This window comes from Hydrogenimonas cancrithermarum (assembly GCF_030296055.1).
Lineage (GTDB): Bacteria > Campylobacterota > Campylobacteria > Campylobacterales > Hydrogenimonadaceae > Hydrogenimonas > Hydrogenimonas cancrithermarum.
In genome coordinates, this window is sequence record NZ_AP027370.1 from 1410172 (window position 1) to 1465781 (window position 55610).

Consider the following 55610-nt stretch of genomic DNA (forward strand, 5'->3'; position numbering starts at 1 on the left):
CCCTCTACCTTCTGGGGCCGCACGATATGTTCGACGTGTTGACAGTGCTCGACGGCAAGCGCCATGACGTGATGACCGAGGCGCTCGACGATGTCAAGGCGCTCGAACTGCCGATCGAAAAAGTGCGGGAGTGGCTTGAAACCAACCCCGCTTTCAATCGTGCCTTTTTCCCCTATATGGCCAAGCAGATGCGCCAGGTCGAGGAGCTGGCGTCCGACCTGTCGCTCTACGACACCTCGACACGCCTGATGAAGCTGATATTGAAAAACCTCGATCTCAAAAATCCCGTCAAACCCCTGGGGCTTTTGCAAAACCTGCCACATGAAGAGATCGCCTCGATGATCGGGACCGTTCGCCATGTCGTCAACCGGCATCTTCAGCAACTCAAGCGAGAGGGCATTCTGAACATCGAACGGAAAAAACTGGCGGTCAACGATGTGAAAAAGCTCCTGGAGAAGGTTGAAAATGAGTATTGAGCTGAACAGGGAAGAGATCGACAAACTTCTGCTCGAAGATATAGAAAATGCCACCCACCCTTCGGAGTTCGAGCTTGGCGACGACTATGCCGTACTGATTTTGAGGCTCCCCGAGACAGGCCCCGAGGGCTTGCAGGTCACCTCTTACGCTTTCGTCATCAGGGAGGGGCGCTGTTTTCGCTTCGACCGCAGTGCCGAAAAGCTCGAATCGGCCGGATCGTTGCAGGAGCTGCATCGGTTTCTGGATCGAAAGACGGACCGTATGCTCAAAGATATCCAGCACTACCACTACGAGATCGAAATGCTTGAAGAGAGCCTCTACGACGGAGCGTTCTCTTCCAACTTCATGCAGAAATGGCTGGCATACAAAAAGGATGTTTCGCTCATCCACCGCTTGATGTTCCACGCATCGCTGGCCTTTGAACGCTTCGTCCGTCACCATAGAAAACGGGAAGATTTCGAAGATCTCGCCTACGCCGACCTTTCCGAGCATATGGGGCGTATCCGTGATCTCGCCAAATCGGCGATCGAAAAGCTCGACAATCTCTACGACTTCTACCGTGCCAAGGTCGACGAGCGGATGAATCGTAATATGTACTGGCTTACGATGATCTCCGCCATTTTTCTTCCGTTGACACTCGTGACCGGTGTTTTCGGGATGAATACCGGAGGGCTCCCCTATACGGATGACCCCCACGGTACGATGAAGGTCATGGCTATCTCCCTTGTGCTCGAAATCCTCTTTCTAGCGCCTTTCTTGCTCCTCAATATGAAAAAAACGGAAAAATTTCGCATCAAATTGAAAAAATGATACTTGAGTCGCAGAACAGTATGATGGTTTTGGACTAAAATTCCTTCAGTGAAACACTATAAAAGTATCGTGTTCAAACGGATCTATTTGAACATGGTATCCGAAACCGAAGGAGTCCAAAATGAAGAGAGTATTGTCGGTTCTGGCTCTCACAGCGCTGCTGTGCGGAACACCGGTAATGGCGAAGAGCTCTGCGGAAGTGCGTGCGGGTGCAGTCGAGAGTGCCAAAGCCGCAGTGCACGATAAGCAGCTGGAAGTGGTGAAAGAGGCGGTGGAAGCCGTGTTGTTGACGCAGAAAGTTCTGGAAGATCTCGATAAAAAAGATACCGAAGCGGCCAAGAAGGGTCTTGAAAAAGCGATCGGAAAACTGGAAGTGGTGCTGGCGCACGAGAACGCTCCGGTTTTGCTTCCGATCGACTCCACCATGACGGCGACCGAGTACCTCGGCGATCTGGGGAGTGTCGAAGAGACACTCGATTCGGTCAAGAAGCTGCTGGCTGTCGGAAAGGTGCAGGAGGCGCGGCGCCTGCTCGATACGTTGCAAAGCGAAATCGACATCGTCACCCTCAATCTTCCACTCGTTTCGTATCCTCAGGCGCTGAAGCTGGCAGCGAAATATCTTGCCGACGGAAAAATGGAAGAGGCCGGCGATATACTCGAGATGGCGTTGAGGACACTGGTTCGAGACGAGATCGTCATTCCGCTGCCGCCGCTCAAGGCCGAAGCGCTGATCGAAGCGGCGAGAAAGAGCGCAAAGTTTGACAAAAAGCAGGCGCTGAAGCATCTCGAAGCGGCACGTGAAGAGCTGAAGATCGCAAAAGCGTTGGGGTATACGAGCGCGAGCGATACGACCTATAAAGCGCTCGACGAAGAGATCGAAAGAGTCGAAAAAGAGATCAAAGGCAAGAACGAGGCCGGAAAACTGTTCGAAAAGCTGATCGGAAAACTCAAAGATTTCAAAGAGAAATCGGTCAAAAAGATCCATACCGAAAAGAGCGAGAAATGACATTTCCCGCTTTGCGGTTCGACGAAAAAAGAAAAAAAGAAGTCTAGAAGGAGCGAAAAAGATGAAAACGGAAGGTGCGTATAAAATCGAGCTGCTGTTCAAAAAAGCGGCCGGACTGAGACTGGCGAAGAACAAAGTCCAAGAGATCGAGGAGAAGATCGACCGGAAACTCTACGATATGCTTACCGTCGCGGAAGCCAATGCAGGTTATAATAACCGTGATGTCATCTGGCTAAGCGACATGCCGCTGACCAAGGCGATGAGAGAATCGATGCAGAAGTTCGCCGAGTTGGAAGAGGCGCTGGAATTGCAGCCGATTCTCGATCGTCTGGCGATCCATCCGCCGATCAAGTACGAGATGGAGGCGGAGCTCGAAAAGAGGCTTCCGGAGATCGTCGGAACGCTGATCTATGTGCTGGCGAAGATCACCAAAGCGTTTTCGCCCGACGACAATGCCGTCGCCGAAGACGAATTGAAAAAAGCGATGCGCATTCTCGATCTGATGATCTAACGAATCCCAACTATGAAGGAGGTACGACATGTCTATGCCATTGCTCGGAGAAAGATTTCCAACCATCGAGGTTCAGACAACGCACGGGCCGATGACCTTTCCGGATGACCTGAACGGGAAGTGGACGGTCCTTTTCAGCCATCCTGCCGACTTTACACCGGTCTGTACGACCGAGTTCGTATCGTTCCAGAAACATAAAGAGCGGTTCGACGCGCTGAATTGCCAGCTCGTCGGCCTTTCCGTCGACCAGGTTTTCAGCCATATCAAGTGGGTGGACTGGATCAAAGAGAGACTGGATGTCGAGATCACGTTCCCGATTATCGCGGCCAACGACCGCATCGCGGAAGCACTCGGGATGCTGCATCCCGCCAAGGGGAGCAACACGGTTCGTGCGGTCTTCATCATCGATCCGGATGGTGTGACGCGAACGATCCTCTACTATCCGCAGGAGATCGGGCGCAACGTCGACGAGATCGTCCGTGCCGTCAAAGCGCTGCAAAAGAGCGATGCCGATGGCGTCGCCACGCCGGCCAACTGGCCCGAAAACGAGCTGATCGGCGATCACGTCATTATCCCGCCCGCCACCGATATCGAGACGGCCGAAGCGCGCCGTAAAACCTACGAATGTTACGATTGGTGGTTCTGCCACAAAACGCCGTAACCGTCCGAGAAAAAACTCCGGTATAATAGAATCAAAAATACCGGAGGCGTACCATGCACCACGTCGTAATCGTCGGAGGCAGCTACGGCGGCCTTCGCGCCCTCAAAGAGCTTTCGAAACATCCACATATCCGCATTACCGTCATCGACAGGCATCCGTACCACTTTCTGCAGACTGAAGGGTACGACCTCATCGCCGGCAAAACACCTTTCGACGAGACGATCATCGGGCTTCGTTCGCTCTGTGCCGGTTTTGGAGACAATGTCACGTTTATGCATGCCGTCGCCGAAAAACTGGAGCCCGAAAACCACCGCCTCATCTGTGAAGATGGCCAGGTCGTGGAGTATGACTATATCGTCATTGCAGCAGGTGCCATCACACGTTTTTTCGAGAGCGTGGAGGGATTGAGAAGCTGTTCATACGGTGTCAAGAGCCTCCGTGCCGCCTTCAAGCTCAAACAGTTTTTCGAAGCCGAGCTCTACAAACGCCTGGAAAGCGCCAAAGAGGCAAAAGAGAAGTACAGTATTCTGGTAGGAGGGGCAGGTCTTTCGGGTGTCGAAATCGCAGCGGAGATGCAGGCTTTTTTCAACCGCTACTATCGCTCCAACGCATTGGCGTGCGGCCAGCTTCAAATCCATCTGGCGGGCGGGGCCCTTTTGCACGGTATGCATCCGAGCATCGTCAAACGGACACGGAGGCGTCTGCGGGAGCTTGGGGTTGTCGCACATATCGGCGCGCATATTGCCCGTGTCGAAGAGCGGCGGGCCTATCTGGAAAACGGCGAAACGATCGATTTCGATTTCATGATCTTCACGGGCGGTATCATGGCGGCACCCTTCGTCCAGTCACTCCCTTTCAAGAAAAACCGGATCGGGCAGGTCGAAGTCGATGCCTATCTGCGTCCCGAGGGTGTCGAGAATGTCTTTGTCGTGGGCGATGCGGCGGACCTGAAGGACCGGAAAGGAAAACCTGTCCCTCCCACCGCGCAGAGTGCGGAGCAAAGCGGTACGACAGCAGGCCGTAACATCGTCGCTCTGTTGAGTGGCGAAGAGCTGGAGAGAGTCGACATTCGGCTGAGAGGGCTCGCCATCGCCCTCGGCGGCCGCTTCGCGATTATCGATACAGGATGGTTGCGCATCTACGGTGTGCCGGCATACCTGGGCAAGAAAGCGATCGAAAAGTTCTACAAATGGCCTTTGCGCCTCAGGGCGAAAAAAGGGTTCAAAAAGCTCGGTATCTGCAAAGGTTAACCGAACATCTTCTTCATCAGCTTGAAAAAGGCTTTGAAGAGCCCTTTGTTGCCGATGAGATCGTTGACGAATTCGTCGTATGTGACACCGCGTTCTTCGAGATAGCCGCGAAGATATTTTTCGGAGGCTTCCATGCCTCCCACCGCTTCGATCTCGATCAGCTTTTCATAGATCGGCTCGATCGCTTTGACGGCCTCTTTGGGCGCGGCTTTTCGGAATGCCGTATATCCGGTGATCTCATTGGTAAGCGGGTCGACTTTCGTTTCGAACTCCGTGACGACCCAGTAATAGCGGCCGTCTTTGGCGAGATTCTTGACGATGGCGAAAATATTCTCTCTGTTCCTGATGCGGTCCCACATCATTTTGAAGACGATTCTGGGCATATCCGGATGACGGATGATGTTGTGCGGCTGGCCGATGAGTTCGGACTCCTTGTATCCGCTGATCTGAACGAAGTAGTCGTTACCGTACTCGATAACGCCTTTTGTATCCGTTTTGCTGACGATATAGCGCTTGGGATCGAGCGTGATCTCTTCATCGATCGGAGTGGGTCGTGCCATGATAAATACCTTGTGGTTAAAAATGTTCAATTTTGTAAAAACGCCCTATTTTTCGGGCTTTTATTATACCTAATTTAATCAAAAACAGATTACAATTTGTTTAAGAAAACGGGAGATCGAAAGATGAAAAAAGAGGATGCGGTAAAACATATCGAGGCGGCGATCACGGCACACGAGAGACAGTTGAAAACGAGCCGCTTCATGGCCTACGGAATGAAAGTCGACGAGAAGGATGCGGCCTTGCATGAAAAGGTGTGCAGTTTCGGTGCATGGCTTTATGAAAATATCGAATGGCTGAAACGTTTTTTCGGGGCTTCCACGATCGAGGAGATTGAAAAACTTCACTCGCTGTGGCATAATGAAAACCGAAAGATTTACGATCTTTATCTGAAAAAGAACACGAAGGGGTTGCTTGGAAAACTCTTCGGGCCCTCTGGAATCGAGAAGGGGGATATCGACCGGGCCAAAGCCTATTATGCCGATCTGAAGAGTGTTTCCGACGCGCTGCTCAAGCGGATGAAAGTACTGCTGGTGCGTGCGAAATCGAGGCCCGAAAGCGATTATGAAAAGATAGAGGAGAAGTAGAGATGGCAAAAGAGCACAGTTTCGACATTTCGGCCAAAGCCGATATGCAAGAGATCAAAAACGCGACTCAGCAGGCACAGAAGGAGGCGGAGAACCGCTATGACTTCAAAGGGATCGCCAAGGAGATCGACCTGAACGAAAAGGCGAAGACGATTACGGTTACGAGTTCCAGCGACAACAAACTCGATGCGTTGATCGACATCCTGATCGGAAAGATCATCAAGCGGGGGCTCTCGCCGAAGACACTCAAAGAGACGGCCCGCGAAGATGCCAGTGGCGGAACGCGCCGGGCGGTTTTCACCATCGTCGACGCGATCGGCAAAGATGACGCCAAACGAATCGTCAAAGAGATCAAGGGGATGAAGCTGAAAGTACAGGCTTCGATCCAGGGTGACGAGATCCGTGTCAGCGGCAAGTCGCTGGACGATCTGCAGGCGGTGATGGCGCACCTCAAATCGCTCGATTTCGACTTCCCGATCAACTTCGGAAACTACCGCTAAGTGGCCGAATTCAAGGATGAGTGGACGCAGGAGGAGTTCCTGCGGGCCAAAAAGGAGCTGGAAGCACAGGGACGGCAGGTATTGCTGGTCGATACGATCGCCAAGCCGATCGAGGGCGTGGAAACCCTGCTCTACAATCCCTACGAGCTGAAAGAGTACCCTGAAGGGACGGTGCTTCTCTTTTACTGTGACACAGGCAAAGAGACTAAAGAGCGTTTGCCAGAGTTTCGCAAGAGATTTCCCGATAAAATCTGCATATCGTTGCGCGGCGGCCGCGGCTACTGGCGCAAGACACTACGCATATAGGGGAAACGATGGGGGAGGCATGTCAAACGTTCGTGCAACTGATCGAAGCGGGCGACTACTACGAAGCACACGAAGCGCTCGAAGAGATTTGGTATCCGAAGCGGTTTGAAAAAGATAACGAAATTTCGTTGATCAAAGGGTTCATCAATGCATCCGTAGCGTTCGAACTGGTCAAAAAGGGACGGATGGAACCTGCCAGAAAGACATGGAAGGTCTACCTGAAGTATCGTACGCTGATCGAATGTGTCGAGTCTGAGCATCTGCCGCTCTATCGGAAGGTCGACGCGCTTTTGGAGCAGAAATATGAACAACTGTTCGGGGCGTGAATATCACGAGGCGACGAAGCACTCCTGGATTTCTGTCCGCCAAAACCCCAACAGGCTCGATTGGGAGCGTCAGCCCGCATTGATGAAGCTCTACCCTTCGGAGCTTCCGCGGATCGAACTTTCAAAAAACTTTCCTTCCCACACACTGATTTACCATATTGGCGGCATAACCGCAAAAAAGAGCTATCCGGGCGTCGAGTACTATCTGCGTACCAACCCGAGTGCCGGGGCGCTCTACCCGAACGAAATCTATTTTCAGGCGCGGGATGTCGAAGGGTTCGACGATGGCATCTACCATTTCGAGGTGGGAAGTTCATCGGCGGTTCTGCTTCAGCCGTTGGAAGAGAAGACGGGGCTCGAGCCGCTTTTGAAGCTCTCCTCCCGGATGAAAGGGTTGCTCTTTTTTGTGAGTTCGCCGTGGTACCGCTCGGCCTGGAAATACAAAAACCGCGCCTACCGCTACACGCTTCTCGATGCCGGCCATCTTCTCGGTACGATCGAAGCGGGAAGCTACCTCTACGAACACGCCTACCGCATCGCCTACGATATCGATTTGGAAGGATTGAACCGCTTTTTCGGTTTCGGTCCCGAAGAGTTCTTTCTCTCCGCCGCGATCGTCGCCGTACCGGATAGGGGCAAAGAGGTGTCGTTGCCCGCATCGACGCTCGTTCAGAGCGATCCGACAGGTGTCTTCGAACCCAATTCGGTGATCGAACGGGCCTATCGGGATACGCTGCGTCTGAAGGCGTGCCGAAAAGCGGCGCGTTTTCCACATTTTACCTTTCACAAAGAGGCGTGGGAAGAGACGATTCTGCGCCGCCGATCGATTCGGGAGTTCGCGAAGCGGCCGATCACGAAAGCGCAGTTTGAAGCGATCATGGAGATCGTCGATCAGCCGATACCGAGCGACTGCGACGAACCGCTTCAAATCTACGCGGTGATCAATCGTGTCGAGGGGATGCCTTTGGGCGTTTGGCATCGCGGCGAAATGGTCAAAATCGGCGACTTCTCCAAAAAAGCGGGCTACCTCTGTCTCGAGCAGCGGCTCGGCAGCGAAAGTGCCGTCACCTTTTTCATACTGTCGGATGGATGCAACTATCGTGCACTCTATCAAAAGGCGGGAGTCGTGGGCCATCGCCTCTATCTCGCCTCGGGCTACCTCGGGATCGGATGCAGTGGGATCGGTGCCTACTACGACGACGATGTCGCAGCGTTCTTGCAGAGCGATGCGATGGTTCTCTATGCCCTGGCCATCGGTAGATAAGAAATTTTGTTCTTTTTTCGGCAACGTGCTACAATTGTGCCATGACATTGGATAACAAAAACCTATGGCCGCTGACGCTTTTGAAGTTGATGATGGTCGTATTGACGGGAATTGTCGTATATACCGGTATCGAGTATTATAAGCAAAGAGAGCTCGAAGGCGTCGCCAGGCGGGCACAGGAGAATCAGCAGCGGCTGATTTCACTGGAGCTGGAAACGTTCAAGACGACATCCGACATCGTCGCGACATTGATGTTCGACGATACGACACGGCAGCTGCTTTACGATGCGACGCACGGGGGTGACGAAGAGAAGATTCGCAGGACGCTCTATCGACGCTATGCGCCGATCTACAAGAAACTTGCAGATTACAAACTGCGCCATTTCCAGTTCCATCTGCCGGACGGCCGCTCTTTTTTGCGTATTCACAAAGCGGATGTTTATGGAGATTCGCTTCTGGAAATCAGGCCGTCGATCGCGAAGATCGTCAAAACCCATAAACCTCTGTACGGTTTCGAGACCGGACGCTACCTGGAAGCTTACCGGGCGATCTATCCGCTCTTCTATCGTGGAAACTACGTTGGAAGTGTCGAACTCTCCTTTACGTTCGATGTCATGAAACGTATGCTCGAACGGATCCATCGAGGTTCGACGCAATACTATCTGATCCTCGATTTCAAAGAGCTCAAAAAAGTGGTCGACTGGAAACGCCTGCACGCTTACCGCCGATGCTTCATCGACCCGGACTTCGTCATAAACGAGAAGTGTGCACAGACGTGCCGAAAATTGAAATCGATCGGTTTCAAGACCGACCTCTCTTCCTATCGCGAATTTTCCAAAATCGTGCAGGGGCCGGACCGATATTTCTACATACTCAGTTTTCTGCCGCTCAGGATGATCGACGGACATCCGGGCGGCTACTATATCGTGATCCAGAAAGATACGGGTGCGGTCGCGGGGGTCGTTTCGGGTGCGCGGATCGCCCTGATCGCCCTGGCTCTGGCCGTACTTGTTGCGATACTGCTTATCGTGATGCTCCATATTTACAGGATCAAAGCCCGTGCGGCCGAATTGGACGCACTCACGGGGGCTTACAACCGGCGTGGTTGTCTGCGCAGACTCGGCAACAACGGAAAACGCTACGCTCTTCTGTTCGTCGATATCGACCATTTCAAACAGATCAACGATACATACGGGCATGATGTAGGCGACGAAGTGCTCAAGACGGTGGCACGGATCATGGCCACACATATCCGGCGTGAGGATGTCCTGTGCCGTTACGGAGGGGAAGAGTTTCTGGTTTTCGTGAGCAACGCATCGCAGGATCAGGCACGGATGATCGCCGAAAAGCTTCGTAAGCATATCCAGATCCATCGATTCGACGGGGTGGAAAATGTCACCGTAAGCATCGGCATCGCGATTCGGCGCCGAAACGAGTCGATCGGTTCGCTGATCGCAAGAGCGGACAAAAATCTATACAAAGCGAAAAACGAAGGCCGCAACAGGGTGAGTTCGGATGAAGATGAAGGTCTGAAAAAAGATTGAACGGAAGTTTATAATGGTCGGAGTGGCGGGATTTGAACCCGCGGCCTCTACCACCCCAAGGTAGCACGCTAACCAGGCTGCGCCACACCCCGACATCGATGGAGTGCAATTATACCAAAATTGGGATTTCTTTCAAGGGATCACTCCAAAATATCTTCGTAAAAGTCGTAACAGGAGATATAGTAGATGCCATTTTGCTTTTTGATGCGTTTGTCTCCCTTCTTATAGGCTTTCTTGAACCGTTTGACAACCTGTTTGGCTTTGTTGTAGTTGTACTGTTGTCGTTGAATCAGGTCGCCTAGGGGAATCCAGCACTCATCTTCACTCTTTTGCTCGTTTCTCTTCTCTTTGGTATTTTTTTCGCTTTTTTTCGCTTTTTCCGGTTTGGCCTCTTCTTCCGGTTCGACGTCGATGTGCGGCCTTTTTTCTTCATCTTCGTTTGGCTTTACATGTGTCAACTGGTAATTGTTTTGATAAATCGTTTTCATCTCATGAAACGCCTGCTTGAGAAGTGTGATCTCCTGCTGCAGTGTTTGCGTGATCTGTGCGTTCGCCTCTTTGAGATCTTCGATGGATGCTTTCAAAACCTCTATGGTTTCGTCTTTGGCCTTGAGAATCTCCCGGTATTCGTCGATGAGTGAAACATGTTCTATCTTCTCTTCCTGACCAGGTTTGTCAACATCTTGTTCTATATCCGATGCGACGATGACATAGTATCGCCCGTCGATCTTTCTTGACGGCAGTGTGCCGCGTTTGATCTTCGCATAGACACTCTGCCTCGAAAGACCGTGCATCTTGGCGTATTCCGAGGGCTTGACAAGTTGTTGCATATTGACACCCTATTGTTGACATTTTCTTTTCATTATACCAAAAAGAGAAGATCCATCACCCGAAGTATGTCATTTCGTATAGAAGGGTTCTGTACAGAATGTGACAGGTGAAGAAAAATGGCGACGCGATGCGGGAAGGGAAAAACGCTTCGTTTACTCGACACCCTTTTTGACAGGGACAAAAAGGCAGCTCTCTTTTGGAAATTCTTTGATAACGCCGTTCTCTTTTTTAAACTGTGTAATGATCTGTTCTCCATCTTTTTCGATCGGCGCGACAAGAACTCCTTTGTCCGCAAGCTGGTCGAAAAGTGTCTGTGGAACTTGTGGGGTGGAAGCCGAAAAGAGAATTCTGTCGAAGGGTGCGTACTGCCGCCATCCGCGCTGTCCATCGTCCAGACGCGTGTGAATGTTGTGGATGTCGAGTTTTTTGAAGCGTGTTTTCGCCTCTTTCAGCAATGCGTCAATCCGTTCGATGGTAAAGACACGCCGAAAAAGACGGCTCAGGATAGCAGCTTGGTAACCGCTGCCACAGCCGATTTCCAGAACGTTGTCAGCCCCATCGGGCTCGAGATAGACTGTCATTTTGGCGACGGTAATGGGTGAACTGATCCATTGGTTGGCTTTGATCGGAAGCGCGTCGAGACGATATGCCCAGTGCCGGAACCCCTGAGGGACGAAAAGCTCCCGTTCGATCTCGGTAAACGCTTTGTAGACGGAGGGTGTGAGTTCGACCTCGTCGGCCAGAGCGTCTGCGAATTTTTGAAGGATAATGCGCCCGGCATTATCCATGAAAGAGATCCATCTCGATGTAGCGGCGGATGCGTTTGACTTCTCTCGGGTCGAAGATACCTTCGATCACTTCTGCATAGTCGTCGCTGATCGCTTTGCCGTTCGGGTCGATGATGGCACTGCTGCGTGCCATATCGGGGTTGGCGCTGTCGGCTGCGACGACATAGCACTGGTTGGTGATGGCGAGCGCACGCGTGAGGATTTCGTAGTGTTGTTTACGCGGTTTCCCCCAGAGCGAAGGGTTCAATATGATATCCGCACCGCGCAGTTTGAGCCAAAATTCGGTAAACCGAAGTTCGAAGCAGACGATGATCCCGAATTTGATACCGTCGATCTCAAAAATTTTGATCTCCTCTTCGCTTCCCGCTTTGAAATGGTGATGCTCGTTGCCCAACGGAAAGAGTTTGACTTTGTGCTGGGTATGGACGATATCGCCATTGTGGATGACATCCGTGCGGTTGACGAAATCTTCCCCTTCCTTGGCGATGGTTGTTAATGTGATGATTTTGTCACGGCTTATCTTTTTGATCTGCTCGAGCGCGTAAAGGCCGGCTTCCGCCGCTTCGTTCATGCGGTCGTACGCGAAGCCTGTAAGGCACACTTCGGGTGTGACGATGATCGAATGTTCCGGTAGATTCGCGATAAGCTCCAGCAGATGGGCGATGTTCTCGTCGAAATTTTCGCTTGTCGCCATCTGAATGGCGAAGGTTTTCCATTTTAGATTAGAAGTCGTCAAAACTAATGCTCCCTTTCGAGTAATTGGTGACATTTCCTTCGAAGAAATTCGTTTTTTGGTCGTTGAAGGTTGAAAAACTGTCAACCCATTTGATCGGATTGTCGGCGCCGAACATCGGCTCGAGCCCGATCGCCCTCAAGCGTTTGTCGGTCAGATACTGTACATACTGGTCGATGATCTGCTGATTGAGGCCCAGAATCTGATCTTCCGTGACATACCAGCCCCAGTTGCGTTCGAGTTCGTAAGCCTGTCGGTACATCTCGCGCATATTTTTGACCACACGCTCGTTGAACAGGTGAGGGTACTCTTTTTTGATCTCTTTGATGATATTGCTGTAGAGTGCCAGGTGCGTCACTTCGTCGCGCTGGATAAAGCGGATCATCTGTGCGCTTCCGAGCATCTTCCCGCTGCGTGCCAGGGCATACATTGCGGAGAAGCCGCTGTAGAAGTAGATTCCTTCCAGGCACTGGTTCGCCACGAGCATGTAAAGTTTCGCTTCATCGTCGTCCTGCGCCTTTTCGCCGAACTTTTCGTAAACGTCTCCGATGAAAGAGTTTTTTCGAAGCAGTTCACTGTCACTTTTCCACATGTCGTAAATCTCGTCGGTATTGATCGAGATACTGTCGACCATGACGGCGTAGCTCTGCGAATGAAGCGCCTCTTCGAAGGCTTGCCGGACTAGGCACATATTAACTTCCGGTGCCGTGATCCAGGGGTTGACGTTGTCGACGGTGTTGTTGGTCTGGATCGAGTCCATAAAGATGAGCTGCGCGAGTACTTTGTCGTACATGCGGCGTTCCGCCGGCAGAAGATGCTTGTAGTCCCTCGCATCCTCAGTCAAATCGACTTCGGTCGGGAACCAAGTATTCGCCATCATCACTTCCCAGAGGTTGTAAGCCCAGGGATAAGAACATCGGTTCAGATTGATGATTCCGGCCGTACAGCCGTTGATGATAGAGGTGGTTGAACGTGTCGTATCACATTCGGTGTTGTATAGCTTTTTTTTCATAGCTCTTCAGTACCTCTTGATTCAGAATATTTTTAGGTTAGAAGAGATTTTAACCTAATGTTGTTTTAATGTTGTTTAATGGAGAACAAGAAGGAAGTTAAATAAAAAAAACAAATAAGTAAAGAAGGAGAGCGGGAATGCTCCCTCTTCTTATTGACAGCCCATGCACTCCATGCTACGGTCGGCAACCTCTTCGACCATCTCCGGAGACTGGCTTCTGAGATAGTAGGTCGATTTGATGCCCAGATTCCACGCTTCGGTGTAGATCTCGTGCAGGTAGCGGCCACTCGCTTTGTCGAGCGACATGAAAATATTGAGACTCTGCCCCTGATCGATCCACTTCTGGCGAACCGCTGCGGCACGCACCAGTACCTTCTGGTCGAGTTCGAATGCCGGGGTGTAGTACTCCCATGTATCGGGACTCAGGTTCGGCACGACGACGGGAATGAGCCCGCTCAGGTTCTCTTCGAACCATTTGCGCTTGTAGACAGGCTCGATCGTCTGTGTCGTCCCGACGAGGATGGAGATGGAACTCGTCGGTGCGATCGCCATCAGGTAGCCGTTTCTCATGCCATCCTCTTTGACCTTTTTGCGCAGAGCTTCCCAGTCGTAAATGTAACCAAAGAGTCCGCCGCGGTCGGTCAGTGCACGGGCACGTTCGTTGGCGTTGTCGATGGGAAGAACGCCACGGCTCCATTTGGAACCTTCGAAATCCGGATAGCACCCTTTTTCGATGGCGAGATTCGACGAGGCTTTGATGGCGTTGTAGCTGATCATCTCCATCACTTCGTCGATCAGGTTGAGATGTTCGCTGCTTCCCCACTTCACCTGCTTTTCTGCAACCATCTGTGCTTCACCCATGACGCCAAGTCCGATGGAGCGCGAGCGTTCATTGGTCTTTTTGACTTTCTCGAGCGGATAGAAGTTCAGGTCGATGACATTGTCAAGCATTCTGACGGCGATCGGTATGACACGTTCGATGTCTTCTTGTGTATTGATCTTCGAAAGATTGACACTGGCGAGATTGCAGACCGCCGTCTTCCCGTCCTCTCCCACCTTTTCGACGATATAGATCTCTTTTCCGCCGATGCTGTCGAGTGCCGTAATCTTTTTCGCTTTTTTTGTAATGCCGCTGTCAACGGTGATATCCTCTTCCTCTTCGTAGTAGGCGACACTTCCGTCGATGAACTTCACCTGTACCTTGTAGCGGTTGGGTTCGGTATTTTGGAAGATTTCCGTACAGAGGTTGGAACTTCGGATAATGCCGCAATGGTCGTTCGGGTTCACTTTGTTCGCTGTATCTTTGAAGCAGAGGAACGGGTTGCCGACTTCGAAGTAGCTCATCAATATCTTCTTCCACAACTCTTTCGCTTTGACCCGCTCTTTGAGGATATTCGGATCTTTTTCATACTCGAGATAGCGCTTTTCGAACGCTTCGCCGTGAAGATCGGTCAGGTCTCCGGTTTCGTACGGGTCGAAGAGTGTCCAGACACCATCCTCTTCGACACGCTTCATGAAGAGATCGTTGATCCAGAGCGCAGGGAACAGATCGTGCGCCCGCCGTCTCTCTTCACCCGAGTTTTTCTTGAGATCGATGAAATCCCAGATATCGATGTGCCACGGTTCGATATAGACGGCGATGGCACCTTTGCGCGTGCCGAGCTGGTCGACGGCGATCGCGATGTCGTTCGTGATCTTCAGAAACGGTACGATGCCGCCTGCGGCATTCTTGTGGCTGTCGATGTAGCTTCCCATCCCTCGCACCTTGCTCCAGTCCCAGCCGATCCCGCCGCCGAATTTGCTCAGCAGCGCCATCTCTTTGTAGGCATCGAAAATCCCTTCGATCTTGTCGGGTGTGCTTCCGATGTAGCACGAGGATAACTGGTGCCTCGGGGTTCTTGCATTGGAGAGTGTCGGTGTCGCGACCATCACCTCGAATCTGCTGATGACATCGTAGAACTTCTTGGCCCACTCCTGGCAGTTGAGTTCGTTCTGTGCGAGGAACATCGCGACGGCCATGAAGAGATGCTGCGGCAGTTCGATCGGGTTGTTCTCTCTGTCTTTAAGCAGATAACGGTCGTAGAGTGTACGGATGCCGAGATATGTGAACTGCAGATCGCGTTCCGGCTCGATGTGGGCATTCAGATCGTCGAGGTCGTATTTCTCTTTGAGCCCCAAGACGATGCGCCCCTCCGCCTCTCCTTTTTCGAAGTATTCGCGAAGATGTGCATACCCTGTAAAGCCGTTGACTTTGTGGTAAAGGTCGTAAAGAAAGAGCCGTGCCGCGACGAAGGTCCAGTTTGGCCTGTCGATGTCGATCTTGTCAACGGCAGTCTTGATCAGTGTCTGCTGAATCTCTTCGGTCGTTATCCGGTCGCGGAACTGGATCTTCGCATCGACTTCGAGTTCGCTCTGGCTGACCCCTTCGAGTCCTTCGACGGCAGCCGATGTATATTTCTGAATCTTTGTAATGTCAAGCGGCTCGGCTCGTCCGTTTCGCTTGATGACTGTCAACACTCCCAATGACATGGCACACTCCCCTCTCTTTTATTTTCCAAAAACGCGTGCGAAAATCCGGTCAACGTTTTTTGTATAGTATCCGTAGTCGAAGCACTCACGGATCTCCTCTTCGCTGAGCTTGCTGCGAAGTTCATCATCGGCAAGCAGATACTGCAGATAGAGGCTCTCCCCCTTTTCATTCAGTGCAGGCTTTCCTTTTTGCAGGTCTTCCCACACTTTCATCGCATTGCGTTGGACGATTTTGTAGGCGTCTTCTCTGGTGACGCCACGTTTTGGAAGCTCCAGCAAAACACGCTGCGAGAAGACGAGGCCGCCGGTGAGGTTCAGGTTCTTCATCATGTTTTCCGGATAGACAACCAGTTTGTCAAGCAACCCATCGAGGCGCATAAGCATGAAGTCCGCAGTAATGAACCCGTCCGGCAGGATAAACCGTTCGACGGAACTGTGGCTGATGTCACGTTCGTGCCAGAGTGCGACATTCTCCATCGCCGGCATACAGTAGCTTCTGACCATGCGTGCCAGACCTGTCAGGTTCTCGCTCAGAACCGGATTGCGTTTGTGCGGCATAGCCGAACTTCCCTTCTGGCCTTTGTGGAAAAACTCTTCGCATTCATAGACTTCCGTACGTTGGAAATGGCGGATGTTGACGGCGATTTTTTCGACAGTCGAAGCGATCAGTGCGAGGGCTGTCATCAGACGTGCGTAGCGGTCACGTTGAACGACCTGGTTGGAAACGGGTGCCGGTTTGAGTCCGAGCTCTTCACAGACGTACTCTTCGAGTTCGATCGGCGCATGTGCGAAGTTGCCCATCGCACCGCTCACTTTTCCGACGTTGATTACCTCGTATGTCTCTTCGAGGTTTTTGAGATGGCGCTTCATTTCGTCGTACCAGATGGCCAATACCAGTCCGAACGTGATCGGTTCCCCGTGAATTCCATGGCTTCGTCCGACCATCAGTGTCAGCTTGTGCTCCATCGCACGGCGTTCAATTGTCTCCATTACCTGCTTGACATCTTCGATGATCAGCTTGAGACTGTCACGCATCTGTAATGCGACGGCTGTATCGATGGTGTCAGAGCTTGTCATGCCGTAGTGGACCCATCGGCTCTCTTCGCCGAGACTTTCCGAAACGGATGTCAAAAACGCTATGACGTCATGTCGTGTTTCACGCTCTATCTCGTCGATCCTGTCGATATCGAAAGAGGCATTTTCTTCGATTTTTTTCGCATCTTCGTCGGGAATGAGCCCCAGGCGGTTCCACGCTTTGACAGCTGCGATTTCAACATCGAGCCATGCCTGGTATTTCGCTTGCATCGTCCATTTCGACTTCATCTCTTCTCTTGCATATCTTTCGACCATCTCTATCCTTTGGCGGGTAAATTGTTGCTGACGTTACGCACGATGCGCCACCATGCGCGGCGGTGAGGTGTAGCCGAGGCTTTTTGCTTCCAGGCTATCCGTTTCTCGTTTGACGGCGTATCGTGCGTAACGTCAGTTATTAGACTTCTTCTATGGAGGCATGTTGGATTATGTAAGAAGTCTATACTTTTAAGTAGATATTTTATAGAAATATGTGTTAAAAAGAGGTAAAAAATTTCGAGGAAGATTACGTGGGTTTTATTAACAGAGATTATTTCGCAAAAGAACCGATTCCAGCATTTCTTTTTCTGATGCGTCAATTGGGCGTCAAGCAGGGCGAAGCACAAAAAATCGTGGCGACGGGTAGGCTTGTCGTCGATGGAGAGGTCGTCCGCCACAGCGGCCAACGCATAGAAGGCCAAATTCAGATAAAAGTGTTCGTCCCGGAAACGCGTGGGGAGAGGCCGATTTTCACGACACCAGACTTTGGTATCTTCGACAAGCCAAGCGGCACACTCGTCCACCCCACCACCCATCGCACCCCCTACTCTCTTCTGGATGACATCCGCCACATCTATGGGGAAGAGGCCAATGCGATCCATCGAATCGACATGGAGACGAGCGGATTGCTTCTAGTGAGCCGTAACAAACGTTCGGAACGTTCTCTCAAAATGATGTTCGAAGGGCGAGGTGTCAAAAAGAGTTATCTTGCATGGGTACGCGGAAAAATCGACAAGCCATTCGATGTCGATGTTCCGCTTAGGCAAAACAACGATTTTTCCACGATAAAGCTTAAAATGATCGTTCATCCCGAGGGCAAGCATGCACTGACCCATTTCGAGCCTATCGAATACGATTCGATACATGACGCCACACTTATTCATGCCTTTCCGCACACCGGTCGACAACATCAGATACGCGTTCATCTGTTTCACGTGAAACATCCGATAATCGGTGATCCGATCTACGGTGTACCGACCGAGATTGCAATCAAATATCTGGACAAAGTGCTTACGGATGAGGAGAGGCTTTATTATATGGGGGCGAAACGTCTCCTTCTGCATGCGCAGACGCTATGTTTTGAATACGGCGGTACGACTTATCATCTCTCATCGCGTTTCGATTTCGAGTCGTTGAAAGAGATGATCGTCAAATCTTCTGAACGGTTCAATGCGATCGATATCTGATTTGCCCGTCCCTAATGGTATGAGGCAGCTCCGCAACGCAGTTTCTAATCTTTGAGTGCGATGAAAAAGCCACCTACTCCGACAATGACAACGATAATTAGAAAGATGATCAACGCATAATCGATAAAACTCATTTTTGTTCCTTTGGGCTTTCACCGGAGAGCTCCTGTTCCCGCAGTTGACCGCATGCGGCACTGATATCGAGTCCTTTTGATTCGCGGACGGTGCACAATACCCCCCGATCGAGAAGATACTTCTGGAATTTCTGCATCGTTTCGGGTTCGGGGCGCTCGAAATCCGTGCCGGGGTAGGGATTGAAATAGATGAGATTGACCTTTGCCTTGATTCCCTCGAGGAGTTTGATCAATGTTTTGGCGCTTTCGACATCATCGTTGACATCTTTTATGACAAGATATTCAAACATGACGCGCTTTCTCGTGTTGACGGGGAAAGCCTTTACAGCTTCGATAATCGATGCAATATTGTACGCTTTGTTCATGGGAATAAGCTCTTCCCTTAACGCATCGTCAACAGCATGAAGACTGATTGCCAACTGCACGCCAAGATCCATTTCACCGAGCTTTTTTATCTTGGAGCTGATGCCACTTGTTGACACTGTCTGACGTTTTGGAGAGATACTGAGTCCATTTTCGTTTCCGAATATCTTTATGGCTTTGGCAAGGTTGTCGAGATTGTCGAGGGGTTCGCCCATACCCATGTAGACAATGTTGACGCGTCTGTTGCTTGCGATCTCATTGTCCTTCTTGATCTCGAGTACCTGCCCGACTATCTCTCCCGGGGTCAGATTACGGATAAATCCCCCTTTGGCTGTCAAACAGAAAGCGCATCCGACCTTGCATCCCACCTGGCTCGAGACACAGACGGTATATTTCGCATGATGCACCAGGTCGCCATTTTCGTCATACTCCGCATCTTTCATCTTCAGGAGTACCGATTCGACTGTATGGCCGTCTTGAAGTTCGAAAAGGTATTTGATGCTCCCGTCGCTGCTTTTCTGTTTTTGTACGACTTTCAGTGGCGAGATCAGGTAGTTCTCTTCAAGCTCTTCCCGAAGTTTTTTGGGGATATTCGCCATCTCCAGAAAGGAGCCGACATGTTGCTGGTAGATCCAGTTGTAGATCTGCTTTGCCCTGAACTTCGGCGGGAACATCTCCTCGAGTTCTGTCTGGGTGTAATCAAGAATGGATGGTTTCAAGTTTTGGTATCCTCGTTTTGATATGTTCGACGAGACGACGCATCGCTTCGTCATGATTGGAAAGAAAGTCCCGATGAGCATTCTCGTCGCATCTGTTCGTAATTACGAAAATTCCGCCGCACGGAATGTTGAACGTCTGTGCGACCTGCATCACCGAGTAGAACTCCATATTCTCAAGGCCGATTCCGAATTTGTTGAACCGCCGTGCCAATTCGAAGTCGGTCGTGATGTAGTTGCTCGAGTTGACGATGATCGGCCTCTTCGCATTGGCGAGTTTCGACAGCGGTGTTTCACGTGAAACATTTTCATCCGAAACGATCACATTGTTCTCCAGCGGCGTGTAGCTTTTGTTCATCAGATACGAGAGTTCGACCTGGCTGGCTGCTTTGGATTCGACGATGTCGAAAATTTCAAAATTGCCGTAACTCCCGGCACTTCCTATGAAGAGAAGGAATTCCGGCGGGTTCATCAGTACCAGGCGTGTCAGGTTGACGGAACTTTCACAAAGACCGATACCGATCGGTGTTGCGAAAGAGAACGTTTCATTGTTGCCGGCACAGAGAATCATAGACGGACCGGTATGTTGTTGTCGTGCAGGTAGCGTTTGAGATCCATGATATCGATCTCCCGAAAGTGGAAAATGGAGGCAGCCAGTGCGGCGTCTGCTCCCGCTTCGAAAGCGTCTTTGATATGCTCCATCGTTCCCGCCCCTCCACTTGCAATGACCGGAACGTTGACGGCACGACTTACCATGTTGTTGAGCCTGTTGTCATACCCCGCCTTGGTGCCGTCTGCATCCATGGAGGTAAGAAGAATCTCTCCCGCTCCCCGGTCGACGACCTCTTTCGCCCATGCCAGGACATCGATACCCGTATCGATGCGGCCGCCGTTGATGAAAACATTCCATTTTCCCGGTGCGACACGTTTGGCGTCGATCGCGACGACAATGCATTGCGAGCCGAAGCGTTTGGCCCCTTCGTCGATGAACTCCGGCCGTTTGATCGCAGCGGAGTTGACACTCACTTTGTCGCATCCGACATTGAGGAGTGCATAGATGTCTTCGAGTTTACGAATGCCACCGCCTACGGTTAGCGGAATGAAGACCTCTTTCGCCACCTCTTCGACAATGTGGACGATCGTGTCGCGGTTTTCATGACTGGCCGTGATATCGAGAAAAGTTACCTCGTCGGCACCTTCTTCGTTGTAACGTTTGGCCACCTCGACCGGGTCGCCTGCATCTTTGAGCCCGACGAAGTTGACGCCTTTGACGACGCGGCCATCTTTGACATCGAGGCATGGAATGATACGTTTTGCAAATGTTTCCAATTTTTGACTCTTCGTAAATGGTGTATAATAATGCCCGCATTATATCGCATCCCTTTTCAAAAGAGGAATGTTTTTAAGCATTTTTTAAAAAATGTAATCTAAATTTAAGAAAAGTTTCAGTATGATTAACACCAATTCTCGTGTCGACGGTGAGAAAATCGCCAAAAAGAAGTTTGGACAGAATTTTCTAAAAGATGAAACCGTTTTGCACAAGATCATCGAATCGATGCCCAACGACGACGACCCGGTCGTGGAGATTGGGCCTGGATTAGGTGATTTGACCAGATACCTGGTCGAGATTAAGGATGTCACCGCTTATGAGGTGGACAAAGACCTTTGTGAGCATTTGCGCAGGCGTTTCGATGCAGTCATATCCGATGGAAGGCTGAAGCTCCGTTGCACAGATGTTCTGAGCCACTGGGATCAAGAGAGTTTGGAAGACCGGCCTTACCACATGGTCGCCAACCTCCCCTATTACATTGCGACGAATATCATTTTGCGTGCCTTGAAAGACCCGAACTGTAAAAGCTTGCTGGTCATGGTGCAAAAAGAGGTTGCCGAAAAGTTCAGCGCTCAACCGGGGCAAAAAGCTTTTTCGGCCCTCGCCGTACTGGCGCAGAGCGCCGGTGAGGTACATCTCTGCTTCGATGTGCCCCCGGAGTCTTTCGTTCCAGCACCCAAAGTGATGTCGTCGGTTCTTCGGATTGTCAAGAAGAGGACACTAGACGATTCGGAATTCGAGACTTTTTTGAAGACGGCCTTTACCCAGCCGCGCAAAACGCTGGCCAAAAATCTTTCGGCCCGTTTTGATAAAAAAGATGTAGTAGCGGCTCTTGACTCACTGGACCTGGGCCCCTCTGTCCGTCCGCATGAAGTGGAAACATCCCTCTATCACCACCTATATAAAATTTTAAAAGGTGATATTGATGGAAGAGAAGAAAACTCCGGGAAACCAACCCAACAACAATAACAACAGTGACAACAGCGGCGAAAAACCGCAAAACAGCAATAACCAAAATCGACAAAACAGACGACCGCGACGTCCACGAAACAGCGGCGGTCAGCAGCAAAGCCAGAGCGGTGAAAAGCGCGCATCCGGTACGCCGCGAAGCGAAAGCCAGTCGAATAGTTCGAACCGTTCGCGAAACCCCCAGCAACGCGGAGGAGGACAGCGCGGACGTGGAGGACAGCGTGGCAGAGGACGTGGAAACGGACGCAACACCGAAGCGCACTACAAAACACCCGCCAACGTACAGCGCAGCGGCAACGGTGTCTATACCGACATCAACCAGGCGATAGCGGCGAACAAAGCCGTTCATGAAGAGCGCCTCAATACCGCCGCCAAGATCGATGTCAACAACAAAGCACGTGTCCGGTTTACGCCGCTTGGCGGCCTTGGCGAGATCGGTGGCAACATGGCGGTACTCGAAACCGAAAAGAGTGCGATCGTCATCGATGTCGGGATGAGCTTCCCGACAGAAGAGATGCACGGTGTCGATATTCTTGTCCCCGATTTCAGCTATCTGCACACGATCAAGGACAAAATCGACGGTATCGTCATCACCCATGCGCACGAAGACCATATCGGTGCGGTGCCCTACCTCTTCAAAGAGTTGAAATTCCCGATCTACGGCACGCCGCTTCCGCTGGGGATGATCTCCAACAAGTTCGACGAGCATGGCCTCAAAAACGACAAGAAGTATTTCCGCTTTATCGAGAAACGCAAGCCGATCAAGATCGGGGATTTCGAGGTCGAGTGGCTCCACATGACCCACTCGATCATCGATGCCTCCTCGCTCGCCATCCGAACGCCTGCCGGTATCATCATCCACACTGGAGACTTCAAAATCGACCATACGCCGGTCGACAACTATCCTGCCGACCTGCACCGTTTGGCGCAATATGGCGAAGAAGGCGTACTCTGCCTGCTTTCGGACAGTACCAACTCCCACAAACCGGGAATTACACGAAGCGAGAAAACGGTGGGGCCGACGTTCGACCACCTTTTTGCGAAAGCGAAGGGACGTGTCATCATGTCCACCTTCTCCTCCAACGTCCACCGCGTCTATCAGGCGATCGAACACGGGATCAAATATAACCGAAAGGTCGCCGTTATCGGCCGATCGATGGAGCGAAACCTCGAGACAGCCAGACAACTTGGATACATCGATATTCCCGAAGATATCTTCATTGATGCGCACGAGGTGGTACGATACAGCGACAACGAGGTGCTGATCGTCACGACCGGGAGCCAGGGCGAACCGATGAGTGCGCTTTACCGTATGGCCACGGACGAACACCGCCACATCAAAATCAAGCCGAGCGATACGATTATCATCTCGGCCAAGGCGATTCCGGGTAACGAGGCGAGTGTTTCACGGGTCATGAACCACTTGATGCGTGCCGGTGCGACCGTCGCCTACCAGGATTTCAGCGAAATCCACGTCTCCGGCCACGCGGCGCAGGAGGAGCAGAAGCTGATGCTTCGCTTGACGCAGCCGAAGTTCTTCCTTCCTGTCCACGGTGAGTACAACCACATCGCCCGCCACGCCAAAACGGCGGTTCAGTGCGGTGTCGACGAACGCAACATTCTCCTGATGAGCGATGGTGACCAGGTCGAACTGACGACGAAGTATCTCAAAAAGGTCAAAACGATCAAGACGGGCAAGACCTACATCGACAACCAGGCCAACAGCGAGATCGAAAACGATATCGTCATCGACCGGCAGAAGCTGGCGACCGAGGGGATCATCATGATCGTCGCGCAGATCGACCAGCGCACGCACAAGCTCGTCGGCCATCCGCGCGTCAGCAGTTTCGGGCTGGTTGCCGACAAAGACGACAGGAAATTCGCCAAAGAGATCGAAGCGATCATCGAAACCTATATGGCGCACCAGAAAGATTCGGAAGAGCTCGACACCCGAACGATCGAGAACGACATCCGTCAGGCGGTGCGCAAACACGTGCTTCGGAAAATGAAGCGCTATCCGCTGATCGTTCCGACGATATATGTCATATAACTCTCTCGAAGGGGGGCGCAGCCCTCTTCTTCTGAACTATGATAAAATCTATATTATGAAAAGAGTAAAAGTCATTCGAGGAAACCGATGAATCCGCAGGAAATCGCCAAAGAGGTATTGAAGACAGAAGCGGATGCGCTTCTGGATGCGATGGAGCGTATCGACGATGCCTTTGACAAAGCGGTCGAAATCATGTACGGGACGAAGGGCAAATGTATCATCACCGGCGTTGGAAAATCCGGGTTGATCGGTGCCAAAATTGCCGCGACACTGGCGAGTACCGGAACGCCGAGCTTTTTCATTCATCCGACGGAAGCGCTGCACGGCGACCTGGGGATGATCGGGCCCGACGATTCGGTTCTGGCGATCAGCTACAGCGGCGAGAGCGAAGAACTGATCAAAATCCTGCCGCATATCAAGCGGTTCGACATTCCGCTGATCGCGATGGCGGGAAAACCCGATTCCACACTGGCGCAGTACGGCGACGTCTTTTTGTCGATCTATGTCGACAAGGAGGCGTGTCCGCTGGGGGCCGCCCCCACTTCCTCCACGACGCTCACCCTTGCGCTCGGTGACGCCTTGGCGGTGACGCTGATGAAGAAACGCGACTTCAAAGCCGAAGATTTTGCCTCGTTTCACCCCGGCGGATCGCTCGGAAAGCGACTTTTCGTCAAAATAGAGGATCTGATGCGCAAAAGAAACCTTCCTAAAATCTCTCCCGAGACACCGTTGAAAGAGGCGGTCGTCGTGATGAGCGAAGGGCGCTTGGGCAATGTGCTGATTGTCGATAAAGACGACAGGCTGGTTGGCGTGCTGAGCGACGGCGATGTTCGGCGTGCGTTGATGAAACCGGATTTCTCGATTGAGAGCGAAGCGATCGATTATGCCAACCTCTCGCCCAAAACGTGCCGAAACGAAAGGATGCTCGCAGCCGAAGCGCTGGAGCTGATAGAAAACTATAAAATCCAGATGCTCCCGATCCTCGACGAGGCGGGACGCGTGAAGGGTGTGCTGCACCTGCACGATCTGGTAGAAGCAGGAATCAAACGATGAGCCAACAGCTGGCCAAAGCCGAAAAAGAGATCCGGCTCAACAAATTTCTCTCCCACAATACCAAGTATTCGCGGCGTGAAGCGGACAAGCTTATCGAATCGGGGCGTGTCGAAGTCAACGGGAAAGTGGTGACCGATCTGTCGACCAAAGTCAAAGAGGGCGACAAGGTCAAGCTGAACGGCCGTTATATCAAGCCCAAATCGATGCACGAGATGACGGTGATCGTCTATCACAAGCCCAAAGGGGAGCTGGTCACCAAAAAGGACCCCAAAGGGCGCAAGACAATTTACGATTCGTTGCCCAAAAGGTATGCGCATTTCGTGCCGATCGGACGACTGGATTTCGCAAGCGAAGGGTTGCTGCTGCTGACCGACTCGCCCCGCGTCGCCGACATTCTGATGCGGAGCAATCTCGAGCGTGTCTACAACCTCAAAATCCGCGGCTCCATCACCCACGCGATGGAGAAGGCGATGCAGGAGGGGATGAAGATTCGGGGCAAAAAGGGGGCGCACGAAAAGAGCACCATCGAAGAGATGGAGTTCGCCCCCTTCTTCGCCTACCAGATTCTGAAAAACGAATCCAACTACTCCAAGATCCGTGTGGCGATCGGCGAGGGGAAGAACCGCGAACTGCGCCGCTTCTTCGGCCACTTCGACCGTGAGGTGCTCGACCTGCATCGCATCAGTTTCGGAGGGATCAGCCTCAACAACCTGCCCAAAGGCAAAACCCGCTACCTGAGCCAGAAAGAGTATGACGACCTGCATGCGTTCATCAAAGCGCAGCAGGAGGCGGAGTATCTGACGCGCAAAGAGACCAAGAATAGAGAAGAAGAGGAGAATTCATGATGGAAATCGTTCTGCAGACCAAACATACGTCGGAGATGATAGATATTACCGAAATGGTACACGAAGCGGTGATCAAAAAGGGAATCAAAAGCGGGCTTGTGACGGTATTCGTCCCCCACACGACCGCCAGCATCATCCTTTTTGAAAATATCGATCCGAAGCTTCGCCGCGATTTTCTCGAAGCGCTCGGACGTGTCGCGCCGGCCAAGCATCCCTATCACCACCAGGGAGAGAATGCCGCGGCCCATATCAAGTCGGCACTTTGCGGTGCGCGCGTCGTCGTCCCGATGGAGAATGCCAAGCTGAAGCTCGGAGAGTGGCAGGGGATATTTTTGTGCGAATTCGACGGCCCCAGGGAGCGCAAAGTGATTGTCCAAGTCGTCAATGGGTAGAACCCATTTCAAAAGCCCCCACGAACGGGAATGGCCGTCAAAAGGTGGGATGACGAGGCGAAAGGCGCAGGGCATAGCCGAAGCTACGTTCAAGCCTTTCAACGAAGTCAGCGTGCCTTTTGACGGTCACCTCGAGGGGCGGAGCGCTTTTGCCCCCTCTTTTTGTTGGTTCTCCTTGACGTGGCTTTGGCCACGCCTGCGTCGAACCGTCGCAACAGGAAGCAAAATCGCTTCCATTACCGTCCGTGGGGGGATTTTGAGATGGGTTCCATAAACTATGCCCTCCTCTACCGTCCGAAGTCGCTCGAAGATTTTATCGGACAGGAGCATCTGCTTTCTCCGTCGGCACCGCTTCGACGCCTGATCGAGGGGGATGCCCTTCAGCACAGCTTCTTCTACGGCCCGCCAGGTGTCGGGAAAACGACTCTCGCGCGCATCATCGCCGAACAGCTCGACCGGCCCTTCTACGAACTCAATGCCACGACCCTCAAAATCGACGATCTGCGCACTATCTTCAAACAGTACGCCCAGGCGCTCAGAAAACCGCTTGTTTTCATCGACGAGGTTCACAGGCTGTCTAAGACACAGCAGGAAGTGCTTCTGCCCTTTATGGAGCGTTACGACGCACTTATCATCGGAGCATCGACCGAAAACCCCTACTTTTCGCTGACTGCGGCGATGCGGTCGCGCTCGCTTCTGTTCGAGTTCAAGGCGTTGAGAGCCGAAGACCTGATGGCGATGCTTCAGAAGGTGGTGAAGAGAGAGGGGGTGGAGCTCGACAAGGAGGCCGAAACCTACCTGATCGATTCCAGCGGCGGCGATATGCGGGCGATGCTCAACCTGCTCGATGCGGCGGTCTCGATCGATACGCATGTCACGTTCGAAACGCTCAAAAACCTTCGCCCCTCCGCCCTGCATGACGGAAGCAACAGCGGCGACACCCATTACAATCTCATCAGCGCGATGATCAAGAGTATGCGTGGTAGCGATGTCGATGCGGCACTCTATTGGATGGCACGCCTCATCGCCGGCGGCGAACCGCCTGAATTCATCGCGCGACGTATGGTGATTTTCGCGAGCGAGGATATCGGCAACGCCAACCCCAACGCGCTTGGTATCGCTGTCGATACAATGACGGCAGTGAGCCGTATCGGCTATCCGGAGGCACGCATCGTTCTCTCGCAGTGCCTGGTCTATCTGGCCTCTTCGCCCAAGTCCAATGCCGCCTATACGGCGATCAACAAAGCGATGAAATGTATCGAGGGCGGTACGCTGCTTCCCGTTCCGGAACATCTTCGAAGTCCGCTGCACAAAGGGTACCTCTACCCGCACGATTTCGGCGGCTGGGTGAAGCAGGATTACTTGGCGAAGCCCATGAGATTTTACGAATCGAAAGGGATCGGGTTTGAAAAACGGTTGGACGAGTGGCTCGATAAAATTCGAAGTATCGGAACGAACGGAAAGTAGTTCTCAACCTTCCATCCAGATAACCCCGGCGAATCTTCCCGTCGTCCCCTCTCTCCGATAGGAGAAGTAGTCGTGGTCACAGCAGGTGCAGACCTCGGAAATCTCGATATTCCCCTCCCCCACTCCGGCTTCGGTCAGCTGGTCACGATTGAGCTTCTGCAGATCGAGTGATCGACCGTTCATATATCCTTTTCCGAAGTTTTTTTCAACGACGGCGGCAAGATCGTCGCCGATTTCGTAACAGCAGGCATGAATGGAGGGGCCCATGACCACCCGTATGTCGGTTGGAGTGCAGCCGAACCGTTCCTGTAACGTTCGTACCGTTTTGGGAGCGATCTTCAAGAAGGTGCCGTTGCGCCCTGCATGGACGGCAGCGACGACGCCTTTGGTTGCGTCATACATCAAAATCGGGATGCAGTCGGCGACCATGACCGCCAGCGCGATGTCGGGGTTGTCAGTGACGATGGCATCGCAGGCAGGAACCGTTTCGAGATGCATTGACGTGACGACTTCGATACGGGCACCGTGTACCTGCTCCATCCAGACGATGGTTTCCATACCGAGATTCTCTTTCAAGCGGGCACGGTTACGGGAGACGTCGGCAGGATGGTCTCCGACATGACGGGCGAGGTTGAAGGTATCGTAAGGTGGACTGCCGGTACCGCCGTGGCGATCGGTAAAGCGGTACCGTATGGTCATAGCCGTTCCGCGGAGGTCAGGGTATAGCGGCTGCAGGGGATCGCCCGGCCATCGACGATCCAATCTTCTTGAACCTCTTTGGGCAGAAGAAGCCCGTCGTAGTCTCCATAGCTTCGGATCGCCATGCGCCACTGGGTAGGCAGTAGCTCTCTCTTGAGTGGGCGGGCTCTGTCACTGCTTTGAATTTCGACAATCCGACCGTTCTCATCGCTGATGAAAGTGACGGAGGCACTGATATTGCCGTCACGGATCGTCGCTTTGGTGTGTGTCGCATCGATCGATTCGTAGCTGATGCAGCCGCACGGAAGCAGGCGTGGGTTGAAAACGGCGTAGGCCAGCACGCGTGCGAGCTCCGAGCGTGCGAAGCGTTCACCTTCGAGCTCTCCGGTGGGAATGATCCCAAAGAGCAGCATCTGCATCGTCGCGCGACCCGTGTGGTATGTTTCGATGGCATTGAACGTGACGATGGGGTTACTGCTCAGACGGATGCCCCAGAGCATATCGGGCGTGGGGCGCAGCAGCGCGAGGGCATGCATCTGCATCGCTTTGGAGGGCTTTTTGTAGTAGTCGCCGTCAAACTGCAGAGCGAGAGTTGTGTAATCGCTTCGATCGGCCCGGGTGGCTGCGAGATACTTTTCGATCGTGTCGGGAAGGTTGTCGTTTTCGGTGGCCGTGGCGTTGTTCTCGACAAAGGCTTTGCCGAGCGTTTTGAGGGTGGCTTCGAAACTCGCCTGGCCGTACCAGGCGAAACCGACGTTGACGAGAACAAGAAGCGTAAAAACCGCGATCACTTTTTTTATAATGGGTGGCACGTAGAATCCCTTGGATTGAGATAGCGGAATTATAGCATTTGCGAACGTGCTATTTACTTTCCGTTTACGAATCGTTGTACAGGGTTTACCAACCTCTTTGTACAATACTCCCAGGCATTTGGTTCATACGCAAACTCCGGGCGGTTCATCCTTACTCCCTTTCAATGCTGCCTCCTTTCCTGACATTTCAGTTTCGCCCGGAGTTTACGTATGAACCAACATAACAAAGGAGCGTTTCACAATGATTCAAAAAACATTGCTTGTTTCTACCGTATTGGCAGCTTCGCTGATGGCGGGAAGCATAAACTTCAAAGAGGCTCCGGCCGCGACTCGGGTGATGCCGGAAGCGGGCAAGGTTCTGTCGTTCAACAGGGCGATCGAGCATGCGAGCAAATGCGTCGTCAACATTTCGGCCAAAAAACGGGTGCGCCAGAATATCCCGCAGGCGTTTATGGACCCCTTCTTCCGACAGTTTTTCAATATGCCATTCGGGCAGATGATGCCCAGAGAACGTATCCAAAGGTCTCTGGGGTCCGGTGTCGTCGTCACTTCGGACGGTTACATCATCACAAACAACCATGTCGTCGACGGGGCCGATGAGGTGCATGTAACCCTTCCGGGAAGCTCCAAAGAGTATACGGCGAAGATTGTCGGGAGCGATCCGAAAACCGATATCGCCGTCATCAAGATCGATGCGCGAGATCTTCCGACAATCCAGGTGGGCGATTCCGATGCGCTGAAAACCGGTGACCTGGTCTTCGCCATCGGCAACCCTTTCGGAGTCGGAGAGAGCGTGAGCCAGGGAATCATTTCGGCACTTGGAAAAGACAGTGTCGGGATCAACCAGTACGAAAATTTCATCCAGACCGATGCGGCGATCAACCCGGGCAACAGTGGCGGGGCGCTGGTCGACAGCCGTGGCGTTCTGATCGGTATCAACAGTGCCATCATCACCCGCAGCGGTGCCAATAACGGGATCGGATTCGCGATCCCCGTCAATATGGTCAAACGCGTGGCGACGCAGTTGATCGAACACGGTAAAGTGGAGTATGGCTACCTTGGTGTCAGTATCAGTAATCTGACCCCCGATCTGCAAAAAGTCTACAAAAACAAGGAGGGTGCCGTTATCCTCGATGTCGAGAAGGATGCCCCCGCCGCCAAGGCGGGCCTGAGGCGCGGCGACCTGATTATCAAAGTCGACGAGACACCGATCAAGGATGCCAGCGATCTGAAAAACGCGATCGGGTCGATTCCGCCTGGCAAAGAGGTGACACTCACATATGAACGCAACAAAAGTGTCAAAACGATTAAAGTGAAGCTGGCGAAATTTCCGGAGTCCAAACTCAAAGTCGAAGGGGACAAAGGGTTTGTCGACGGGTTGACATTGCAGAATATCACACCGCAGATTCGAAATCAGATCGGTATTCCCGATGATATTCAAGGTGTGATCGTCTCCGAAGTGAAACCGGAGAGCAAAGCCGATAAAGCGGGTTTTATGCCCGGAGACATTATCATTCAGATTGAAGATACGATGATCAAAGATGTGGCCGATGTCGAGCGTGCGATGAAGAAATATCCCGGAAGCAAACGGGTCTATATCAATCGAAGAGGCATGATCCGCATTCTGGTCGTCGATTAGGGAGAGACATGGTCAAGGTGTTGATGATCGAGGACGATGAAGAGCTTGCGGAGATTCTGAGCGAATATCTGCAGCGTTTCAACATCGAAACGGTAAGCGTCTCCGATCCTTTTTTGGGTCTGAGCGAACTCGAAACGCAACCGTTCGACCTGGTGATCCTCGACCTTACGCTTCCGGGTATGGACGGCCTGGAGGTGTGCGAACAGATCCGCAAAAAAAACAACATCCCCATTATCATCTCCTCTGCCAGAAACGATCTGACCGACAAGATCGTGGGGCTCGAAAAGGGGGCCGACGACTACCTCCCCAAGCCCTACGACCCCAGAGAGCTGGTGGCCCGCATCAAGACGATTCTCCGCCGCATCGGGCGAGAAAAGAGCGACGAGGGGCAAAAGGGGAGCGAACTGAAGCTCGATCCGGTGACGAAAATGATCTATTTCCGGGGGGAGCCGCTCCATCTGACCGCAGCCGAATACGGCATTCTCGCCTATTTGCTCGAACATGCCAACGAGGTGGTCTCCAGAGAAGACCTCATCTACAGTGTCGATGCGATTCATGAAGAGAGTTCGCTCAAGAGCATCGACGTCATCATCAGCCGTATCCGGCACAAACTGGAAGACAATCCCAAGCAGCCACGCTTCATACGGTCAGTTCGCGGGCTGGGGTACCGGCTCACTCCATGAGACGCGTTTCGATTTTCGTCTTTATCGCGGCGATTTTCGCGATCGCCTTTCTCGCGGCCGGTACGGCTTTCTACTTCTACGGCGTCAACGACAAGTATCGCCATTCGCAGATGATGGTGCAGCGAAATATCCTCTTTGCACAAAATATCCTGCTGCGGCTCGAGCGGGGCAACATGGCCGAACAGATCGAAGAGACGGCCCGAAAGTACGGAATGAAGTGGGTCAAAGATGAAAAAGATGGAATCAGGCTGCTCAAGGGTGCGAAACTTCTAGGGCGTCAGCCGACACCGTTCGGGTTTATCGATATGCTTCAAAAAGAGGGCCACATCTATCTTCTGATCAATGCCTTCGGACGGTTGATACTCTTCGAAGATGAGAGGTATAGACCGTATGATCCCAAAGTCGTATGGGTCTACTTCGTTCTGACGGCGTTTGTCATGCTGATGATCTTCTGGGCCATCTGGTTCAAGTTGAGGCCGCTCAAGTCGCTCCAGCAGTGCATTCGAAAGTTTGGAGAGGGAGAGCTCGATATCCATTGCAAGATCGAAGGAAGCGACGAAATTGCGCAGGTCTCTCAGGCGATAGACGAAGCGATCGGACGTATCCGTATGTTGATCAACTCCAGAAACCTATTTATCAGAAATATCATGCATGAGCTGAAGACGCCTCTGACCAAGGGGTTGCTGACAGTTCAGATGCTGCCCGAATCGAAACAGAAGGAGCGGCTCGAACGCATCTTTATGCGCCTGGACAGTACAATCAGCGAATTTGGAACGATCGAACAGCTCAGTAGCGGAAAGTTCCCGCTAAAAATCCGCCCCGTGACGATGGAGGATTTGGTCGACCAGGCGATCGATCTGGCGATGATCGAAAAAGAGCGCGGCAGTTACGATATCGCCCCCGTGCGTATCGAAGCCGATTTCAAGCTTTTGAGTATCGCACTCAAAAATCTGATCGACAATGCGGTCAAATACTCCTCCGATCGGAGCTTCCATCTTGCCGCCGGTAAAGAAGGGATCGTCGTCGAAAGCAGCGGCAATCCACTGGAGTACCCGCTGAGTTACTATATTCAGCCCTATACACAGGGGAACGAGGCGATCAGCGGTCTTGGGCTCGGTCTTTACATTGTTGATATGATCGCCAAAGCGCACGGTTTTAGGTTCGAATACAGATATGAAGGGAAGAAAAACAGATTTATAATCAAATTTTAAAGATTTTGAGGTATAATTTCGGTCTCATATGACCCGTTAGCTCAGCTGGTAGAGCAATTCCCTTTTAAGGAATGGGCCGTTGGTTCGAATCCAACACGGGTCACCACGATAATTTCTATCTGTCTATTCTTTGGTGCGGTGGTAGTTCAGTTGGTTAGAATACCGCCCTGTCACGGCGGGGGTCGCGAGTTCGAGTCTCGTCCACCGCGCCATTCCTACTTGTTTTTCATCTCTCTCAGTTTCACTTTTATCGAACCGAAAAATTCATGCATGGCGCGATAGCTGTTTAACAATGCCCACATCGATGGGAAGAGATCGGTCGACTGAACCCCTTTTTTATCGATGTCCGTATAGAAATTGGTTGCAGCCGGATAGAGGTTTTTCGCACCGGCGAGCCGGAAAAGCGCCAAAGCACGTTTCATATGGTAGGCGGAAGTGACAACGACGATAACCGGTTCCTTTTTGCCGATCATTTTCATCGTCAACTGGGCGTTTTCATAGGTGTCGTGGCTTTTGGTCTCTCCGATGATGGCAAAGTGGTCGGTGAAGTGGTCCGATACGTTGAGGTCCGCTTTCAAGATCGGCTGCAGCGTTTCAAGGGAATCGAGAAGCGCCAGAAACTCGTTGTAGCCATCTTCTCCGTTTCCGCTTACGATAACGGGTATGTCCATTTTTTTCGCAATGCTAAGGCCATAGATCGCCCGTTTGAAAGACTCGTCCATAAGGGGTATCGGCGTACCTCTCCTATTGCCTCCTCCGAGCGTGACGACGGCATCTGCATGATCGGGGAGCTGGGTGGATATGAAGGGCGCTTCATAAAAAGCGAGAAGTCTGTCGGCGATCGGGTGAATGCTGAGCCCGTAAAGAAAGAGCGCGGCTGCGGCAAGCAGCCATCGGAGTTTTTTGGCAAAAAATGCCGAAGCCGCCAGAATGGTGATGAAAAGCCCCGGCGGCAGGAAAAAGGCGGTGAAGATTTTTGAGACGATGTAGATCAAAAGAGTGTGACACCTTTTTCGCCCAGTTTCAACTCGCCGATGAGATATCCGTCGCTATCGGCAAGAACGCTCTCAACATGTTCCGGACTGACGACAAGTACCATACCCACACCCATATTGAAAGTTCTAAACATCTCCTCTTTCTCGACATGTTTGCCGATCAGTTCGAAGATCGGAAGCACTTTGATTTTGGAGGTATCGATGACGGCGTGCATGTTTTCGGGCAGTACGCGTGGCAAATTTTCGACCAATCCCCCACCGGTGATGTGTGCGAGCGCGTTGATGCGCTCTTTCAGCGCTTTGAAAGTCTTGACATAGATGCGCGTCGGTGTCAGCAGCGTGTCGATGAGCGGTTTGCCGTCGAACTCGTCGTCAAATTGCATGTCCAGTTTTTCAAAAAGAAGTTTTCGAACGAGTGAAAAACCGTTGGAGTGGATGCCGCTGCTCGGCAGGGCGACAAGGAGGTCTCCCTCTTTGACATGAGCGAGTCGGTTCATTTCGCTCTTTTCGGCGATACCGACCGAAAAGCCGGCGAGATCGAAATCTTCTTCGCTGTACATTCCGGGCATCTCCGCCGTTTCGCCGCCGATCAGGGCGCATTCGCTCTGGCGGCACCCTTCCGCGATCCCTTCGACGACCGCTTTGGCATCTTCGACTTTCAGTTTGCCCGTGGCGTAGTAGTCGAGGAAGAAGAGGGGGGTTCCGAAGTTGCAGATGAGATCGTTGACACACATCGCGACAAGGTCGACACCGACCGTGTCCAGCTTCTTGCTCTCGATTGCGAGTTTCAGTTTCGTTCCCACGCCGTCGGTAGCGGCGAGCATCACAGGCTCTTTGTATCCTCCAGGCAGGGCGTAGGCGCCGGCGAACGAGCCGATACCGCCGATCACATTCTTGTCGAACGTCGACTTGACGGCGGGTTTGATCGCTTCGACAAAAGCGTTGCCCGCGTCGATATCGACACCGGCGTCTTTGTAGCTGACATTACTCATCGTCACTCTTTTCTTTATCCCATTTGCAAGGTCCGAAAACTTTGTTGAAGAACCATAGAGAGGGGCAGAAGTTGGTGAAAGCCCAGACCAGCATCATGATCATGATGAAGACCTGCAACGCTACGCCGATTTTAAAAGAGAGGGCGTCGCCTGCAGCGCCCTGCGCCAGGAACATCAAGGCGATTCCAAGCATGATCGCGGTCAAAATACGTTGAACTTTTTCAGCACACATCGTGTTGCCTCCATTACGAAAAATTTGTAAAATTATATCATATTAAGTATCGGACAGATGTTTTTGAATCGAAGCGATCTTCTGCCTCATCCGCCCCGATTTTCCTTTGCGTATATCCATCTTGATCGTCGTATAGACACGGTTGCAGTCGGGTTCCAGGACGGAATAGGCGAGGTTGATCACGTTTGTAGCCTCTTCGACCGTATCGCATTCGAAAATGGTACCCATCGGTGTGAGCTGGTGCTCGATACCGTGCTCCCTGAAAATTTTCATAATACGGCTGACATAAGCGCTTACACTCTCGCCTTTGTCGGTCGGAAACATCGCAAACTCTACCAGTGCACTCATATTCTCTCCTTAACAGTTTTTCGTTATTATATGCAACTTATATTTTGGATGGTTTTCATCGTGAGACAAAGCGGTAAAGTTCAGCTTCTATTTTGGCTTTTTTCGTTCTCTATAATGCTCTTTGTCTGGATCCTCTGGACAGTGGTTCAGACCTTTATCCTGACAGAACCGCAGATGGAGCTTCCTCAGGAGAGAGTTGCGCTCATCTTCATCCTTTACGGGATTTTGGTCCTCTTTGTACTTGCCGGCACCGTTGTTTCGATATTTATCAACAACAAACGCTATACCAATCGTTTCGGCGCGCTCTTTCTGGTTATATTTATATCCTTTCTTGCCGGAAAAAGTATCTTCGGATAGTTAAAACCGCTTTAAAGCGATTTTGATACAATCATTCCAATTTTAAAATCTGGAGCGAGATATGTGGTTGACTCAGGGAGTCGTTGATATTGTAAAAAACGAAATCAAGGTGAAAGAGAAGCTGTTTGAGCGAGATGGTGTCGAAGTTTTCGATTCTGGTTATTTCGGAAAAATTCTTGTCGCCGACGATGTGGCGCTCTACTGCGAGCACGACAGTATGATGCGTCACGAGATAGCGGCACATACCGCCATGTGCTCACACGAGGAACCCAGGCGTGTTCTCGTCGTCGATGGCGGAGACGGAGCGATTGCGGCGGAGCTGTTGAAACACAAAGATATCACGATCGATGTCGTCGAGCGCGACAAGGATATCGTCGATGCGGCGAAAGCTTTCGGCCGTTACGACAAGGTGTTCGACGATGCGCGTGTCAATCTGACGGTTGGCGATACACTCTCGTTTCTCGCCGAAGCGAAAGAGGGGACGTACGACATCGTCATTGTCAACCGTTTCGACGAGATCTATCTCAATGACAAAGCCGTTATGGCACATGTCAACCGTATATTGACAGAAAAAGGTCTGGTCGTCATGGATGCAAGCAGCCAGCTTTTCGATATGGCAGGACACAAAGAGGTGCTGTCGGCCCTTTGCGACGCGTTCAAGATCGTCATGCCGTTCCGCTACACCTCGATGGTTCGCACCGGAAATGAACAGTGGTTCGCACTCGGCAGCAAGTTTTTCCATCCGACAGCCGATGTCAATCTTCAGCGTGCCGACCTGACCGACGGATTCGAGTGGTATAACAGCGATATCCATATCGCCCAGTTCGCACTGCCGACTGCGACATTCGATCTCTTGAAAGAGCATATCAAACGCTAATGGCATTCAAGCACGCAGTCGCCCTCACGGGTGGTATCGCCAGCGGCAAATCGACCGCCTGCAACCTTCTGAAGCTCTATGGCCTGCGCATCATCGATGCCGATGCGATCGCACGTCAGATACTCGACGACGAAGCCGATGCGGTGGCCGAACTTTTCGGAGACGAATATGTCGCCGACGGGAAGGTCGACCGCAAGCGACTCGGTCAGCTGATCTTCTCGGACAAAGAGGCCCGCAAGCAGCTCGAGGTGCTTCTGCATCCTAAAATCCGTGAAGAGATTGTCCGCCAGAGCGAAGTTCAGGATAGGCTCGGAGGACCGTATATTGTCGATATTCCCCTCTTTTTCGAAACGGGCAGTTACCCGATCGAAAAGGTCATCGTCGTCTATGCCCCGCGCGAAACCCAGAAAAAGAGGCTGATCGAACGTGAAGGGCTTGGCGAAGAGGAGGCGGAAGCGCGTCTGAATGCACAGATCGATATCGAAGAGAAACGAAAAAAGGCGACATGGGTCATCGACAATAGCCAAAACCTTAAACATCTACAGCGTGAAACGGAACGCATCTTCAACCAGATCACCAATTCAAGGTAATCCAATTAATAATCCCGCTTAATATAAGCAACTCTTAAGCTATGGTATAATCGCGCCAATTTTATTCCGGGCTCTCCGGAGTGTTGGGAGGCTGTGATGACCGTAGCGAAATATTCTGCAAGCGGCAACGACTTTGTCATATTTCATACCTTTGTCAAGAAAGAGCGAAACGGATTGGCGCAAACGCTTTGTCATCGACAAGAAGGCGTGGGTGCGGATGGGCTGATCGTACTGCTTCCGCATGAGAGATATGACTTCGAGTGGCAGTTTTACAATGCCGATGGCAGTGTCGCCGCCATGTGCGGCAACGGAAGCCGCGCCGCTGCACACTACGCTTTCAGCCGTGGTCTGGCGCCGAACCGGATGCGTTTTTTGACAGGTGCCGGCGTCATCGAAGCCGAAGTTGACGGCAGCATTGTCACCAGCGAGCTGACACCGCCGCAAATCATTGACAAAAATATCGAAGCATTTGAAAAAACATGGTGGCTGGTCGATACGGGAGTGCCTCATCTTGTCGCATTCGTTGACAAGGTCGACAGTTTCGATCTTCGGGAGGCGAGGGAGCTTCGCCGGCAATACGATGCCAATGTCAATATTGCAGCGATCGAAGGGGGCCTTCTTCGTGTCCGCACGTATGAAAGAGGCGTGGAAAACGAGACATTGGCGTGCGGAACCGGAATGGCGGCGTGCTTTTATCGCGGAAACCAAGAAGGCAAAGTGGGTGACTGCATCGCCGTAATGCCTGCAAGCGGCGAAAGGCTTGAACTTGCAAAAAAAGGGGACACCTTGACACTCAAAGGCGAAGTGCGTCATACATTCGACGCGATGATGGAGCGAGATTTTGACTAAGCTGATAACGGGATTTCTGCTGACTTCGGCGCTTCTTTTTGCCGATGCGTTCAAGTCGTTTCCAAAAACATACTATACGATCAAAGAGAGCGAAAAGCAGAAAGAGATGTTCGTAAAAATTCTCTATCCGCTTATTTTGCAGGAGGAAGAGAAGATTGGAAAAGAGCGTCGGTTCGTCGAGACGTTTTTTGCCAAATTTCAAAAAGAGGGCATCGTCACGCCGGATGAGATAAAAAGACTCGAACGTCTGGCAAAAAAGTACCGCATCAAATCGCTCTATGACAAAGAGGCGTATCTCAAGCGAATCGATACGGTTCCCGTTTCGATGGTACTTGCCCAGGCCTCCATCGAGAGTAACTGGGGGAAGAGCCGTTTCGCCCGCGAAGCGAACAATCTTTTCGGGGAGTGGACCTGGGGGAAAAGGGGTATCGTCCCGAAAAACCGTCCCGAGGGGGAGCGCTACAAAATACGCATCTTCGACTCGCTCGAAGACTCCATCGCCTCCTATATGCGCAATCTCAACCGACACTGGGCCTACAAAGCGTTCAGGGAAGCGCGGTATGAAGCGAGAAAAGCGGGAAAACCGTTCGGGGGGTTTGTCGCGGCAGCCTATCTGACCCACTATTCTCAACTCGGCGAAAAATATACGCATATGGTGAAACGAACCATCGAAAAGTACGCATGGGATCTTTACGATTTGCAGGAAAATGCACCGAATATCGCCTTCGGCAACGAGATGGTCATGCTCTCCAAAGAGATTTACAGAGGGTTACAATAAGATAATGGGAGCAGTGCGAGCGAAAGCGGGTCAAAGTCCCGCTTCTTTGATCGCCTCGGCCTGGAAGTGGGCGATGAGAGGCTCGATAATCTCGTCGAGCAGCCCGCCCTCCATGATTTCGTTCAGCCGGTAGAGTGTCAGGCCGATACGGTGGTCGGTGATACGGTTCTGCGGGTAGTTGTATGTGCGGATGCGCTCGCTTCGGTCGCCTGAACCGACCTGTGCCTTGCGGTCGGCGCTGCTGGCGGCCAGCTGCTCCTGCAGATGCTTTTCATAAACACGCGCTTTGAGAATTTTGAGCGCTTTCTCTTTGTTTTTGTGCTGCGACTTCTCATCCTGCATCGCGACGACGATACCCGTGGGGATGTGGGTGATGCGCACGGCCGAGTCGGTCGTGTTGACCGACTGCCCACCGCATCCGCTGGAACGGTAGACATCGATCTTGAGGTCGTTCGGATTGATCTGGACATCGACATCTTCGACTTCGGGAAGTACGGCGACCGTTACGGCCGAGGTGTGGATACGTCCCTGAGACTCCGTCGCGGGAACCCGCTGAACCCGGTGTGTTCCCGCTTCGTACTTGAGTCGGCTGTAAACCTTCTCTCCCTTGATGAGTGCAACGATCTCTTTGTAGCCACCCGCTTCGCTCTCGCTGGAGCTCTCGATCACAATTTTCCAACCTTTGTTTTCGGCATAGCGTACATAGGCTTTGAAAAGGTCTCCGACAAAGAGTGCCGCCTCGTCACCACCCGTTCCGGCACGGATTTCGAGGTAGATGTTTTTGTCGTCGTTGGGATCTTTGGGGATGAGCAGAAGTTTGATCTCTTCGTTCATCTTCTCGAGCTGCGGTTCAAGCTCCTTGAGCTCTTCGGCCGCCAGCTCTCCAAGCTCCGGGTCGCCAAGCAGCGACTTGTTCTCTTCGATCGCCTCGACGGTTGCGATGTAGGCTTTCGCTTTCTCCACGAGGGGTTCGAGATCGGACTGCTCCTTGGAGAGGGCGGTCATCTGCTTGATGTCGTTCGTGATGTCGGGAGAGCTTAAAAGGGTGTTGATTTCGTTATAGCGGTCGATAAATGGTTGTAGTTTTTCTCGTAGCATCAGTTTGCCTCAGGCGCGCGGGTTACGCGGCGCTGAGTGCATTGACTTTGGACTGGAGGCGGCTCACTTTGCGTGAAGCGGTGTTTTTCTTGAGGATCCCCTTGCTGACATACTTGTGCAGTTCGCGGTTGGCGATCTTCATCGCTTCGACCGCTGCCTCTTTGTCGCCCGCTTCGACCGCTGCCAAAACAGCCTTGGTGATGTTCTTGATACGTGTTTTGTAGTATCGGTTGCGTGCTGTGCGCTTTACAGTTTGGCGGATACGTTTTATCGCTGATTTGTGATGTGCCATATGGTATAATCCTTGTCATTAGAAAATTTTGGGAATCATACCTTAAAATTTATTAAATTTAAATTAAATGTAAGATTTCTGCAAGGGAGAAAAATGAAACTGTTTGGGACAGACGGGGTTCGCGGACTGGCCGGCAAAGAGCTCGATGCCTTTGTGGCGATGAAACTCGCGATGGCGGCAGGCATCTACTTTAGAAAACATGCAAAAACCAACAAGATCCTGGTGGGTAAAGATACGCGCCGAAGCGGCTATATGATCGAGAACGCCCTGGTCAGCGGCTTGACGGCTGTTGGCTACAATGTGATCCAGATCGGCCCGATGCCAACACCCGCGATCGCCTTTTTGACCGAGAATATGCGGTGTGATGCGGGGATCATGATCAGTGCCAGCCACAATCCCTACGAAGACAACGGAATCAAGTTTTTCGATGCGCGCGGCAACAAGTTGAACGAAAAGGATGAGGCGGCGATCGAGAAGATTTTCTTCGACACGGAACTTCTGATTTCGGAGCAGAAGACGGGCAAAGAGATCGGCTCCTCCAAGCGGATAGACGATGTGATCGGACGCTACATCGTCCAGCTCAAAAACTCTTTCCCCACCGATATGACGCTCAACGACGTGCGTATCGTGCTCGACACGGCCAACGGCGCCGCCTACAAAGTGGCTCCGACCGTTTTTGAAGAGCTGGGTGCCGACGTCATCGTCATCAACAACAAGCCCAACGGGTACAATATCAACGACAACTGCGGTGCGATGCACCCTGAAGCGCTCAGTGAGAAGGTTCGCGAGTACCGTGCCGATATCGGATTCGCGTTCGACGGCGATGCCGACAGACTGGTCGTTGTCGATGAAAAAGGCAATCAGGTCGATGGCGACAAACTGATCGGGGCGCTGGCACTATACCTGAAGAAAGAGGGAAAACTGGAAAACGACTGTATCGTCGCGACGGTCATGAGCAACCAGGGGTTCGAAGATTTTCTGGGAAGACACGGCATCAAGCTCGTACGCTCCAATGTCGGAGACAAATATGTTCTCGAAGAGATGCACAGAAACGGCTGTGTGCTCGGTGGTGAGCAGAGCGGCCATGTCATCTTCAGCGAGTATGCCAAAACGGGCGACGGCCTGGTCACCGCACTGCAGACGATCGCACTGATCCTTCGAAGCGGCAAAAAGGCGAGTGAAGTACTCGACCCGTTCGAGCTCTATCCGCAAAAGCTCGTCAACCTCAAAGTAGCCGAGAAGAAGCCGCTCGAATCGATCGAAGGGCTGAAAGAGAAAGAGGCGGCGATCAGAGCGGACGGATTGCGTTCGCTGATCCGTTACAGCGGCACCGAAAACAAACTCCGGATCCTGCTCGAGGGCAAGAGTGCCAAAAAGATCGAGCAGTGGATGGATGAGCTCGAAACATTCTTCAAAAAAGCGCTCAATGCTTAAGGCGTGGGCCACATTTTTACTTGCCCTGGCGGGCATCTACATAATCGACCAGAATATCAAAGCGATTTTTCTGGCAGGGTGGCGATGGGAAAGCCCTTGTATCTCCCTCACGCTCGTTTTCAACAAGGGGGTCGCCTTTTCGATGTTCGCCTTTCTGGGGCCCTATCTGAAATGGATCCAGCTCGGATTGCTCGCTGGCGTTCTCGGATACATAATACACGGGAAGTATCTGCAGCGCCACAGCCTGCCGCTCGGTATACTTTTCGGTGCGGGCATCAGCAATATCGCCGACCGTTTCATGCATGGCGGCGTGGTCGACTATGTGCATTGGCACTGTGGATTCGATTTTGCCGTCTTCAACTTTGCCGATGTGATGATCGATACGGCGGTGGCGTGGCTGTTGATAGAAAGTTTCTTTTTTAAGAAAAAATAAAAGAATATTTTGTATAATTCCGTCACAAATCTTCAGCACTTCTTCCGGTTTTATGGAAAAAGAGCGAATTTTCTGCTAAACTTACCGCAACGGATGGTCGCGTAGCTCAGTTGGTAGAGCACTACCTTGACATGGTAGTGGTCACAGGTTCAAGTCCTGTCGTGGCCACCATCCCCTTTTTCAAAAGTTAAAAGTTAATAACTAGAAGTTAAAAATTTTAGAAGTATTGTTATGCAAAAATTTTATCGCAAACAATTTTGGTTTTTAACTTTTGACTTTATAACTATATTTTCGAAGGAATTGCTTGGAAGAAAAAGAGATCATTGCCTATAAAGACAAAAACGGGCAGATTATTGACACTCAAACGGCTGCTGAAATGGATTGCAGCGACTGTGAACCTATCTACTTCGACAACTCCCCAGAAGCCCTTGAAGTTATCCGTCACTCCACCGCCCACCTGATGGCACAGGCGATCAAACAACTCTATCCCGAAGCGAAATTTTTTGTCGGTCCCGTCGTCGACGAAGGTTTCTACTACGACTTCCGCGTCGATGAAAAGATCAGCGACAGTGATCTGAAGAAGATCGAAAAGACGATGCAGCAACTGGCGAAGAAGAAGATCGACATCGAGCGCTACTGCATTCCCAAAAGCGAAGCCCAAGAGAAGTTCGCCGGTGACGACCTGAAGCAGGAGGTGATGAAGCGGATCGAAGACGACCGTCTTTGCATCTACCGCCAGGGCGATTTCGAAGACCTCTGCCGCGGGCCGCATGTGCCAAACACCAAATTTCTGCGCAACTTCAAGCTGACACGTGTGGCGGGCGCCTATCTGGGCGGCGATGAGACCAAAGAGATGCTCACGCGCATCTACGGGATCGCTTTCGCCGACAAAGAGAGCCTCAAAGAGTATCTGAAGATGATCGAAGAGGCGAAAAAGCGTGACCACCGCAAACTGGGTACGGAGCTCGGGCTTTTCATGTTCAACGACGAAGCGGGTGCGGGGCTTCCGTTCTGGATGCCCAAAGGGGCACGCCTTCGCGGGAAGATCGAGCAGATTTTGTGGAAAGCGCACCGGCGCCGCGGCTATGAGCCGGTCAGAGGCCCGGAAATTCTGAAAGCCGACATGTGGCGTACGAGCGGCCACTACGCCTGCTACGGCGAAAACATGTACCTGACCGAGATCGACGGGCAGGAGTACGGCATCAAGCCGATGAACTGTATCGGGCATATTCTCATCTACAAGCACGACATGCACAGTTACCGTGAACTGCCGCTCAAATATTTCGAATACGGTGTGGTCCATCGCCACGAGAAGAGCGGTGTGTTGCACGGTCTGCTGCGTGTTCGCGAATTTACGCAAGACGATGCCCATATCTTCTGTACGCCCGAACAGATCAAACCGGTCGTCATCGACGTTCTGGAGTTCGTCGACCGCGTCATGAAGATCTTCGGATTCGAGTACGAGATGGAGATTTCGACGAAACCGGAGAAGGCGATCGGCGACGATGCGATCTGGGAGACAGCGACCAAAGCGCTCAAAGAGGCGCTGGACGAGAACGGTTTCGAATACGGCATCGACGAAGGCGGTGGCGCTTTCTACGGACCGAAGATCGATATCAAGATCACCGATGCGCTGAAACGCAAATGGCAGTGCGGGACGATCCAGGTCGACTTCAACCTTCCCGAGCGTTTCGAGCTGGAGTATGTCGACGAGAACAACGAACGATCGCGTCCGGTGATGATCCACCGCGCGATTTTGGGAAGTTTCGAGCGCTTCATCGCGATCTTGACGGAACACTTCGCCGGCGAGTTCCCGATCTTCATCGCGCCGACGCAGGTGATCTTCGTGCCGATTGCGGAAGACCACGTGGCGTACGCCAAAGAGCTGGCGGCCGAGCTGGCGGAGTTCGACGTCGATTGCGAAATCTACGACAAGAACGAGTCGCTCGCCAAGCGTGTGCGCACGGCCGAGAAACAGAAGGTGCCGATGATCGCCATCATCGGCGACGAAGAGGTCAAAAACCGCAATGTGGCGGTCCGCGACCGAAGAAAACGCGAGCAGTACGACCTGAGCGCGGAAGAATTTATCAAACTCATCAAGGAGCAGACAAGTGAGGTTAGGATTTGAGTAAGAAAAACGATGTAATCATGAACGAAGATATCAGAGCCCGTGAGGTTCGCCTGGTAGGCGATGATGGTACGCAGTATGGCGTGGTCAGCCGTGACGAGGCGCTGAACAAAGCGGCCGATATGGGGCTCGACCTCGTTCTGATTGCACCGCAGGCCAACCCGCCGGTCGCGAAGATCATGGACTACGGCAAGTTCAAGTACCAGCAGGAGAAGAAGAAGAAAGAGGCGAAGAAGAAGCAGAAGCAGATCGAAGTCAAAGAGATCAAGCTCTCCGTCAAGATCGCCCAAAACGACATCAACTACAAAGTCAAGCACGCCAGGGAGTTTCTGGAGCAGGGCAAGCATGTCAAATTCCGCGTCTTCCTGCGCGGTCGCGAAATGGCCAATCCCGAAGCGGGAGTCGAGGTACTCAAATCGGTCTGGCCGATGGTCGAGGATATCGCCGAGCTTGAAAAAGGGCCGTTTCACGAAGGGCGCTACATCAACATGTATGTCGTCCCCAAAAAAGACGCTCAGTCCAAAAAGTAGTGCAGGGGTTGTTTTTGAAAACGCGGAAATTTCCCGCGTTTTGCCTTTCGCTTCTTTTTTGATATAATTACGCCCCTATTTTTGCACGCGAAAAAACCGCCCAAGGGTGTGTTTTTTGCCGTGTTTATCTTACAAAGGAGGAAGTTCATGCCTAAAATGAAGACGGTACGCGGCGCTGCAAAGCGTTTCAAAGTCAAAAAAAGCGGCAAAATCAAACGCGGATCCGCGTTTCGAAGCCACATTCTGACTAAAATGAGCCAGAAGCGCAAGCGCAAACTTCGCTCGGCACAGTATGTTGCTGAAGTCGATGCACCGCGCGTAAAAGCGATGCTCGGCCAAAAATAAGCAAGGGTAAACCAGTTAAAGCGTTCCCCGAAACGTACAATAGATGTACATGAACGGGCAAGTCCGGCCAGATTGTCCAGTAAAATGGTCCGGCACCTTGACATCGAAGAAGATGAAATAGGTAAAGAAAGGAAAGCATATGCCACGAGTAAAAACAGGAGTCGTACGCCGACGCCGACACAAAAAGATTCTGAAGCTTGCCAAAGGCTTCTACAGCGGACGAAGAAAACACTTCAGAAAAGCGAAAGAGCAGGTTGAAAGAAGCCTGGTTTACGCATACCGCGACAGAAAACAGAAAAAACGAGAGTTCAGAAAACTCTGGATTATCCGTATCAACGCAGCGTGCCGTCTGAACGATATGAACTACTCCACATTTATGCACGGGCTCAAAAAAGCCGGTATCGAGCTGGATAGAAAAATCCTGGCCGATATGGCGATGAACAACCCTGCAGCATTTACAAAAATCGTCGAGCAGTCCAAAGCCGCTCTGGCGTAACAGAAACAGCCTCCGAGCGGGGCTGTTTTTTCCCGCTTCATCTCTTAATAACATTCTCCGTTTTTGATATAATGTTCCATCTTGTTGTATGGAGCTTTACCGATGTATAAATACCTCGCCGTTTTTCTTATGAGTATCCTTTCGTTGATGGCCGCGATCAATATCAATACCGCCGACATCACAACGCTGACGCATATCAAAGGGATCGGACCGTCCAAAGCGAAAGCGATCGTCGAGTATCGAAAAAAGCATGGGCGATTCGAAAGTGTCGAGGAACTCGTCCAGGTCAAAGGAATCGGCAAAAAGAGTTTAGAGAAAATCAAATCCGATATCCCGGTGAAGTAGAGATTTATGAAAATATTGGTAACGGGAACCGCCGGATTCATCGGCTATCATCTGGCAAAACGCCTTCTTGAAGAGGGGCATGAAGTTGTCGGGATCGACAATATCAATGACTATTACGATGTCAACCTCAAATATGGCCGGCTGCGCGAACTCGGGATAGAAGAGCGTGATGTCAGTGCCGGAAAAAGAGTGAAGAGCCGTCGATATGACGGACATGCATTTTATCTGATGGATCTCGCGGACACTCCTGCCATAGAGAGGCTCTTCAAAGAGGAGAAGTTCGATGCGGTCTGCAATCTGGCGGCCCAGGCAGGTGTTCGCTACTCGCTGGAAAACCCCATGGCCTACATTCGGAGCAATGTGACCGGTTTTGCCAATATTCTGGAAGGGTGCAGAAATCACGAAGTCGAAAACCTCTGTTACGCCAGCAGTTCGAGTGTCTACGGGCTCAACAAATCGATGCCTTTCCGCGTCAGCGACAGTGTCGACCATCCGGTAAGCCTCTACGCCGCGACGAAAAAGGGCAACGAATTGATGGCACACACCTACAGTCACCTTTACGGTATTCGTACCACGGGTCTTCGTTTCTTCACTGTCTACGGCCCATGGGGACGCCCCGACATGGCCCCGATGCTCTTCGCCGACGCCATCTTGAACGACCGCCCGATCAACGTCTTCAACTACGGAAAGATGCAGCGTGATTTTACCTATATCGACGATATCGTCGAGGGTGTCGTCAAAGTTATAGAAAATCCGGCAAAGGCGAACGAAGATTTCGATTTTATGCACCCCGACCCGGCCTCTTCCCCTGCTCCGTACCGGGTATACAACATAGGCAACGGCAAACCTGTCAAACTGATGGATTTCATATTGACACTCGAGAAACATCTGGGCAAAAAGGCACAGATGAACATGATGCCGATGCAGCCGGGGGACGTGGAAGCGACCTGGGCCGATACGAGCGCGCTAGAGCGGGATGTCGGTTACAGTCCGTCGACGGATCTGGATAGAGGTATCGAAAAATTTATCGAATGGTATCGTAGCTACTACCTATAGCATATGGAAAAAACCTTATTTAAAAAAATATACGAGCTGTTGGGCGAAAAAGATCGGCATTTTTTCATCACTCTTTTTCTTTTCTCCATCATTGTTTCCTTTGTAGAGATCCTCGGAGTCGCTGCCATTATGCCGTTTATTTCGGTAGCGACGAATTTCGATCTCGTTCAAGAAAAGTGGTATTTCAACTCGCTATACGATCTCTTCGGTTTTTCTGATCCCGTGGATTTCGTCATCGCATTCGGTGTAAGCCTCATAGGCTTTTATATTCTACGCAGCATGATCAACTATCTTTATTTCTATCTGCTTGCACGTTTTTCGAAAGGCCGTTACTATTCCATCGCCCTGAAACTTTTCAAAAAGTATCTCGACCGCAGCTACCGTGACTATATCACTTCCAGTAAAGCAGACCTTATCAAGGTTCTCGTGGCTGAAGGACAGAACATGACACAGGTGCTCTCTTCGCTGCTTTTCATGATGAGTGAAATATTCATTGTCGCCATCATCTACGCGATTCTCCTTTGGATCGACTGGAAAATCACACTGTTGATCACGGTTTTTTTGCTACTAAATTTTGTTGTACTTTTCAAGACGGTCTCCTTTCGGATCAAGGAAGCCGGAAGAGAACGGGAACGACACGAAAGGGATTTTTTCAAAATCGTTCACGGCGTGCTTGGCAATTTCAAGATCATCAAACTAAGCGACACGGGCGAGCGACATATGGCCAAATTTCGGGAAGCGGTGGATCGGCTTTCGAAATCTCGGATCCTCTACGACTCTCTCAGGGAGCTGCCCAGACTCTATCTGGAAGCGGTGGGGTTCATTATCGTTATCTCCATCATTCTCTATTATCTCTACACGACCCGTTCTGATGTCACCGCCTATCTTCCCGTCATTTCGGTCTTTATTCTGGCGCTCTACCGGCTGCTTCCCTCTTTTCACCGGATCTTCGGGGCCTATAACAACATCCTCTACAACTACCGCGCCGTGGAGCAGATTCACGAGGAGATGCTCTACAAAAGCGAGAATTACGGTGACGAACCGGTGAGTTTCTGCAGGAGTATCCGGCTGGAGGGTGTGTGTTTTTGGTATGTACCCGGGAAGAAGGTGCTCAATGGGGTGAATCTGGAGATTCGCAAAGGCGAAAAGATAGGAATTGTGGGTGAAAGCGGCAGTGGAAAGTCGACACTTGTCGACATTCTCATTGGGCTCTACCGTCCGATGGAAGGCATGATTTTTATCGATGATGCGAAACTGGACGAAAGCAATATTCGAAGCTGGCGCAGAAAGATCGGATATATTCCTCAGAAGATCGAACTGATGGAAGGAACGGTGGCCCAAAATGTGGCGCTGGAGGATGAGTATGATGCCATGAGGGTCGAAGAGGTTCTTAGGCAGGCGAGACTGCTCGATTTTTTCAAACATGAGCACGAAGGAATCAAAACTATGATTGGTGAGGATGGCATCAAACTCAGCGGCGGGCAGCGCCAGCGCCTCGCGATTGCCAGGGCTCTCTATCACGATCCCGATATATTGGTACTCGATGAAGCGACTAGTGCGCTGGATATGCAAACCGAAAAGGAGATCATGGAAGAGATCTATGATCTTGGAAGTGAAAAAACAATAATTATCGTTGCCCATAGACGAAGTACTCTTGAAAAGTGTAACTTTATATATGAAGTAAAGAATGGTCTTTTGAAAAAGTGGGACTGAGAAAATTGAAAGTTAAATTACGTTATTTCATTGCTGCAGTAATAAATAGACTACTCTCGATGTCTGGCTATATTTTCATTTTCAGGTTTGGTGATGGGATTGGTGACCAGCTTTGTATGGTAGCGTTGGCAGAGGCTTTGAACAAACAGACCGGAGAAAAAGTCATCGTTTTTACTGATTATGTGGGATTATTCAAGAATAATCCCCATTTAGAAAAAGTTGTTGAAGTCAACAGGGAAACAGTGACTGGAGGAGCGTTGTTTAGGGCATTACATAGGCTGGAAGGAAATAGAGTACTCCATTTTTCTTATAAAAAAAAAGATAATTTGGATCTGGAAAGTTACATGAGGAAAACTCAGGCAAAAATTTCACTTATAGAACTTCACAGTTTACATATCTCTTTTCCTATAGACCATAGCTCACTTAGTCCAATACTCTACTTCGAAAATGCAGAGGAAGAACAATTCTTGGATCGAGTTAAAGAATATGGAAAATATGCGATTATCAACCCCATATCCAAGAAACAATACACGCCAAATAAAGACTGGGGTTTTGATAACTTTCAAAAAGTGGTTGATCTTACAAAAAACGATATTCAGTGGATACAGGTTGGTTTGGAAAACGAAAGGTTGTTGAATCATGTTTCTGATATGAGGGGAAAAACCTCTTCATTGAGAGAGTTGGCTCTCTGGATAAAATTTTCGGAGTTCGTTTTGAGTAATGAGGGAATGTATAATCATATGGCGGCGGCGGTTTCGACCCGGTCTTATACTCTCTTTGGAGGTTTCCATCCTAAAGAAGTTGCCCTATATGACACGACCATACCTCTTGTTCAGAAGCAATTACCGGAATGCGCATATTGTTGGCTGCGATCACCATGTCCATATGATCATTTGCGCTGTTTTGAAGGGCTTGGCGCTGAAGATGTGGCTGAAAAAATTTTAAATAATGAAAAATTGAGAAAATGAGAAGCCCTAAAATCACAGTACTTATGCCTGTGTATAATGCTCAGGAATTTCTGGGAGAGGCAATTGAAAGCGTACTGAATCAGACTTTTGGAGATTTTGAGTTTTTGATCATTGATGATGCCTCAACCGATGATTCGGCAGAAATTATACATTCTTTCAAAGACACTAGAATTGTTTATCTTAGAAACGAAATAAATCAAGGAGTTGCCAGAGCGCTCAATAGAGGGGTAAAGGTAGCTAAAGGAGATTATATTGCCAGAATGGATGCCGACGATATATGTGACCTTGATCGGCTAAAAAAGCAGTATAGGTTCATGAGTGACAATCCAGAGATAGGTTTGTGTGGGAGTGCGATCCAGGGCTTCGGTTCCATAGAGAGAGAGTATTTTTATCCTCAGAACGGAAATGGTATCAAAGCTCTCCTCCTCTTCAATTCAGCTTTTGCACATCCCTCCGTTATGATAAAACGGGATATTCTACAAACTTTGAAATACCGAGATACACTAAGACGAGCACAAGATTACGAACTATGGACTCGATGTGTTCATATTACCGGCTGTGCAAACATTCCTGAGGTATTACTATATTATAGGCATCATGATAGTCAGATCAGTTCACGAAAAAAAGGGGATCAGCAACAGAGTGCGGATATGATTAGATTATCTTATTTACAAAGTATTCATAGTGATTTTACATCAGAAGATGCGATGATTCTTGGGAAAATGGCCAGGAGAGAGTTTTTGCCGTATAAAGATGTGGAAAGAGTATTAGAAAAAGTTCTCCGCCTGCATGGTGGATTTTTGAATGAGAAAAGTATCGGAGAGACATTTGCACTGCAGTACTGGTGGACTTTGGGAGATAATTGCGACAGAGGAATAGAGTGTATCAGAGAATTCATTCATTATTACAGAAGAAATGAAAACCAATATATCGCAAAAAACAAAATGAAATTTTTTGTCAAGTGTATCCTGAAGTGGAAAAGTAAATGATCCCGCTATTCGTCATTAATCTCGAGGAGGAGCAAAAAAAGAGAAAGAGAATTGAAGAGATGCTCGAGCGTTTGGGCCTCCAATACAGTATAGTGAAAGCCGTAGATGGCAGAAAACTCACTGAAAGCGATTTAAAAAAAGTTTACTCTCCCTATCGCTCGATAAAAATTTTTCGAAGAGAGTTGAGCCGGGGTGAAGTGGGTTGCACCCTGAGTCACCTTTCCATATATCGTCTAATGGAAAAAGAGGGGTTCGAAAAGGCTGTGATTTTAGAAGACGATGCGGTCGTATGTGAAGACTTTCCAATCATTTTGCAGCACTTGGAAGAGGTTCCGGGCCATTGTGAATGTCTTTTGCTTGGATATGAGGCAGATATCAAGAAGGAATTGTTCACCTATACCTCGCTATGGGGAGCCCGTAGATTATTTGGCAAGTATCGTCTGAAGCGTTTTGTTAAAGTTGCATTGGGTGCATATGGATATATGATTACGAAAAGAGGAGCTCAAAAGATACTGGCTGCCAATGAGACTATTGTCAAACCACTGGATCATTTTACGGGTGATTCCTCTTTGTTGAATCTTTACGGGCTGGCTCCCCGCTGTGTGAAAGTGGATGAAGAAGGGCTTCGTGCCAGCACTTTGGATGAAGAGAGGAAGGAGTTGAAAAAAGTTCTTGTCACAAAACGCTACAATACATTCCTTGGACGATGGCTCAATCGTATCCGTTTGGGTATTCGCTTATATGTACTGAAAACGCTTCCGCTTCCGATTGCCAGACGTTATGCCTTGGAAATTTTCAGAAATCGGAGAAGAGATGACTGATATCGACATCGTTATCCTCTGGGTGGATGGCAACGATCCGGCATGGCAGAAGGAGCGTGCGCGTTTTGCTGCGGAGGGAGACATCAGAAGCGTCCGGTACCGTGACTGGGGGTTGCTTCGCTATTTTTTTCGGGGCGTGGAAACCTACGCGCCGTGGGTCGGGAAAGTTCATCTCGTCACCTGGGGGCATCTGCCAGCATGGCTCGACACCGATGCCGAAAAACTTCGGATCGTGCGCCACGAAGAGTTCATCGACCCTTCGTATCTTCCGCTTTTCAACGCCAACCCGCTGGAGATCTCCCTGCACCGTATCCCGGGGCTTACAGAGAGATTCGTCTACTTCAACGACGACTTCTTTCTTGCCGCCCCCGTCTCGCCGGAGCGCTTTTTCAGATACGGCAGGCCCAAAGACGCGTTGATCTCCAACGCTATCTCTACGGGGGAGGGGGTGGGCCATTTCGTCCTCAATGCTCTGGATATCCTAAACGACCATTTCGCCAAATATGCCACTCTGAAAAAGAGCCCCGGGCGCTTTTTTCATCCGGCCTACGGGGTGGAGGGAAACCTGCGCAACCTTCTTCTGCTTCCCTGGTCCCGGTTCACCGGTTTCTTCGACCCCCATCAGCCGCAGCCCTTTTTGAAGTCGACTTTCGAGGAACTTTGGAAAGTGGAGGGAAAGAGGCTCCAAAAGACGATGACCTCCCGTTTCCGCAACTGCGGAGATTTCAGCCAGTACCTCTTTCGCTATTGGCAGCTCGCCAAAGGGGAGTTCGAGCCCGTCTCTTTTTCCGATACAAAATATCTTACGCTCACGCCTCGGTGTATCGACAGTGGAGAGGTCGAAGAGGCGCTGCTTTCGGGAAAATACGGTATGGTCTGTCTCAACGACAGCGATACGATCGCCGACGGCGAACCTTTTGAGAGGGCCAAAGATCGTGTCAAACGGGCTTTCGAAAAACTTCTTCCCAAGCCCTCTTCCTTCGAGGTGGACCGATGAGAATCGCCTACGTCATTCCTTCCCTGATCCGCAGCGGCCCCGTGAAAGTGGTCCGTCAACTTGCCCATGGTCTTGCCGGAAAGCATGAGGTGGAGGTCTTCTATCTGGAGGATCGTTCCGACCGGGAACTGCTTGATTTTTCCGTACCTACGAAAAAGATATCGCTTCTGCAAAGCCCGGACTTTTCGGGTTTTGACATCGTCCACTCCCATACGATCAAGGCCGACCTGTTCGTAGCCTTGCACCCAAATTCCCTCAAAGGGATCAAAACCGTCACCACGCTCCATAACTACGCTGGCGAGGACCTGTCCTTCTCCTACGGAAGGATCAAAGGTGCGCTGCTGCTTTGGCTCTGGCGGTGGGCCACGGCGAGACACGACCGTCTCGTCACTCTTTCTCGGCATGCCGAGGCCTATTACCGCAAGCTCTGGAAAAACCGCGATTTTTCCTGTGTCTACAATGGGGTCGAGTGCCCCACCGTTTCCGAAATGACATCGAAGGCTTCTCGCGGTAAGAGGGTACGCATCGGCATCATCGCCTCGGCGGGAGGCATCAGCCGCCGTAAGGGAATCGACCAGGTGATCCGCGCCCTGGTGGAGCTGCCCGGCTACGAACTGCATGTGGCGGGACAGAGGACAGAAGAGACCAAGAGGCTCGAAGCGCTCGCTAGAGATCTCAGAGTGGGAGGAAGGGTGAAATTTCACGGATATGTGAGCGACATCGCTTCCTTCATCGCCGGGATCGATCTAATCGTCGTTGCTTCCCGCTCCGAAGGTTTTTCTCTCGCTCTGCAGGAGGCCGCCAGCATGAAAAAGCCGGCGATATGCTCCGACCTTCCGCTGTTTCGGGAGATCTTTTCCGATCGGGAAGTGCGCTTTTTCGAGCTTGAGAATATCGAGAGCCTGGCGCGGGCCATTGAGGGATTCGAAAAGGTGGGAACCGACTATGCCCAAAGGGCTCATGCCCGCTATCTGGCGGAGTACACACCGCAAAAAATGGCCGATAACTATCTGAACATCTATAGGGAGCTTATGGGATGAACGCCGCACAACGACGAATGGTGGAACTGCTCGAAATTTTCGATGGAATATGCAGACAGGAGGGATTGACCTACTGGCTCGACCACGGTACGCTGCTGGGAGCGGTCCGGGAGAGCGGGTTCATCCCTTGGGATGATGATTTGGACGTGACGATGCCCCGGGAGGATTATGAAAGGTTTCTGAAAATCGCGCCGTTGCGGCTTCCGGAAACGATCTTTCTGCAGACCAAAGAGAGCGACCCGGCCACACCGGTGCACTACGCGAAACTTCGTGACCGCCAAAGCACTTATGTCGACAAATGGGAAGAGGGCAGGAAGATTCGCTATCACCAGGGTATATTCATCGATATCTTTCCACTCAATCGAATTCACGTCTCCCGCGAAAGAGTCTATGCGCGACTTCTCGATTTCGCCAAACTCTTCAGTAATCGATACGTTAAAATAGATCCTGTCGCGGAATATTTGATCCGGAAAATCAACGCATTTCATGATCCCAAAGGGGAGTTGTTGGTTTCCGGTGGTGAGACGATGCATTATGTCATCCACGTGCCCGTCGAAAAAGTATTCCCTCTTTCGGAAGTGGTGTTCGAGGGGCGGAAATATCCTGCTCCTGCCGATGCCACTGCCTATCTCGCCACCATATTCGGAGAGAGCTTCATGATGCCACCACCGCCTGAGAAGAGGACCTCTCATAGTACGAAGATCCTAGTGGATACACCATGCAAAAAGGAAACCGATGGGTAAAACGGTCATTACTTACGGAACTTTCGACATGTTCCATATCGGCCACCTCAAACTTCTGCAACGGGCCAAAGCTCTGGGAGATAGGCTGGTCGTAGGGGTATCCACCGACGAATTCAATGCCCGTAAGGGGAAGAAGGTGCTGATTCCCTACGAACAGCGCAGAGAGATCGTAGAGAATATCAAAGGTGTCGACCTCGTCATTCCGGAAGAGAACTGGGAACAGAAAGCCGAAGATATCCGCAGGTACGGTGTCGACATCCTCGTCATGGGAAGCGATTGGGAAGGGAAGTTCGACCACCTCAAAGAGCGCTGCGAAGTGGTTTACCTGCCCCGTACCGAAAACATATCGACCACGGAACTGAAAAAGTCGTTGATCAACTTCGTCTCCGTTCCCAAAGAGGACATTCTCAAAGCGTTCGAAGTCATCGAGGTCCTGAAGAGGGAATTTGGATAGAATCGCCGTCATCATGAGCGTCTACCGGGGGGACGAGGAAGATAAGCTCCGGGAAGCCCTGAAAAGCCTCTATGCCCAAAAAACCGCCGCCGATATCTTCGTGCAACTCGACGGTCCCGTTTCGTCGGAGGTGGCGGAGCTCCTGCAAAAGGAGAGGCGGGAGGGGCGCATCGCATATTTGGGAGAGCGGAAAGAGAACCGGGGGCTCGCCGCGAGTCTCGACGAGCTTCTCGATGAGGTGCTTGGGCGAAAATACGAATACATCGCCCGCATGGATGCCGACGATATCAGTTTGCCGGAGCGTTTCGAAAAGCAGCATGCCTTCATGGAAGCGCATCCCGATGTCGATGTGGTCGGCGGTTTCATCGAAGAGTTCGCCGATGACGGAGGCTACCGTAAGATCGTCCGTTACCCGTTGGAGCACGAGGAGATGTTCGACTTTTTCAAAAAACGGGTCCCTCTGGCCCATGTCACGGCCTTTTTTCGGCGTACCTTTTTCGAAAAGGCAGGGCTCTACCCCACCGAATCGCCGACCAACGAAGACACGCTGATGTGGATGAAAGGGTTTCAGAATGGCTGCCGATTCGCCAACATTTCCGAAGTAGTGGTAAAGGTGCGCGTCTCGCCCGAATTTTTCGGGCGGCGAGGCGGTATCGAGAAGGCATGGAGCGATTTTCGTGACAGGGTTAGGGTGATACGGACTTTAGGATATAATTTTGATGCTTATTTCTATGCAGTGGCGCTCTTTTTTGTGAATGTTTCTCCCGGAGCCGTCAAAAAATATCTTTATAAGAGGTTACGATGAAATTCTGGAACGAAAACGGCGAAGAGAAAATTACTACGCCGCAATTGCTGGGTATGATGACCGTGGCCTATCTTTTCAGTATAGCCATGCGCCTGATCTGGGTGCAGTGGGCCGGCGGGCATCCGGAGTTTTTCTGGAATGGCCAGCTGATGATCAACACCAATGACGGATATTATTTCGCCTCCGGTGTGCAGAAAGAGCTGTTTGGCACACTCCAGTACAACCCCAGAGTTCCGGATATTCTCTATACGGCCACGACGTTCTTCACCTACCTCGCCGCCAAACTTCTTCCTTTCTCTCTCGACACCGTCA

General features: G+C 51.2%; 63 protein-coding genes and 4 tRNA genes (2 of these 67 only partly in view). 48 read left to right on the forward strand and 19 right to left on the reverse strand.

Translation table 11 applies throughout. From position 1 onward, the window contains the following. The 6 genes from QUD54_RS07225 to QUD54_RS07250 all read left to right on the forward strand — a co-directional run. Window positions 1–476 carry the 3' portion of a Crp/Fnr family transcriptional regulator gene (locus tag QUD54_RS07225; protein WP_286336085.1) on the forward strand. Its footprint begins 202 nt before the window's first position, so only the last 476 of its 678 coding nucleotides appear in the window; the start codon falls outside the window, past its left edge; the stop codon is at window positions 474–476. Next, window positions 466–1287, forward strand: coding sequence for a magnesium transporter CorA family protein (locus QUD54_RS07230; RefSeq protein WP_286336086.1), 822 nt, complete (start codon window positions 466–468; stop codon window positions 1285–1287). Before QUD54_RS07225 ends, QUD54_RS07230 begins: the two co-directional genes overlap by 11 nt. Window positions 1288–1408: 121 nt before the next feature. Continuing rightward, window positions 1409–2293: a YfdX family protein gene (locus tag QUD54_RS07235; protein WP_286336087.1), complete on the forward strand. Its 885-nt coding sequence runs from the start codon at window positions 1409–1411 to the stop codon at window positions 2291–2293. A 61-nt stretch (window positions 2294–2354) separates the two neighbouring features. Further along, window positions 2355–2804 (forward strand): DUF1931 family protein, encoded by a 450-nt coding sequence (locus QUD54_RS07240; RefSeq protein WP_286336088.1) that lies wholly within the window; start codon window positions 2355–2357, stop codon window positions 2802–2804. Window positions 2805–2832: 28 nt separating this feature from the next. Further along, window positions 2833–3465, forward strand: coding sequence for a peroxiredoxin (locus QUD54_RS07245; RefSeq protein ID WP_286336089.1), 633 nt, complete (start codon window positions 2833–2835; stop codon window positions 3463–3465). A gap of 53 nt (window positions 3466–3518) precedes the next feature. Further along, entirely contained in the window at window positions 3519–4715 is a 1197-nt protein-coding gene (locus QUD54_RS07250) for an NAD(P)/FAD-dependent oxidoreductase (protein ID WP_286336090.1), read from the forward strand. Here QUD54_RS07250 and QUD54_RS07255 read toward each other — a convergent pair. After that, window positions 4712–5275 carry a PAS domain-containing protein gene (locus QUD54_RS07255; RefSeq protein WP_286336091.1) on the reverse strand — a complete coding sequence of 188 codons (564 nt, stop codon included), beginning with the start codon at window positions 5273–5275 and terminating at the stop codon, window positions 4712–4714. The genes QUD54_RS07250 and QUD54_RS07255 overlap by 4 nt on opposite strands. Before the next feature lie 123 nt (window positions 5276–5398). Between QUD54_RS07255 and QUD54_RS07260 the strand changes: the two genes are divergently transcribed. From QUD54_RS07260 to QUD54_RS07285, 6 genes are read left to right on the forward strand one after another with little or no spacing between them, the layout of a single operon-like run. Next, complete coding sequence (locus tag QUD54_RS07260; RefSeq protein ID WP_286336092.1) at window positions 5399–5860, forward strand: hypothetical protein; 462 nt, start codon at window positions 5399–5401, stop codon at window positions 5858–5860. A gap of 2 nt (window positions 5861–5862) precedes the next feature. Then, a complete protein-coding gene (locus QUD54_RS07265) occupies window positions 5863–6360 on the forward strand; it encodes a YajQ family cyclic di-GMP-binding protein (RefSeq protein WP_286336093.1) in 498 nt (165 codons plus the stop codon). After that, window positions 6361–6666 (forward strand): hypothetical protein, encoded by a 306-nt coding sequence (locus QUD54_RS07270; protein ID WP_286336094.1) that lies wholly within the window; start codon window positions 6361–6363, stop codon window positions 6664–6666. It abuts the gene before it with no gap. A gap of 8 nt (window positions 6667–6674) precedes the next feature. Further along, entirely contained in the window at window positions 6675–6992 is a 318-nt protein-coding gene (locus QUD54_RS07275) for a DUF309 domain-containing protein (RefSeq protein WP_286336095.1), read from the forward strand. Further along, window positions 6970–8256, forward strand: coding sequence for a nitroreductase family protein (locus tag QUD54_RS07280; RefSeq protein ID WP_286336096.1), 1287 nt, complete (start codon window positions 6970–6972; stop codon window positions 8254–8256). Before QUD54_RS07275 ends, QUD54_RS07280 begins: the two co-directional genes overlap by 23 nt. Before the next feature lie 41 nt (window positions 8257–8297). Continuing rightward, window positions 8298–9800 carry a diguanylate cyclase gene (locus QUD54_RS07285; RefSeq protein WP_286336097.1) on the forward strand — a complete coding sequence of 501 codons (1503 nt, stop codon included), beginning with the start codon at window positions 8298–8300 and terminating at the stop codon, window positions 9798–9800. Between the two features lie 14 nt (window positions 9801–9814). On the opposite strand, the gene QUD54_RS07290 is transcribed toward QUD54_RS07285, so the two are convergent. The 7 genes from QUD54_RS07290 to purB form a co-directional block, all read right to left on the reverse strand. Further along, window positions 9815–9892, reverse strand: a tRNA-Pro gene (locus QUD54_RS07290). Window positions 9893–9940: 48 nt separating this feature from the next. After that, a complete protein-coding gene (locus QUD54_RS07295) occupies window positions 9941–10630 on the reverse strand; it encodes a DUF3972 domain-containing protein (protein WP_286336098.1) in 690 nt (229 codons plus the stop codon). 153 nt (window positions 10631–10783) lie between these two features. Then, entirely contained in the window at window positions 10784–11419 is a 636-nt protein-coding gene (locus QUD54_RS07300) for a protein-L-isoaspartate(D-aspartate) O-methyltransferase (RefSeq protein ID WP_286336099.1), read from the reverse strand. Continuing rightward, window positions 11412–12155, reverse strand: coding sequence for a carbon-nitrogen hydrolase family protein (locus QUD54_RS07305; protein ID WP_286336100.1), 744 nt, complete (start codon window positions 12153–12155; stop codon window positions 11412–11414). The genes QUD54_RS07300 and QUD54_RS07305 overlap by 8 nt, the downstream gene beginning before the upstream one ends. Next, window positions 12142–13164: a ribonucleotide-diphosphate reductase subunit beta gene (locus QUD54_RS07310; protein ID WP_286336101.1), complete on the reverse strand. Its 1023-nt coding sequence runs from the start codon at window positions 13162–13164 to the stop codon at window positions 12142–12144. The genes QUD54_RS07305 and QUD54_RS07310 overlap by 14 nt, the downstream gene beginning before the upstream one ends. Before the next feature lie 150 nt (window positions 13165–13314). Next, complete coding sequence (locus tag QUD54_RS07315; protein WP_286338025.1) at window positions 13315–15678, reverse strand: ribonucleoside-diphosphate reductase subunit alpha; 2364 nt, start codon at window positions 15676–15678, stop codon at window positions 13315–13317. Between the two features lie 33 nt (window positions 15679–15711). Next, window positions 15712–17043, reverse strand: coding sequence for an adenylosuccinate lyase (gene purB, locus QUD54_RS07320; RefSeq protein ID WP_286336102.1), 1332 nt, complete (start codon window positions 17041–17043; stop codon window positions 15712–15714). A gap of 251 nt (window positions 17044–17294) precedes the next feature. Here purB and QUD54_RS07325 point away from each other — a divergent pair, with 251 nt between their 5' ends. Beyond that, the gene (locus QUD54_RS07325; protein ID WP_286336103.1) at window positions 17295–18230 is read left to right on the forward strand and encodes an RluA family pseudouridine synthase; all 936 of its coding nucleotides are present in this window, start codon (window positions 17295–17297) and stop codon (window positions 18228–18230) included. Window positions 18231–18360: 130 nt separating this feature from the next. On the opposite strand, the gene rlmN is transcribed toward QUD54_RS07325, so the two are convergent. The 3 genes from rlmN to hisF are packed head-to-tail and all read right to left on the reverse strand — an operon-like array spanning window position 18361 to window position 20772. Beyond that, window positions 18361–19500, reverse strand: coding sequence for a 23S rRNA (adenine(2503)-C(2))-methyltransferase RlmN (rlmN, locus tag QUD54_RS07330; RefSeq protein WP_406600559.1), 1140 nt, complete (start codon window positions 19498–19500; stop codon window positions 18361–18363). Next, window positions 19427–20014 (reverse strand): phosphorylase family protein, encoded by a 588-nt coding sequence (locus tag QUD54_RS07335; RefSeq protein ID WP_286336104.1) that lies wholly within the window; start codon window positions 20012–20014, stop codon window positions 19427–19429. Before QUD54_RS07335 ends, rlmN begins: the two co-directional genes overlap by 74 nt. Next, window positions 20011–20772, reverse strand: coding sequence for an imidazole glycerol phosphate synthase subunit HisF (hisF, locus tag QUD54_RS07340; protein ID WP_286336105.1), 762 nt, complete (start codon window positions 20770–20772; stop codon window positions 20011–20013). The genes QUD54_RS07335 and hisF overlap by 4 nt, the downstream gene beginning before the upstream one ends. A 121-nt stretch (window positions 20773–20893) precedes the next feature. Here hisF and rsmA point away from each other — a divergent pair, with 121 nt between their 5' ends. From rsmA to QUD54_RS07370, 6 genes are all read left to right on the forward strand, one after another. Further along, the gene (gene rsmA, locus QUD54_RS07345; protein ID WP_286336106.1) at window positions 20894–21742 is read left to right on the forward strand and encodes a 16S rRNA (adenine(1518)-N(6)/adenine(1519)-N(6))-dimethyltransferase RsmA; all 849 of its coding nucleotides are present in this window, start codon (window positions 20894–20896) and stop codon (window positions 21740–21742) included. Beyond that, on the forward strand, window positions 21699–23792 hold the full coding sequence (locus QUD54_RS07350) for a ribonuclease J (protein ID WP_286336107.1): 2094 nt from the start codon (window positions 21699–21701) through the stop codon (window positions 23790–23792). The genes rsmA and QUD54_RS07350 overlap by 44 nt, the downstream gene beginning before the upstream one ends. 87 nt (window positions 23793–23879) lie before the next feature. Continuing rightward, window positions 23880–24845 carry a KpsF/GutQ family sugar-phosphate isomerase gene (locus QUD54_RS07355; protein ID WP_286336108.1) on the forward strand — a complete coding sequence of 322 codons (966 nt, stop codon included), beginning with the start codon at window positions 23880–23882 and terminating at the stop codon, window positions 24843–24845. Further along, window positions 24842–25690 carry a pseudouridine synthase gene (locus QUD54_RS07360; protein ID WP_286336109.1) on the forward strand — a complete coding sequence of 283 codons (849 nt, stop codon included), beginning with the start codon at window positions 24842–24844 and terminating at the stop codon, window positions 25688–25690. Before QUD54_RS07355 ends, QUD54_RS07360 begins: the two co-directional genes overlap by 4 nt. After that, window positions 25687–26082, forward strand: coding sequence for a secondary thiamine-phosphate synthase enzyme YjbQ (locus QUD54_RS07365; RefSeq protein ID WP_286336110.1), 396 nt, complete (start codon window positions 25687–25689; stop codon window positions 26080–26082). The genes QUD54_RS07360 and QUD54_RS07365 overlap by 4 nt, the downstream gene beginning before the upstream one ends. A gap of 270 nt (window positions 26083–26352) precedes the next feature. Further along, window positions 26353–27549, forward strand: coding sequence for a replication-associated recombination protein A (locus QUD54_RS07370; RefSeq protein WP_406600589.1), 1197 nt, complete (start codon window positions 26353–26355; stop codon window positions 27547–27549). Window positions 27550–27552: 3 nt separating this feature from the next. Here QUD54_RS07370 and pgeF read toward each other — a convergent pair whose 3' ends face one another. Further along, window positions 27553–28248 (reverse strand): peptidoglycan editing factor PgeF, encoded by a 696-nt coding sequence (gene pgeF, locus QUD54_RS07375; RefSeq protein WP_286336112.1) that lies wholly within the window; start codon window positions 28246–28248, stop codon window positions 27553–27555. Beyond that, window positions 28245–29060, reverse strand: coding sequence for a DUF6544 family protein (locus QUD54_RS07380; protein WP_286336113.1), 816 nt, complete (start codon window positions 29058–29060; stop codon window positions 28245–28247). The genes pgeF and QUD54_RS07380 overlap by 4 nt, the downstream gene beginning before the upstream one ends. Window positions 29061–29304: 244 nt before the next feature. On the opposite strand from QUD54_RS07380, the gene QUD54_RS07385 reads away from it, so the two are divergent. The 5 genes from QUD54_RS07385 to QUD54_RS07405 all read left to right on the forward strand — a co-directional run bounded on the left by QUD54_RS07385 (window position 29305) and on the right by QUD54_RS07405 (window position 32805). Continuing rightward, entirely contained in the window at window positions 29305–30699 is a 1395-nt protein-coding gene (locus QUD54_RS07385) for a DegQ family serine endoprotease (protein WP_286338027.1), read from the forward strand. Window positions 30700–30707: 8 nt separating this feature from the next. Then, complete coding sequence (locus QUD54_RS07390) at window positions 30708–31382, forward strand: response regulator transcription factor (protein WP_286336114.1); 675 nt, start codon at window positions 30708–30710, stop codon at window positions 31380–31382. After that, window positions 31379–32593, forward strand: coding sequence for an ArsS family sensor histidine kinase (locus tag QUD54_RS07395; RefSeq protein WP_286336115.1), 1215 nt, complete (start codon window positions 31379–31381; stop codon window positions 32591–32593). Before QUD54_RS07390 ends, QUD54_RS07395 begins: the two co-directional genes overlap by 4 nt. 30 nt (window positions 32594–32623) lie before the next feature. Continuing rightward, a tRNA-Lys gene (locus QUD54_RS07400) sits at window positions 32624–32699 on the forward strand. 29 nt (window positions 32700–32728) lie between these two features. Continuing rightward, a tRNA-Asp gene (locus tag QUD54_RS07405) sits at window positions 32729–32805 on the forward strand. Between the two features lie 3 nt (window positions 32806–32808). Here QUD54_RS07405 and QUD54_RS07410 read toward each other — a convergent pair. Genes QUD54_RS07410 through QUD54_RS07425 form a run of 4 tightly spaced genes read right to left on the reverse strand, consistent with a single transcriptional unit; the run spans window position 32809 to window position 35160 of the window. After that, the gene (locus tag QUD54_RS07410; protein ID WP_286336116.1) at window positions 32809–33588 is read right to left on the reverse strand and encodes a YdcF family protein; all 780 of its coding nucleotides are present in this window, start codon (window positions 33586–33588) and stop codon (window positions 32809–32811) included. After that, entirely contained in the window at window positions 33585–34580 is a 996-nt protein-coding gene (gene purM / locus QUD54_RS07415) for a phosphoribosylformylglycinamidine cyclo-ligase (RefSeq protein ID WP_286336117.1), read from the reverse strand. Before purM ends, QUD54_RS07410 begins: the two co-directional genes overlap by 4 nt. Continuing rightward, window positions 34573–34812, reverse strand: a complete 240-nt coding sequence (locus QUD54_RS07420) for a phosphoribosylaminoimidazole synthetase (RefSeq protein ID WP_286336118.1) — start codon at window positions 34810–34812, stop codon at window positions 34573–34575. The genes purM and QUD54_RS07420 overlap by 8 nt, the downstream gene beginning before the upstream one ends. Before the next feature lie 42 nt (window positions 34813–34854). Further along, window positions 34855–35160, reverse strand: a complete 306-nt coding sequence (locus tag QUD54_RS07425; protein ID WP_286336119.1) for an MTH1187 family thiamine-binding protein — start codon at window positions 35158–35160, stop codon at window positions 34855–34857. A gap of 30 nt (window positions 35161–35190) precedes the next feature. Between QUD54_RS07425 and QUD54_RS07430 the strand changes: the two genes are divergently transcribed. The 5 genes from QUD54_RS07430 to QUD54_RS07450 all read left to right on the forward strand — a co-directional run bounded on the left by QUD54_RS07430 (window position 35191) and on the right by QUD54_RS07450 (window position 38611). Then, entirely contained in the window at window positions 35191–35517 is a 327-nt protein-coding gene (locus QUD54_RS07430) for a hypothetical protein (protein WP_286336120.1), read from the forward strand. Between the two features lie 61 nt (window positions 35518–35578). Beyond that, complete coding sequence (locus QUD54_RS07435) at window positions 35579–36394, forward strand: spermine/spermidine synthase domain-containing protein (protein WP_286336121.1); 816 nt, start codon at window positions 35579–35581, stop codon at window positions 36392–36394. Next, window positions 36394–36984 carry a dephospho-CoA kinase gene (coaE, locus tag QUD54_RS07440; RefSeq protein ID WP_286336122.1) on the forward strand — a complete coding sequence of 197 codons (591 nt, stop codon included), beginning with the start codon at window positions 36394–36396 and terminating at the stop codon, window positions 36982–36984. The genes QUD54_RS07435 and coaE overlap by 1 nt, the downstream gene beginning before the upstream one ends. A gap of 96 nt (window positions 36985–37080) precedes the next feature. Next, entirely contained in the window at window positions 37081–37833 is a 753-nt protein-coding gene (gene dapF / locus QUD54_RS07445) for a diaminopimelate epimerase (protein WP_286336123.1), read from the forward strand. Then, window positions 37826–38611 carry a glucosaminidase domain-containing protein gene (locus QUD54_RS07450; RefSeq protein ID WP_286336124.1) on the forward strand — a complete coding sequence of 262 codons (786 nt, stop codon included), beginning with the start codon at window positions 37826–37828 and terminating at the stop codon, window positions 38609–38611. The genes dapF and QUD54_RS07450 overlap by 8 nt, the downstream gene beginning before the upstream one ends. Window positions 38612–38641: 30 nt before the next feature. Here the strand turns inward: QUD54_RS07450 and prfA are convergent, their stop codons facing one another. Together prfA and rpsT are read right to left on the reverse strand one after the other, a co-directional pair. Continuing rightward, the gene (gene prfA / locus QUD54_RS07455; RefSeq protein WP_286336125.1) at window positions 38642–39709 is read right to left on the reverse strand and encodes a peptide chain release factor 1; all 1068 of its coding nucleotides are present in this window, start codon (window positions 39707–39709) and stop codon (window positions 38642–38644) included. Between the two features lie 22 nt (window positions 39710–39731). Beyond that, complete coding sequence (gene rpsT, locus QUD54_RS07460) at window positions 39732–40001, reverse strand: 30S ribosomal protein S20 (RefSeq protein WP_286336126.1); 270 nt, start codon at window positions 39999–40001, stop codon at window positions 39732–39734. Window positions 40002–40094: 93 nt separating this feature from the next. Between rpsT and glmM the strand changes: the two genes are divergently transcribed. From glmM to QUD54_RS07555, 19 genes are all read left to right on the forward strand, one after another. Beyond that, complete coding sequence (glmM, locus tag QUD54_RS07465; protein ID WP_286336127.1) at window positions 40095–41435, forward strand: phosphoglucosamine mutase; 1341 nt, start codon at window positions 40095–40097, stop codon at window positions 41433–41435. Further along, entirely contained in the window at window positions 41428–41868 is a 441-nt protein-coding gene (lspA, locus tag QUD54_RS07470; protein WP_286336128.1) for a signal peptidase II, read from the forward strand. The genes glmM and lspA overlap by 8 nt, the downstream gene beginning before the upstream one ends. A gap of 95 nt (window positions 41869–41963) precedes the next feature. After that, window positions 41964–42039 (forward strand) — tRNA-Val (locus tag QUD54_RS07475). A gap of 133 nt (window positions 42040–42172) precedes the next feature. Further along, window positions 42173–43996, forward strand: a complete 1824-nt coding sequence (gene thrS / locus QUD54_RS07480) for a threonine--tRNA ligase (protein ID WP_286336129.1) — start codon at window positions 42173–42175, stop codon at window positions 43994–43996. Then, window positions 43993–44526: a translation initiation factor IF-3 gene (gene infC / locus QUD54_RS07485; protein ID WP_286336130.1), complete on the forward strand. Its 534-nt coding sequence runs from the start codon at window positions 43993–43995 to the stop codon at window positions 44524–44526. The genes thrS and infC overlap by 4 nt, the downstream gene beginning before the upstream one ends. A gap of 147 nt (window positions 44527–44673) precedes the next feature. Continuing rightward, complete coding sequence (gene rpmI, locus QUD54_RS07490) at window positions 44674–44871, forward strand: 50S ribosomal protein L35 (RefSeq protein ID WP_286336131.1); 198 nt, start codon at window positions 44674–44676, stop codon at window positions 44869–44871. A 139-nt stretch (window positions 44872–45010) separates the two neighbouring features. Further along, entirely contained in the window at window positions 45011–45367 is a 357-nt protein-coding gene (rplT, locus tag QUD54_RS07495) for a 50S ribosomal protein L20 (protein ID WP_286336132.1), read from the forward strand. Window positions 45368–45469: 102 nt separating this feature from the next. Beyond that, a complete protein-coding gene (locus QUD54_RS07500) occupies window positions 45470–45712 on the forward strand; it encodes a ComEA family DNA-binding protein (RefSeq protein ID WP_286336133.1) in 243 nt (80 codons plus the stop codon). A gap of 6 nt (window positions 45713–45718) precedes the next feature. Continuing rightward, complete coding sequence (locus QUD54_RS07505) at window positions 45719–46768, forward strand: NAD-dependent epimerase (protein WP_286336134.1); 1050 nt, start codon at window positions 45719–45721, stop codon at window positions 46766–46768. Window positions 46769–46807: 39 nt separating this feature from the next. Further along, entirely contained in the window at window positions 46808–48481 is a 1674-nt protein-coding gene (locus QUD54_RS07510) for an ABC transporter ATP-binding protein/permease (RefSeq protein WP_286336135.1), read from the forward strand. A 59-nt stretch (window positions 48482–48540) separates the two neighbouring features. After that, entirely contained in the window at window positions 48541–49449 is a 909-nt protein-coding gene (locus QUD54_RS07515; protein WP_286336136.1) for a glycosyltransferase family 9 protein, read from the forward strand. Beyond that, a complete protein-coding gene (locus QUD54_RS07520) occupies window positions 49446–50438 on the forward strand; it encodes a glycosyltransferase family 2 protein (RefSeq protein WP_286336137.1) in 993 nt (330 codons plus the stop codon). Before QUD54_RS07515 ends, QUD54_RS07520 begins: the two co-directional genes overlap by 4 nt. Beyond that, on the forward strand, window positions 50435–51259 hold the full coding sequence (locus tag QUD54_RS07525; RefSeq protein WP_286336138.1) for a glycosyltransferase family 25 protein: 825 nt from the start codon (window positions 50435–50437) through the stop codon (window positions 51257–51259). Before QUD54_RS07520 ends, QUD54_RS07525 begins: the two co-directional genes overlap by 4 nt. Next, window positions 51252–52256: a Stealth CR1 domain-containing protein gene (locus QUD54_RS07530; RefSeq protein WP_286336139.1), complete on the forward strand. Its 1005-nt coding sequence runs from the start codon at window positions 51252–51254 to the stop codon at window positions 52254–52256. Before QUD54_RS07525 ends, QUD54_RS07530 begins: the two co-directional genes overlap by 8 nt. Then, complete coding sequence (locus QUD54_RS07535; RefSeq protein WP_286336140.1) at window positions 52253–53296, forward strand: glycosyltransferase family 4 protein; 1044 nt, start codon at window positions 52253–52255, stop codon at window positions 53294–53296. Before QUD54_RS07530 ends, QUD54_RS07535 begins: the two co-directional genes overlap by 4 nt. Next, entirely contained in the window at window positions 53293–54039 is a 747-nt protein-coding gene (locus QUD54_RS07540) for a LicD family protein (RefSeq protein ID WP_286336141.1), read from the forward strand. The genes QUD54_RS07535 and QUD54_RS07540 overlap by 4 nt, the downstream gene beginning before the upstream one ends. Beyond that, window positions 54032–54493 carry a glycerol-3-phosphate cytidylyltransferase gene (gene tagD / locus QUD54_RS07545; protein WP_320051519.1) on the forward strand — a complete coding sequence of 154 codons (462 nt, stop codon included), beginning with the start codon at window positions 54032–54034 and terminating at the stop codon, window positions 54491–54493. The genes QUD54_RS07540 and tagD overlap by 8 nt, the downstream gene beginning before the upstream one ends. Beyond that, window positions 54486–55298, forward strand: a complete 813-nt coding sequence (locus tag QUD54_RS07550; RefSeq protein ID WP_286336142.1) for a glycosyltransferase — start codon at window positions 54486–54488, stop codon at window positions 55296–55298. The genes tagD and QUD54_RS07550 overlap by 8 nt, the downstream gene beginning before the upstream one ends. After that, on the forward strand, window positions 55295–55610 hold the 5' portion of the coding sequence (locus tag QUD54_RS07555) for an STT3 domain-containing protein (RefSeq protein ID WP_286336143.1). 1793 nt of this gene lie beyond the right edge of the window; the window shows 316 of its 2109 coding nt (coding positions 1–316); its start codon is at window positions 55295–55297; its stop codon lies off the right edge, out of view. Before QUD54_RS07550 ends, QUD54_RS07555 begins: the two co-directional genes overlap by 4 nt.

What these genes read in the sequence shown, in the direction of transcription:
- QUD54_RS07430 (WP_286336120.1), top strand. Translation starts at nt 35,191, where the DNA reads ATGCAACTTATATTTTGGATGGTTTTCATCGTGAGACAAAGCGGTAAA.
- QUD54_RS07265 (WP_286336093.1), top strand. Translation starts at nt 5,863, where the DNA reads ATGGCAAAAGAGCACAGTTTCGACATTTCGGCCAAAGCCGATATGCAA.
- QUD54_RS07520 (WP_286336137.1), top strand. Translation starts at nt 49,446, where the DNA reads ATGAGAAGCCCTAAAATCACAGTACTTATGCCTGTGTATAATGCTCAG.
- QUD54_RS07280 (WP_286336096.1), top strand. Translation starts at nt 6,970, where the DNA reads ATGAACAACTGTTCGGGGCGTGAATATCACGAGGCGACGAAGCACTCC.
- QUD54_RS07395 (WP_286336115.1), top strand. Translation starts at nt 31,379, where the DNA reads ATGAGACGCGTTTCGATTTTCGTCTTTATCGCGGCGATTTTCGCGATC.
- QUD54_RS07360 (WP_286336109.1), top strand. Translation starts at nt 24,842, where the DNA reads ATGAGCCAACAGCTGGCCAAAGCCGAAAAAGAGATCCGGCTCAACAAA.
- QUD54_RS07505 (WP_286336134.1), top strand. Translation starts at nt 45,719, where the DNA reads ATGAAAATATTGGTAACGGGAACCGCCGGATTCATCGGCTATCATCTG.
- rplT (WP_286336132.1), top strand. Translation starts at nt 45,011, where the DNA reads ATGCCACGAGTAAAAACAGGAGTCGTACGCCGACGCCGACACAAAAAG.
- QUD54_RS07255 (WP_286336091.1), bottom strand. Translation starts at nt 5,275, where the DNA reads ATGGCACGACCCACTCCGATCGATGAAGAGATCACGCTCGATCCCAAG.
- rpsT (WP_286336126.1), bottom strand. Translation starts at nt 40,001, where the DNA reads ATGGCACATCACAAATCAGCGATAAAACGTATCCGCCAAACTGTAAAG.
- coaE (WP_286336122.1), top strand. Translation starts at nt 36,394, where the DNA reads ATGGCATTCAAGCACGCAGTCGCCCTCACGGGTGGTATCGCCAGCGGC.
- rpmI (WP_286336131.1), top strand. Translation starts at nt 44,674, where the DNA reads ATGCCTAAAATGAAGACGGTACGCGGCGCTGCAAAGCGTTTCAAAGTC.
- rlmN (WP_406600559.1), bottom strand. Translation starts at nt 19,500, where the DNA reads ATGACGAAGCGATGCGTCGTCTCGTCGAACATATCAAAACGAGGATAC.
- QUD54_RS07335 (WP_286336104.1), bottom strand. Translation starts at nt 20,014, where the DNA reads ATGATTCTCTGTGCCGGCAACAATGAAACGTTCTCTTTCGCAACACCG.
- QUD54_RS07525 (WP_286336138.1), top strand. Translation starts at nt 50,435, where the DNA reads ATGATCCCGCTATTCGTCATTAATCTCGAGGAGGAGCAAAAAAAGAGA.
- QUD54_RS07365 (WP_286336110.1), top strand. Translation starts at nt 25,687, where the DNA reads ATGATGGAAATCGTTCTGCAGACCAAACATACGTCGGAGATGATAGAT.
- QUD54_RS07285 (WP_286336097.1), top strand. Translation starts at nt 8,298, where the DNA reads ATGACATTGGATAACAAAAACCTATGGCCGCTGACGCTTTTGAAGTTG.
- QUD54_RS07240 (WP_286336088.1), top strand. Translation starts at nt 2,355, where the DNA reads ATGAAAACGGAAGGTGCGTATAAAATCGAGCTGCTGTTCAAAAAAGCG.
- QUD54_RS07530 (WP_286336139.1), top strand. Translation starts at nt 51,252, where the DNA reads ATGACTGATATCGACATCGTTATCCTCTGGGTGGATGGCAACGATCCG.
- lspA (WP_286336128.1), top strand. Translation starts at nt 41,428, where the DNA reads ATGCTTAAGGCGTGGGCCACATTTTTACTTGCCCTGGCGGGCATCTAC.
- QUD54_RS07420 (WP_286336118.1), bottom strand. Translation starts at nt 34,812, where the DNA reads ATGTGTGCTGAAAAAGTTCAACGTATTTTGACCGCGATCATGCTTGGA.
- QUD54_RS07500 (WP_286336133.1), top strand. Translation starts at nt 45,470, where the DNA reads ATGTATAAATACCTCGCCGTTTTTCTTATGAGTATCCTTTCGTTGATG.
- purM (WP_286336117.1), bottom strand. Translation starts at nt 34,580, where the DNA reads ATGAGTAATGTCAGCTACAAAGACGCCGGTGTCGATATCGACGCGGGC.
- QUD54_RS07300 (WP_286336099.1), bottom strand. Translation starts at nt 11,419, where the DNA reads ATGGATAATGCCGGGCGCATTATCCTTCAAAAATTCGCAGACGCTCTG.
- QUD54_RS07295 (WP_286336098.1), bottom strand. Translation starts at nt 10,630, where the DNA reads ATGCAACAACTTGTCAAGCCCTCGGAATACGCCAAGATGCACGGTCTT.
- glmM (WP_286336127.1), top strand. Translation starts at nt 40,095, where the DNA reads ATGAAACTGTTTGGGACAGACGGGGTTCGCGGACTGGCCGGCAAAGAG.
- QUD54_RS07515 (WP_286336136.1), top strand. Translation starts at nt 48,541, where the DNA reads ATGTCTGGCTATATTTTCATTTTCAGGTTTGGTGATGGGATTGGTGAC.
- pgeF (WP_286336112.1), bottom strand. Translation starts at nt 28,248, where the DNA reads ATGACCATACGGTACCGCTTTACCGATCGCCACGGCGGTACCGGCAGT.
- QUD54_RS07260 (WP_286336092.1), top strand. Translation starts at nt 5,399, where the DNA reads ATGAAAAAAGAGGATGCGGTAAAACATATCGAGGCGGCGATCACGGCA.
- QUD54_RS07350 (WP_286336107.1), top strand. Translation starts at nt 21,699, where the DNA reads ATGGAAGAGAAGAAAACTCCGGGAAACCAACCCAACAACAATAACAAC.
- QUD54_RS07435 (WP_286336121.1), top strand. Translation starts at nt 35,579, where the DNA reads ATGTGGTTGACTCAGGGAGTCGTTGATATTGTAAAAAACGAAATCAAG.
- QUD54_RS07355 (WP_286336108.1), top strand. Translation starts at nt 23,880, where the DNA reads ATGAATCCGCAGGAAATCGCCAAAGAGGTATTGAAGACAGAAGCGGAT.
- rsmA (WP_286336106.1), top strand. Translation starts at nt 20,894, where the DNA reads ATGATTAACACCAATTCTCGTGTCGACGGTGAGAAAATCGCCAAAAAG.
- QUD54_RS07235 (WP_286336087.1), top strand. Translation starts at nt 1,409, where the DNA reads ATGAAGAGAGTATTGTCGGTTCTGGCTCTCACAGCGCTGCTGTGCGGA.
- QUD54_RS07535 (WP_286336140.1), top strand. Translation starts at nt 52,253, where the DNA reads ATGAGAATCGCCTACGTCATTCCTTCCCTGATCCGCAGCGGCCCCGTG.
- QUD54_RS07230 (WP_286336086.1), top strand. Translation starts at nt 466, where the DNA reads ATGAGTATTGAGCTGAACAGGGAAGAGATCGACAAACTTCTGCTCGAA.
- QUD54_RS07250 (WP_286336090.1), top strand. Translation starts at nt 3,519, where the DNA reads ATGCACCACGTCGTAATCGTCGGAGGCAGCTACGGCGGCCTTCGCGCC.
- dapF (WP_286336123.1), top strand. Translation starts at nt 37,081, where the DNA reads ATGACCGTAGCGAAATATTCTGCAAGCGGCAACGACTTTGTCATATTT.
- tagD (WP_320051519.1), top strand. Translation starts at nt 54,032, where the DNA reads ATGGGTAAAACGGTCATTACTTACGGAACTTTCGACATGTTCCATATC.
- QUD54_RS07275 (WP_286336095.1), top strand. Translation starts at nt 6,675, where the DNA reads ATGGGGGAGGCATGTCAAACGTTCGTGCAACTGATCGAAGCGGGCGAC.
- QUD54_RS07390 (WP_286336114.1), top strand. Translation starts at nt 30,708, where the DNA reads ATGGTCAAGGTGTTGATGATCGAGGACGATGAAGAGCTTGCGGAGATT.
- prfA (WP_286336125.1), bottom strand. Translation starts at nt 39,709, where the DNA reads ATGCTACGAGAAAAACTACAACCATTTATCGACCGCTATAACGAAATC.
- QUD54_RS07310 (WP_286336101.1), bottom strand. Translation starts at nt 13,164, where the DNA reads ATGAAAAAAAAGCTATACAACACCGAATGTGATACGACACGTTCAACC.
- purB (WP_286336102.1), bottom strand. Translation starts at nt 17,043, where the DNA reads ATGGTCGAAAGATATGCAAGAGAAGAGATGAAGTCGAAATGGACGATG.
- QUD54_RS07245 (WP_286336089.1), top strand. Translation starts at nt 2,833, where the DNA reads ATGTCTATGCCATTGCTCGGAGAAAGATTTCCAACCATCGAGGTTCAG.
- QUD54_RS07540 (WP_286336141.1), top strand. Translation starts at nt 53,293, where the DNA reads ATGAACGCCGCACAACGACGAATGGTGGAACTGCTCGAAATTTTCGAT.
- QUD54_RS07425 (WP_286336119.1), bottom strand. Translation starts at nt 35,160, where the DNA reads ATGAGTGCACTGGTAGAGTTTGCGATGTTTCCGACCGACAAAGGCGAG.